Source organism: Streptomyces camponoticapitis, assembly GCF_014646115.1.
GTDB classification, from domain to species: domain Bacteria; phylum Actinomycetota; class Actinomycetes; order Streptomycetales; family Streptomycetaceae; genus Streptomyces; species Streptomyces camponoticapitis.
In genome coordinates this window covers 277,677-335,347 of the sequence record NZ_BMMV01000005.1, presented here as the reverse complement: position 1 = coordinate 335,347, position 57,671 = coordinate 277,677, and the positions used below count along the sequence as shown (strand labels likewise).

Annotated in this window: 40 protein-coding genes and 1 tRNA gene (2 of these 41 cut by a window edge); 25 read left to right on the top strand and 16 right to left on the bottom strand. The window is 71.8% G+C overall.

Annotated features, from left to right (window positions below; genetic code table 11):
* The 3 genes from IEY79_RS10525 to IEY79_RS10515 all read left to right on the top strand — a co-directional run.
* Positions 1–395: the end of a hypothetical protein gene (locus IEY79_RS10525; RefSeq protein WP_189107100.1), read on the top strand. It extends 700 nt beyond the left edge of the window; 395 of the gene's 1,095 nt are visible here — the last part of the coding sequence; its start codon lies off the left edge, out of view; its stop codon occupies positions 393–395.
* 195 nt (positions 396–590) lie between these two features.
* Complete coding sequence (locus tag IEY79_RS10520) at positions 591–3,899, top strand: S8 family serine peptidase (protein WP_189107099.1); 3,309 nt, start codon at positions 591–593, stop codon at positions 3,897–3,899.
* Between the two features lie 229 nt (positions 3,900–4,128).
* Positions 4,129–5,157, top strand: coding sequence for an aspartate-semialdehyde dehydrogenase (locus IEY79_RS10515; protein ID WP_189107098.1), 1,029 nt, complete (start codon positions 4,129–4,131; stop codon positions 5,155–5,157).
* A gap of 46 nt (positions 5,158–5,203) precedes the next feature.
* Here the strand turns inward: IEY79_RS10515 and IEY79_RS10510 are convergent, their stop codons facing one another.
* Positions 5,204–5,707 (bottom strand): DUF1203 domain-containing protein, encoded by a 504-nt coding sequence (locus IEY79_RS10510; protein ID WP_189107097.1) that lies wholly within the window; start codon positions 5,705–5,707, stop codon positions 5,204–5,206.
* Positions 5,708–5,854: 147 nt separating this feature from the next.
* Between IEY79_RS10510 and pepN the strand changes: the two genes are divergently transcribed.
* Complete coding sequence (gene pepN, locus IEY79_RS10505) at positions 5,855–8,425, top strand: aminopeptidase N (protein WP_189107096.1); 2,571 nt, start codon at positions 5,855–5,857, stop codon at positions 8,423–8,425.
* A 170-nt stretch (positions 8,426–8,595) separates the two neighbouring features.
* On the opposite strand, the gene IEY79_RS10500 is transcribed toward pepN, so the two are convergent.
* From IEY79_RS10500 to IEY79_RS10490, 3 genes are read right to left on the bottom strand one after another with little or no spacing between them, the layout of a single operon-like run.
* Entirely contained in the window at positions 8,596–8,832 is a 237-nt protein-coding gene (locus IEY79_RS10500) for a hypothetical protein (protein ID WP_189107095.1), read from the bottom strand.
* 58 nt (positions 8,833–8,890) lie between these two features.
* Positions 8,891–11,086, bottom strand: coding sequence for a 4-alpha-glucanotransferase (gene malQ, locus IEY79_RS10495; protein WP_189107094.1), 2,196 nt, complete (start codon positions 11,084–11,086; stop codon positions 8,891–8,893).
* Positions 11,087–11,341 carry a hypothetical protein gene (locus tag IEY79_RS10490; RefSeq protein ID WP_189107093.1) on the bottom strand — a complete coding sequence of 85 codons (255 nt, stop codon included), beginning with the start codon at positions 11,339–11,341 and terminating at the stop codon, positions 11,087–11,089.
* A gap of 259 nt (positions 11,342–11,600) precedes the next feature.
* Here IEY79_RS10490 and IEY79_RS10485 point away from each other — a divergent pair, with 259 nt between their 5' ends.
* Positions 11,601–14,630, top strand: a complete 3,030-nt coding sequence (locus IEY79_RS10485; protein WP_189107092.1) for a glycoside hydrolase family 84 protein — start codon at positions 11,601–11,603, stop codon at positions 14,628–14,630.
* Positions 14,631–14,737: 107 nt separating this feature from the next.
* Here IEY79_RS10485 and IEY79_RS10480 read toward each other — a convergent pair whose 3' ends face one another.
* Positions 14,738–15,274, bottom strand: a complete 537-nt coding sequence (locus IEY79_RS10480; protein ID WP_189107091.1) for an HNH endonuclease — start codon at positions 15,272–15,274, stop codon at positions 14,738–14,740.
* 289 nt (positions 15,275–15,563) lie between these two features.
* Between IEY79_RS10480 and IEY79_RS10475 the strand changes: the two genes are divergently transcribed.
* From IEY79_RS10475 to IEY79_RS10410, 14 genes are all read left to right on the top strand, one after another.
* A complete protein-coding gene (locus IEY79_RS10475; RefSeq protein WP_189107090.1) occupies positions 15,564–16,640 on the top strand; it encodes a mechanosensitive ion channel family protein in 1,077 nt (358 codons plus the stop codon).
* 353 nt (positions 16,641–16,993) lie between these two features.
* Entirely contained in the window at positions 16,994–18,160 is a 1,167-nt protein-coding gene (locus IEY79_RS10470) for an ROK family transcriptional regulator (RefSeq protein WP_189107173.1), read from the top strand.
* Positions 18,161–18,239: 79 nt separating this feature from the next.
* On the top strand, positions 18,240–19,574 hold the full coding sequence (locus tag IEY79_RS10465) for an ABC transporter substrate-binding protein (RefSeq protein ID WP_189107089.1): 1,335 nt from the start codon (positions 18,240–18,242) through the stop codon (positions 19,572–19,574).
* 18 nt (positions 19,575–19,592) lie between these two features.
* Positions 19,593–20,534 (top strand): carbohydrate ABC transporter permease, encoded by a 942-nt coding sequence (locus IEY79_RS10460; protein WP_189107088.1) that lies wholly within the window; start codon positions 19,593–19,595, stop codon positions 20,532–20,534.
* 2 nt (positions 20,535–20,536) lie between these two features.
* The gene (locus tag IEY79_RS10455) at positions 20,537–21,442 is read left to right on the top strand and encodes a carbohydrate ABC transporter permease (RefSeq protein WP_189107087.1); all 906 of its coding nucleotides are present in this window, start codon (positions 20,537–20,539) and stop codon (positions 21,440–21,442) included.
* A gap of 8 nt (positions 21,443–21,450) precedes the next feature.
* Complete coding sequence (locus IEY79_RS10450) at positions 21,451–22,725, top strand: 6-phospho-beta-glucosidase (RefSeq protein ID WP_189107086.1); 1,275 nt, start codon at positions 21,451–21,453, stop codon at positions 22,723–22,725.
* Complete coding sequence (locus tag IEY79_RS10445; protein ID WP_189107085.1) at positions 22,722–23,729, top strand: N-acetylglucosamine kinase; 1,008 nt, start codon at positions 22,722–22,724, stop codon at positions 23,727–23,729. The genes IEY79_RS10450 and IEY79_RS10445 overlap by 4 nt, the downstream gene beginning before the upstream one ends.
* Before the next feature lie 308 nt (positions 23,730–24,037).
* Positions 24,038–25,438 carry a GlnX family signal transduction membrane protein gene (locus IEY79_RS10440; RefSeq protein ID WP_373292513.1) on the top strand — a complete coding sequence of 467 codons (1,401 nt, stop codon included), beginning with the start codon at positions 24,038–24,040 and terminating at the stop codon, positions 25,436–25,438.
* Positions 25,439–25,449: 11 nt separating this feature from the next.
* Positions 25,450–26,520, top strand: coding sequence for a glutamate ABC transporter substrate-binding protein (locus tag IEY79_RS10435; protein WP_189107084.1), 1,071 nt, complete (start codon positions 25,450–25,452; stop codon positions 26,518–26,520).
* A gap of 92 nt (positions 26,521–26,612) precedes the next feature.
* Positions 26,613–27,941 (top strand): coiled-coil domain-containing protein, encoded by a 1,329-nt coding sequence (locus tag IEY79_RS10430; protein ID WP_189107083.1) that lies wholly within the window; start codon positions 26,613–26,615, stop codon positions 27,939–27,941.
* Positions 27,942–27,987: 46 nt separating this feature from the next.
* Positions 27,988–30,783, top strand: coding sequence for a serine/threonine-protein kinase (locus IEY79_RS10425; protein WP_189107082.1), 2,796 nt, complete (start codon positions 27,988–27,990; stop codon positions 30,781–30,783).
* Positions 30,784–30,786: 3 nt separating this feature from the next.
* On the top strand, positions 30,787–32,247 hold the full coding sequence (locus IEY79_RS10420) for a PP2C family protein-serine/threonine phosphatase (RefSeq protein WP_189107081.1): 1,461 nt from the start codon (positions 30,787–30,789) through the stop codon (positions 32,245–32,247).
* A gap of 157 nt (positions 32,248–32,404) precedes the next feature.
* A complete protein-coding gene (locus IEY79_RS10415; protein WP_189107080.1) occupies positions 32,405–33,760 on the top strand; it encodes a vWA domain-containing protein in 1,356 nt (451 codons plus the stop codon).
* Positions 33,761–33,826: 66 nt separating this feature from the next.
* Positions 33,827–35,002 (top strand): FHA domain-containing protein, encoded by a 1,176-nt coding sequence (locus tag IEY79_RS10410; protein WP_189107079.1) that lies wholly within the window; start codon positions 33,827–33,829, stop codon positions 35,000–35,002.
* 60 nt (positions 35,003–35,062) lie between these two features.
* Here the strand turns inward: IEY79_RS10410 and IEY79_RS10405 are convergent, their stop codons facing one another.
* Positions 35,063–36,088 (bottom strand): methyltransferase domain-containing protein, encoded by a 1,026-nt coding sequence (locus IEY79_RS10405; protein WP_189107078.1) that lies wholly within the window; start codon positions 36,086–36,088, stop codon positions 35,063–35,065.
* Between the two features lie 216 nt (positions 36,089–36,304).
* On the opposite strand from IEY79_RS10405, the gene IEY79_RS10400 reads away from it, so the two are divergent.
* The 4 genes from IEY79_RS10400 (at position 36,305) to IEY79_RS10385 (ending at position 44,369) form a co-directional block, all read left to right on the top strand.
* Positions 36,305–36,703: a globin gene (locus IEY79_RS10400; protein ID WP_023541640.1), complete on the top strand. Its 399-nt coding sequence runs from the start codon at positions 36,305–36,307 to the stop codon at positions 36,701–36,703.
* A gap of 190 nt (positions 36,704–36,893) precedes the next feature.
* Positions 36,894–40,280: an FtsX-like permease family protein gene (locus tag IEY79_RS10395; protein WP_189107077.1), complete on the top strand. Its 3,387-nt coding sequence runs from the start codon at positions 36,894–36,896 to the stop codon at positions 40,278–40,280.
* 1 nt (position 40,281) lies between these two features.
* The gene (locus IEY79_RS10390; RefSeq protein ID WP_229700787.1) at positions 40,282–43,296 is read left to right on the top strand and encodes an ABC transporter permease family protein; all 3,015 of its coding nucleotides are present in this window, start codon (positions 40,282–40,284) and stop codon (positions 43,294–43,296) included.
* On the top strand, positions 43,293–44,369 hold the full coding sequence (locus IEY79_RS10385) for an ATP-binding cassette domain-containing protein (protein WP_189107076.1): 1,077 nt from the start codon (positions 43,293–43,295) through the stop codon (positions 44,367–44,369). Before IEY79_RS10390 ends, IEY79_RS10385 begins: the two co-directional genes overlap by 4 nt.
* A gap of 45 nt (positions 44,370–44,414) precedes the next feature.
* Here the strand turns inward: IEY79_RS10385 and IEY79_RS10380 are convergent, their stop codons facing one another.
* From IEY79_RS10380 to IEY79_RS10350, 7 genes are all read right to left on the bottom strand, one after another.
* On the bottom strand, positions 44,415–45,107 hold the full coding sequence (locus IEY79_RS10380) for a DUF8010 domain-containing protein (protein WP_189107075.1): 693 nt from the start codon (positions 45,105–45,107) through the stop codon (positions 44,415–44,417).
* A complete protein-coding gene (locus tag IEY79_RS10375; RefSeq protein WP_189107074.1) occupies positions 45,104–45,529 on the bottom strand; it encodes an acyl-CoA thioesterase in 426 nt (141 codons plus the stop codon). Before IEY79_RS10375 ends, IEY79_RS10380 begins: the two co-directional genes overlap by 4 nt.
* Before the next feature lies 1 nt (position 45,530).
* Positions 45,531–47,195, bottom strand: coding sequence for an energy-dependent translational throttle protein EttA (ettA, locus tag IEY79_RS10370; RefSeq protein ID WP_189107073.1), 1,665 nt, complete (start codon positions 47,193–47,195; stop codon positions 45,531–45,533).
* 281 nt (positions 47,196–47,476) lie between these two features.
* Positions 47,477–48,901 carry a Cys-Gln thioester bond-forming surface protein gene (locus tag IEY79_RS10365; protein ID WP_373292512.1) on the bottom strand — a complete coding sequence of 475 codons (1,425 nt, stop codon included), beginning with the start codon at positions 48,899–48,901 and terminating at the stop codon, positions 47,477–47,479.
* 214 nt (positions 48,902–49,115) lie between these two features.
* The gene (locus IEY79_RS10360) at positions 49,116–49,667 is read right to left on the bottom strand and encodes a single-stranded DNA-binding protein (RefSeq protein ID WP_189107071.1); all 552 of its coding nucleotides are present in this window, start codon (positions 49,665–49,667) and stop codon (positions 49,116–49,118) included.
* Between the two features lie 177 nt (positions 49,668–49,844).
* Complete coding sequence (locus IEY79_RS10355; protein ID WP_189107070.1) at positions 49,845–51,719, bottom strand: YfjP family GTPase; 1,875 nt, start codon at positions 51,717–51,719, stop codon at positions 49,845–49,847.
* 5 nt (positions 51,720–51,724) lie between these two features.
* Entirely contained in the window at positions 51,725–53,317 is a 1,593-nt protein-coding gene (locus IEY79_RS10350; RefSeq protein ID WP_189107170.1) for a dynamin family protein, read from the bottom strand.
* Positions 53,318–53,643: 326 nt separating this feature from the next.
* Between IEY79_RS10350 and IEY79_RS10345 the strand changes: the two genes are divergently transcribed.
* Positions 53,644–53,719, top strand: a tRNA-Arg gene (locus tag IEY79_RS10345).
* Positions 53,720–54,116: 397 nt separating this feature from the next.
* Here IEY79_RS10345 and IEY79_RS10340 read toward each other — a convergent pair.
* From IEY79_RS10340 to IEY79_RS10330, 3 genes are all read right to left on the bottom strand, one after another.
* Positions 54,117–55,412 (bottom strand): MFS transporter, encoded by a 1,296-nt coding sequence (locus tag IEY79_RS10340; RefSeq protein ID WP_229700786.1) that lies wholly within the window; start codon positions 55,410–55,412, stop codon positions 54,117–54,119.
* Positions 55,413–55,562: 150 nt separating this feature from the next.
* A complete protein-coding gene (locus tag IEY79_RS10335) occupies positions 55,563–56,399 on the bottom strand; it encodes an APH(3'') family aminoglycoside O-phosphotransferase (RefSeq protein WP_229700785.1) in 837 nt (278 codons plus the stop codon).
* A 114-nt stretch (positions 56,400–56,513) separates the two neighbouring features.
* On the bottom strand, positions 56,514–57,164 hold the full coding sequence (locus IEY79_RS10330) for a hypothetical protein (RefSeq protein ID WP_189107068.1): 651 nt from the start codon (positions 57,162–57,164) through the stop codon (positions 56,514–56,516).
* Between the two features lie 490 nt (positions 57,165–57,654).
* On the opposite strand from IEY79_RS10330, the gene IEY79_RS10325 reads away from it, so the two are divergent.
* Positions 57,655–57,671, top strand: the beginning of a protein-coding gene (locus tag IEY79_RS10325) for a monodechloroaminopyrrolnitrin synthase PrnB family protein (RefSeq protein ID WP_189107067.1). 1,300 nt of this gene lie beyond the right edge of the window; only the first 17 of its 1,317 coding nucleotides appear in the window; the start codon lies at positions 57,655–57,657; the stop codon falls past the right edge of the window.

Below are 57,671 nucleotides of genomic sequence, written 5' to 3'. Positions count from 1 at the left end.
ACTCGCTGCTCGCCGCCGGCCGGGCGGTCGCCGAGGGCCGGCTCTACGAGATGGTGCGCACGCACGGGCTCCCCGAGCCGCTCTGGAACGTGGACCTGCGGCTGCCGGGCGGCCCGCACCTCGGCGGCATCGACGCCTACTGGCCCGACCACGCGGTGGCGGTCGAACTGGACCCGCGCGCACCGCGCCACGGCAGGACGCCGGAGGACGAGGTCGAGTGGTCCGAGTGCGCGCGCAAGCGCGAACACCTGGAGCGGCTCGGCATCACCGTCGTCCATCTGACGCCCCGGAAGCTGCGCGATTCGCCGGAGTTGCAGGCGACGGTGGTCCGGACGGCCCTGCTCGCCTCGGCCGACCGCGAGCCCCCGGCGCGCGTGATCGTGCTGCCGAGGTGAGGCCGCCGGACGAGGGCGGGCGCAAGGAGACCCGGATATAGGGTGGTTGGTCCTCGATGGCGGAGCCGGTCCAGTGGCGGATGTACGCCACCGCTGGTTCCCTGTACTGACAGCTCTCCACAAACCCTGGTCATTTACGCAAAGCTGAGCGGTCATCCGGTACCGAATTCCGGACTGTCTCTTTCACAACCAGGGATGCTGATGACCTCCGAATCCGAGAGCTCCATATCCGGTCCGAGACGCGTGGCTCGGGTCGCCGCCGCCACGGGCCTCGCGGCCGCGCTGATAGCCGGCGGCACGCTGCCTGTCTTCGCCGCTCCGGCCGCCGACGACCCGGCCGCCTCCGCACCTGTGAAACCCGCCAAGTCAGCCTCCGAGAAGCTCGGTTCGGCCGACGTCGATCTGCTCGACCAGGCCGTCGCCGAGGGCGAGAAGAACGTCACCGTCATGGTGGCCACGGCACCGGGCCAGACCGAGCAGGTCTCCGGCCAGTTCGACGCCGTGTCCGGCGCGGTGGTCGGCAAGACGTACGACAAGCTCGGTTACGTACGGGCCACCCTGCCCACCGGCAAGGCCGAGGCCGCGCTCAAGGCGGCCGGGAAGCTCTCCTCCGTCCACGGCATCGACCTCAAGCACGAGATCGAGCTGGACGACCCGACGCCCGCCGCCGACACGGTGAAGGGCGCCGCGAAGGCCAAGGGTGCCAAGGCCGCGGCCGCGCCCGGCGCGAACACCCCGGCGAAGAACCCGTACAACCCGTCCTTCGAGACCGGTGCGGTGGACTTCGTCAAGCAGAACCCGAAGGCCGACGGCCGCGGGGTCACCATCGGCATCCTGGACTCCGGCATCGACCTGGGCCACCCGGCGCTGCAGAAGACCAGCACCGGCGAGCGCAAGATCGTCGACTGGGTCACGGCGACGGACCCGGTCTCCGACGGTGACGGCACCTGGCGTCAGATGCAGCTCGACGTCAAGGGCCCGTCGTTCACGGTCAACAACCGGACGTACTCGGCCCCCGCCGGGAGCTACAAGTTCAACCTGTTCGCCGAGTCCGCCACGCGCGGCGGCGACATGGCCGGGGACCTGAACCGCGACGGCGACACGACCGACGTGTGGGCGATGCTGTACGACGCGGGCACCCGCACCGTACGCGTCGACCTCAACAACGACGCCAAGTTCGGCAACGACAAGATCATGAAGCCGTACAAGAACGGCTTCCAGGTCGGCTACTTCGGCGAGGACGACCCGAAGACCGAGATCGTCGAGCGCATCCCGTTCGTCGTCGAGGTCCGCGAGGACGTCGTCTACAACTCCGCGGGCGCCAGGGCCGACTACGTCAACATCGGCGTCATCGAGGGCTCGCACGGCACCCACGTGGCCGGTATCACCGCGGCCAACAGCCTGTTCGGCGGCAAGATGAACGGCGCGGCGCCCGGCGCCCAGCTGGTCTCCTCGCGCGCCTGCACCTGGAGCGGCGGCTGCACCAACATCGCCCTCACCGAGGGCATGGCCGACCTCGTCATCGAGCGCGGCGTGGACATCGTCAACATGTCCATCGGCGGGCTGCCCGGTCTCAACGACGGCAACAACGCGCGGGCAGAGCTCTACACCCGGCTGATCGACACCTACGGCGTCCAGCTCGTGATCTCCGCGGGCAACGACGGTCCGGGCACCAACACCATCAGCGACCCGGCTGTCGCGGACAAGGTCATCTCGGTCGGCGCCTCGATCTCCAAGGAGACGTGGGCGGCGAACTACGGGTCGGTCACCACGGTCGACTACGACATGATGCCGTTCTCCGCCCGCGGTCCGCGTGAGGACGGTGGCTTCGCGCCGATCATCTCGGCCCCCGGCGCCGCCATCAACACCACGCAGACCTGGTTCCCCGGCGGCCCCGTCGCCGAGGCCGGCTACCAGCTGCCGCCCGGCTACTCGATGCTCCAGGGCACCTCGATGGCCTCGCCGCAGGCGACCGGCGCGAGCGCGCTGCTGCTCTCGGCGGCCAAGCAGAAGGGGATCGAGCTGACCCCCGCGAAGCTGCGGACGGCGCTCACCTCCACCGCCACCAAGATCGCCGGCAAGAAGGCGCACGAGCAGGGCGCGGGCCTCATCGACATCGTCGGCGCCTGGGACGCGATCCAGGACGGCGCGCAGGCCAACGAGTACAGCGTCAAGGCCCCGGTCGACACCTCGATCGACTTCGCGCTGAAGACCCCGGGCTTCGGCACGGGTCTCTACGACCGTGAGGGCGGCCTCCAGGCCGGCAAGAGCCGGACCTACGACGTCACCGTCACCCGCACCACCGGTCCCAAGGGCCTGGTGGAGCACCAGCTCAACTGGAAGTACAACGACGGCACCTTCAAGCTGCTGAGCGGCAAGAAGGTCAAGCTGCCGAAGAACAAGCCGGTCACGGTCACCGTGCAGGCCAAGCCCGACCAGGCCGGCACGCACAGCGCCATCCTCGAACTGGACGACCGTTCCAGCACCGGTGTGGACAAGCAGATCCTCACCACCGTGGTCGTCTCCAAGAAGCTGGCGAAGCCCTCGTTCGCGTACTCGTCGCTGGGCTCGGTCGAGCGCAACGGCACCGAGTCGTACTTCGTCACCGTCCCCGAGGGCGCCAAGACCCTTGAGGTCGCGCTCGGCGGACTCGCGGAGGGCAGCCAGACCCGCTTCATCAGCCTCCACCCGCAGGGTGTGCAGATGGAGGACAGCTCGACGATCTTCTGCTACCCGAACTACGAGAACCCGGCCAACACCTGCCGTCCGGACCTGCGTTCGTACGCGGACCCGACGCCGGGCGTCTGGGAGATCGAGGTCGAGTCGCGTCGTACGTCGCCGCTGCTGAACAACCCGTACAAGCTGGACGTCACCGTGCTGGGTGCCGCGTTCGACCCGGCGGTCACCACGCTCCCCGAGGCCAAGATCGGTACGCCGACCCCGGTCGAGTGGACCGTCACCAACGGGTTCGCCGCCATCGACGGCAAGCTCGCGGGCGGCTCGCTCGGCTCGGCGAAGGTCGACCGGCCTTCGATCGGCCAGGGCGAGGAGAAGGAGACGACCGTCACCATCGGTGCGGGCGTCGAGCGGCTGGACGTGGCCATCGGCGGCGTCTCGGACACCTCGGCGGACCTGGACCTCGCGGTCTTCAGGGACGGCGTACTGGTCGGGCAGGCCGCCGACGGTGACTCCGAGGAGGCCGTGAGCCTGGTCGAGCCGGCAGCCGGTGAGTACACCTTCGTGGTGGCCGGCTACTCGGTCCCTGCCGGGACCACCGAGTACGACTACCGCGACGTCTTCTACTCGGCGTCGCTCGGCGAGGTCACGGTCGGCGACGCTCCGGTGAAGCTCGCCAACGGCGCGTCGGCGGAGGTCTCCGCCGAGGTGACGGTGGCGGGCGCCGCTCCGGAGGGCCGGCAGTTCTTCGGCGAGGTCCAGCTGCAGAACGCGCGCGGTACGGCCGCGGGCACCGGCAGTGTCGTGATCGAGAAGGTCCTGCCGTAACGGCCGGTCCGGCCGGCACGTGAGGGCTGATACGTAGGGAGGGGCGGGCGTCCTGGCGGGCGCCCGCCCCTTACGTGTGCCCGTGCCGCCTGTCCGTCCCCGTGCCCCCGTTGGGGTGTGACCGACACCGCACCCGTCCCGACCAGCGGAATGGATTGGACAAGGGGGGCTCGGGGAGACGCATCATGGACGCGGCACCCGGGCCGCGTGTACGTACGGAGGAGTCCCAGTGAAGGTCGGAATCGTCGGAGCCACCGGTCAGGTCGGCACAGTCATGCGCACCATCCTGGCCGAGCGGAACTTCCCCGCCGACGAGCTGCGGCTCTTCGCCTCCGCCCGCTCCGCGGGCTCCACCATCGAGTGGCGGGGCGAGCCGGTCACCGTCGAGGACGCGTCGACCGCCGACTACACCGGCCTGGACATCGTGCTCTTCTCCGCGGGCGGCGCCACGTCCAAGGCGCTCGCCGAGAAGGTGGCGTCACAGGGCCCCGTGGTGATCGACAACTCGTCCGCCTGGCGCCGCGACCCCGATGTCCCGCTGGTGGTCTCCGAGGTCAACCCGCACGCGATCGCCGACCGCCCCAAGGGCATCATCGCCAACCCGAACTGCACCACGATGGCCGCGATGCCCGTGCTGCGCCCCCTGCACGACGAGGCCGGTCTCGTCGCGCTCGTCGTCACCACCTACCAGGCCGTGTCCGGCTCCGGCCTCGCGGGCGTCGCCGAACTGCACGACCAGGCCCGCAAGGTCGTGGAGAACGCGGACCGGCTGACGTTCGACGGCGACGCCGTGGAATTCCCCGAGCCGGGCGTCTACAAGCGCCCGATCGCCTTCAACGTGCTGCCGCTCGCGGGCTCGATCGTCGACGACGGGTCCTTCGAGACGGACGAGGAGCAGAAGCTCCGCAACGAGTCCCGCAAGATCCTGGAGATCCCGGAGCTGAAGGTCTCCGGGACCTGTGTGCGGGTGCCGGTCTTCTCCGGACACTCCCTCCAGGTCAACGCCCGCTTCGAGCGTCCGATCAGCGTGGAGCGCGCGTACGAGCTGCTGAAGGACGCCCCCGGTGTCGAGCTGTCCGAGATCCCGACACCGCTCCAGGCCGCGGGGCGGGACGCCTCCTACGTAGGACGCGTCCGCCAGGACGAGACGGTGGAGAACGGCCTGGCGCTGTTCGTGTCGAACGACAACCTGCGCAAGGGCGCGGCGCTGAACGCGGTACAGATCGCGGAGCTGGTCGCCGCCGAACCGCGCGGCTGACCCCGGGTCCGGGCCCCGGACCCGGGGCCCGCCCGACGGACGTGCCTCAGCGGCGCACCTCGAAGTGGAAGCAGCCGTACTCCACCGCCCGGACATGGACGAGCGCCACCTCTGGGTCCGCGAAGGCCTCGGCGAACGCCTCGTCGAAGGGCTCGTCGAAGCCCTCCGCCTCGGGAATCTCCAGCAGCCTGCCTCCGACGATGTGCCCCTCGGAGTCGTAACGGCGTACGGCGCGCAGCGCCCCGGGCCGGGCGAAGGGGTAGCCGGCCGCGTCCGCCGCCGGTCCCCCGCACTCCTCGGCGTGGATGAAGACGGGTCCCTGCTCGTCGTAGGCACCGGGCTTGGCCCAGGTCTCGGCCGCCCAGCGCCGCAGGGGCGCGTACGAGACGAGCGTGATCCGTTCGCCGGCCGCGCTGGGCCGCAGACAGCAGCGCAGCGGCTCGCCGCCCCCGGTGCCGGTGAACGGGGTGCGGGCGGCTCCCGCGTCGTCGGTGTCGCGGAGTTCCTTCAGGACGGCGGGCTCGATCGCCCGTGCGATGTGCTGTGTCATACGCCGAGCATCACCTCCTCGCACCGCGTTGACCGGCGGTTTTCGGACGTCGCGGTGGGGCCCCTGGGCTCGCGGTAACTGCCGGGCGGCGGACCGGGTCCCCATGGAAGGATGAGGCAAAACGTACCGATCCGAGGAGATGACCGGGTGCCTGGCACAAATCTGACCCGTGAAGAGGCGCAGCAGCGGGCGCGCCTCCTCACCGTTGACTCGTACGAGATCGACCTCGATCTCAGCGGCGCGCAGGAGGGCGGGACCTACCGTTCCGTCACGACCGTGCGCTTCGAGAGCGCGGAGGCCGGGGCGGAGACCTTCATCGACCTGGTGGCGCCCGCCGTCCACCAGGTGGTGCTGAACGGCAAGGAGCTCGATGTCGCCGCGATCTTCCGGGACTCGCGCATCGCGCTGCACCATCTGCGGCAGGGCGCGAACGAGCTGACGGTGACCGCGGACTGCGAGTACACCAACACCGGTGAGGGTCTGCACCGGTTCGTCGACCCGGTCGACCAGCAGGCCTATCTGTACACGCAGTTCGAGGTGCCCGACGCGCGGCGCGTGTTCGCCTCGTTCGAGCAGCCGGACCTCAAGGCGACGTTCCGGTTCACGGTGACGGCCCCCGCGGGCTGGACCGTCGTCTCGAACTCCCCCACGCCGGAACCCGAGTCGAACGTATGGCGCTTCGAGCCGACGCCGCGGATCTCGACGTACATCACGGCGCTGATCGTCGGCCCGTACCACTCGGTGCACAGCACGTACGAGAAGGACGGCAGGTCGGTGCCGCTCGGTGTCTACTGCCGGCCCTCGCTCGCCGAGTATCTGGACTCGGACGCGATCTTCGAGGTCACTCGGCTCGGCTTCGACTGGTTCCAGGAGAAGTTCGACTACGCGTACCCGTTCGCCAAGTACGACCAGCTCTTCGTGCCCGAGTTCAACGCGGGCGCGATGGAGAACGCGGGCGCCGTCACCATCCGCGACCAGTACGTCTTCCGCTCGAAGGTGACGGACGCGGCGTACGAGACGCGTGCGGAGACGATCCTGCACGAGCTGGCGCACATGTGGTTCGGCGACCTGGTCACCATGGAGTGGTGGAACGACCTGTGGCTGAACGAGTCGTTCGCGACGTACACCTCGATCGCGTGCCTGGCGCACGCGCCGGAGTCGCGGTGGCCGCACTCGTGGACGACGTTCGCCAACTCCATGAAGACCTGGGCGTACCGGCAGGACCAGCTGCCGTCGACGCACCCGATCATGGCGGAGATCACCGACCTGGACGACGTGCTCGTCAACTTCGACGGGATCACGTACGCGAAGGGGGCGTCCGTCCTCAAGCAGCTCGTCGCGTATGTCGGTCAGGACGAGTTCTTCCGGGGCGTGCAGGCGTACTTCAAGGCGCACGCGTATCAGAACACCCGCCTGTCGGATCTGCTCGGCGCGCTGGAGGAGACGTCCGGTCGTGATCTGAAGACCTGGTCGAAGGCGTGGCTGGAGACGGCCGGCATCAACATCCTGCGGCCGGAGATCGAGCTGGACGAGGCGGGGCACGTGGTCTCCCTCGCCGTACGGCAGGAGGCGCCCGCGCTGCCCCCGGGCGCGAAGGGCACGGCGGTGCTGCGTCCGCACCGCATCGCGATCGGCTGCTACGACCTCACGGAGGACGGCAAGCTGGTCCGGAGCAGCCGGATCGAGCTGGACGTCGACGGCGAGCTGACCCAGGTGCCGTTCCCCCAGAACACGCCCCGGCCGGCGGTCGTGCTGCTCAACGACGACGACCTGAGTTACGCGAAGGTCCGCCTCGACGAGGAGTCGCTGCGGGTCGTCACCGCGCACCTCGGGGACTTCGCCGAGTCGCTGCCGCGCGCGCTGAGCTGGGCGTCCGCGTGGGACATGACGCGTGACGGCGAGCTCGCCACGCGCGACTACCTGGCGCTGGCGCTGTCGGGCATCGCCAAGGAGACGGACATCGGCGTGGTGCAGTCGCTGCACCGTCAGGTGAAGCTCGCGCTGGACCTGTACGCGGCGCCGGAGTGGCGCGAGGCGGGGCTCACGCAGTGGACGGAGGCGACGCTGGCGCATCTGCGGACGGCGGAGCCGGGCAGCGACCACCAGCTGGCCTGGGCGCGCGCGTTCGCGGCTACGGCCCGTACGCCGCAGCAACTGGACCTGCTTCAGGGGCTGTTGGACGGTTCGGAGTCGGTCGAAGGTCTCGCCGTGGACACCGAGCTGCGCTGGGCGTTCGTGCAGCGGCTGGCGGCGGTCGGGGTGTTCGACGAGGAGGAGATCGCGGCGGAGTACGAGCGCGACCGTACGGCGGCGGGCGAGCGGCACGCGGCGTCGGCCCGCGCGGCGCGGCCGACGGCGGAGGCGAAGGCCGAGGCGTGGGCCTCGGTCGTGGAGTCCGACAAGCTCCCGAACGCGCTCCAGGAAGCGGTCATCGGCGGTTTCGTCCAGACGGACCAGCAGGAGCTGCTCGCGCCGTACACGGAGAAGTACTTCGCGGCGGTCAAGGGCGTGTGGGACTCGCGCAGCCACGAGATGGCGCAGCAGATCGCGCTCGGGCTCTACCCCGCGCTCCAGGTCGCGCGGTCGACCCTGGACGCGACCGACGCCTGGCTGGCCTCGGCGTCCCCGAACGCGGCGCTGCGCCGCCTGATGTCCGAGTCCCGGGCGGGCGTGGACCGCGCGCTGCGCGCCCAGGCGGCGGACGGGGCCGCGGGATAGGCAGGCGCCGACGAGCGGGGGCGGTCTCTTCGGGGGCCGCCCCCGGCTCCGTTCAGTGGACCGTGCGGCGGGTGTGAGGCAGCCCCCGGGCAGACAGAGAGGCGGGGCACGGCACACCTGTGCCGTGCGGCGCCTCCTTGAAGCCTTGAAAGGAAGGGGCGTCCGAGCTGTCAGACCCGGTGCTGCTTCTTGGACTTGTCGAGGACCATCACCAGACCGGTGATCACCGCGAACGCCGCCAGCGGCGTCAGCACGTACAGGCCGAGGGTCTCCACGACGGTCAGGCCGGGGCCCGGGTCGTCGCCGTCGTCGCGGTTGGCGGCGAGCACGGGAGACGACATGAGCAGCATCATCAGCGTCGTTCCGGCCATGACAGCGCCGGCGCGCAGGGCGTTCTTCTTGTCCACGGTGCCAACGTAGCGAACGCGCGGGGCGGCCGCGCGCCCGGGGGTCCCGTACAAGCTGTCAATTCGGCACAGGTGGCCGCAATACGCCCGTCAGGCCGTGCAACCGGGGCGAGGCGGCCAGCTCCTCCAGCGTCATCGGCCGGCCATCCGCGTCGGCGACCGGCAGCCGCCAGTTCGGATACTGGTCCCAGGTCCCAGGCAGATTCTGTGGTCTGCGGTCGCCCACCGCGTCCGGCAGCCAGACACCGATCATGCGGGCCGGTGTGCGCAGCAGGAAGCGGTAGACCGCGCGGATCTGTTCCTCCTCGTCGCCACCGCCGGGCGGGAGCAGCCCGAGCCGGGTGAGTGTGACGAGCCACTCGGCGACCTCGGCGGACTCCTCGCGCTGCTCCTCCTCCAGCGGACGGCCGAGCAGCCCCAGCCGGTGCCGCAGCTCCACGTGCTCGCCGGTGAGGCGCGCGGCGGTGGACGGCAGGTCGTGGGTGGTGGCGGTGGCGACGCAGTCCTCGCGCCAGCTCTCGGGGGCCAGCGGACGGCCGGTGCCCTGCCAGTCGCGCTCGAACCAGAGCACGGAGGTGCCGAGCACCCCACGGCGGTGCAGTGCCTCCCGTACGCCGGGCTCGACCGTGCCGAGGTCCTCCCCTATGACGAGGGCGCCCGCGCGGTGCGCCTCCAGGACGAGGACGGCGAGCATCGCCTCGGCGTCGTAACGCACGTACGTGCCGCGCGTCGGGTCCGCGCCGGCGGGGACCCACCAGAGCCGGAACAGGCCCATCACATGGTCGATACGCAGGGCGCCCGCGTGGGTCAGCAGTCCGCGGAGCAGTCCGCGGTACGGCGCGTACCCGGAGGCGGCGAGTACGTCGGGGCGCCAGGGCGGCAGCCCCCAGTCCTGGCCGTGCGCGTTGAAGGCGTCCGGCGGGGCGCCCACGGACATGCCGTCGGCGAAGGCGTCGCGCTGCGCCCAGGCGTCGGCGCCGTCGGGGTGCACGCCCACCGCGAGGTCGTGGACGATGCCGACGGCCATGCCCGCGTCGCGGGCGGCGCGGCCCGCCGCCGCGAGCTGTTCGTCGGTGAGCCAGGCCAGCCAGCTGTGGAAGTCGACGCGGTCGATCAGCTCGTGCCGGGCCCGGCCGGTCTCGGCGGAGCGGGGGTCGCGCAGCCCCGGCGGCCAGTCGTGCCACTGGGAACCGTGCACCTCGGCGAGCGCGCACCAGGTGGCGTGGTCCTCCAGTGCCTGGCCCTGCTCGGCAAGGAAGTGGTGGTAGGCGGCGCGGCGGCCGGGGCCGAGGGGGACCTCGCGCACGATCTCCAGGGCCTCGCGCTTGAGCCGCCACACGGCGTCGCGGTCGATCAGCGCGTCCTTCTCCAGGACCGCGGCGCGCAGCCCGGTGGCCTGCTCCAGCAGCCCGTCGAGCCGCTCGGTCCCCCGGCCGGTGACGTACGCGTACTCGGGGACGGCCTCGACCCGCAGATGGACGGGGTCGGGGAAGCGGCGCGAGGAGGGGCGGTAGGGCGAGGGGTCGGTCGGTTCGCCGGGGACGGCGGCGTGCAACGGGTTGATCTGGACGAACCCGGCGCCCAGCTCCCGGCCGGACCAGGTGGCGAGCTCCGCGAGGTCGCCGAGGTCGCCCATGCCCCAGGAGCGGCTGGACAGCAGGGAGTAGAGCTGGACGAGGAAGCCGTGCGTACGGGGCGGCGGCTGCGGCACCTCGCGCGGGGCGACGACGAGTACCGCCCCCGCCGTACGGCCGTCGGCGGCGACGGCGGCCAGCCGGTGCACCCCGAGCGGCAGACCGGGCCAGGAACGGCCCGCGGGGGCCGTGCTGGGCATTGCGTCGGCGACCGAGCCGGGGGCCGGCTCCGACGCTTCCGGCGACGGCCACTCGACCGTGTCGCCCTGCTCCGTCTCGACCCGCAGGAGTGTGCCCGGTGGCAGATCCGCCAGCGCCGGCGGGAGCGCGGGAGGCAGTGTCGCCACGGGGGGCCCGGAGAACGCCCCGGGTGTGTCCGCATCGGCGGTGGCGTTCTCCGGAGTGATCCACACGACCACGGTGGGCGGCAGCAGACGGCTCGCGGCGGCGGATTCGGCGCGGGTCAGCTCGGACCGGACGGCCTCGTCCGTGGACGCGTCGACGCCCAGTGCGGCGAGCACCGCGACGACCGTCTCGTCGGGGACCGGGACGGTGACGTCGGGGCTGGGTGAGTGGACGGTGGCGACACCGTGCAGCGCCGCGAGCCTGGCCAGGCCCATTCAGACTCCTGAGAACTCCGAGCCGCCGGCCGTACCCGGCGCGGTCGGCTCGCTGGTGAGGGGTGCGGCGTCGGCGAGCGGGGGCTCGCTGGTGAGGGGCGCGGCGTCGGCGAGGGGCGGTTCGCTGGTGAGCGGGCCCGGCGTGTCGCTGGTCAGCGGTCCGGGCAGCGTGACGGCGAGGGGCTCCTCGCCGGTCGGGTCACCAGGAACCGCGTGTTTGGACAGGGCGGTGGGAATCAACTGTGCGGCGGCCATGGCGGCGCCTCCAATGACGGCTCGTACAACGGGACACACCAGCCCTACCCAGTCGGCACGGCCACAGACGTACCGCTCCGGTTAACGTGCCCCGGCTCACGCTCCGTCACCCGAGCGGCAGTTGACCCACCCTGCCTATCACAACCGGCAAAACGGTCACAACGGCCACGCGCATTGACACCTCCACCCCGGGGTGGTGGGCTCGACGCCGATCGTCCGGGCGGACCGGAATTCGGGGAGCCACGAGGGGAGCAGGGGCGTGCAACTCGGGCGCGGAAGGCGGACGGCGACGGCCGTCGCGGTGGCCGTGATCGGCGGACTCCTGGGCACGGCACCCGGCGCGACGGCGGCCCCAGCCGACCCGGGATCCCCCGCTGCCACCACTCCCGACGGGGAGGCCGAATCGGGCCTGCCCGCCGTCTGGCCCCGCCCCCAGTCCCTCAAGCCGGGCGGGAAAACCGTCACCCTCGGTGACGAGGTCACCGTCGTCGCACCCGAGGAGAGCGACCCGTACGCCGTCGAGGCCCTGAAGGACGCGCTGCGCGAGGCCGGGGTCCGGACCGTCCGTACGACGGCCCCGCCCGTATCCGGCCGCCCCGCGCCCCCGCCGCCGGGCGACGGCCCCGTCGTCCTCGCGGGCGGCGGCGGCGCCCGGACCGCCCTGAGGACCCTGCGGGCACGTGAGCGGACCGATCTGCCCTCCGGCGGCTACCGGATCGCCGTGGGCACCGTCGAAGGCCGCCGGACGATCGCGCTCGACGGGGCCGGCGACGACGGCCTCTTCCACGCCGCGCAGACCCTGCGCCAGCTGATCGTCGGCGGACCGGGCCGCGCCAAGGTCCCCGGCGTCCTCGTGCGCGACTGGCCGGGCACCGCCGTACGCGGAATGACCGAGGGCTTCTACGGTGACCCGTGGGGCCATCAGGAGCGGCTGTCGCAGCTGGACTTCATGGGGCGCACGAAGCAGAACCGCTATCTCTACGCGCCGGGCGACGACACCTTCCGGCAGGTGCGCTGGCGTGAGCCGTACCCCGCCGCGCAGCGGGCCGAGTTCCGCGACCTGGCCGAGCGCGCGCGGCGCAACCATGTGACGCTCGCCTGGGCCGTCGCTCCGGCCCAGGCCATGTGCATGTCCTCCAAGGAGGACGTCAAGGCCCTCACGCGCAAGCTGGACGCGATGTGGGCGCTGGGGGTGCGCGCCTTCCAGCTCCAGTTCCAGGACGTCAGTTACAGCGAATGGCACTGCGACGAGGACCGGGACACCTTCGGCTCGGGTCCCGGCGCCGCCGCGAAGGCGCAGGCGCGCGTCGCGAACGCGGTGGCGGAGCACCTCGCGCGGCGGTATCCGGGCGGTGAGCCGCTGACCGTGATGCCCACGGAGTACTTCCAGGACGGGGCCACCGAGTACCGCACGGCGCTCGCCGACGATCTCGACGGCCGGGTGCAGGTGGCGTGGACGGGCGTCGGTGTGGTGCCGCGCACCATCACCGGAAGTGAACTGGCGGATGCGCGCGAGGCGTTCAAGCATCCGCTGGTGACGATGGACAACTACCCGGTCAACGACTACGAGCAGGGCCGTATCTTCCTCGGCCCCTACACGGGCCGTGAGCCCGCCGTGGCCTCCGGTTCGGCGGCGCTGCTGGCCAACGCGATGGAGCAGCCGTCCGCGTCACGCATTCCGCTGTTCACGGCCGCCGACTACGCCTGGAACCCGCGCGGCTACCGGCCGCAGGAGTCCTGGCAGGCGGCGATGGACGATCTCGCGGGCGACGACGCCAAGGCGCGCGAGGCGATCGGCGCGCTCGCCGGGAACGACTCCTCGTCGATCCTGAGCCGGACGGAGTCGGCGTATCTCCGCCCTCTGTTGAAGGAGTTCTGGCGCACCCGTACGGGGCCCCGGGCCGCGGAGAACCCGAAGGCCAGGGACGCGGCGGCGAGCCGTCTGCGGGCCGCCTTCACCGTGATGCGGGAGACTCCGGAGCGCCTGTCCGGCACGGCCAACGGGCGGCTGGACGACGAAGTGCGGCCGTGGAGCGAGCAGTTGGCGCGGTACGGGCGGGCCGGTGAGCTGTCGGTCGACATGCTCCAGGCGCAGTCGCGGGGCGACGGCGACGCCGCCTGGCAGGCGTCGCTGAGTCTGGAGCCGCTGCGGAAGGCGGCGGCGGAGAGCACGGTCACCGTCGGCAAGGGCGTGCTCGACCCGTTCCTGGACCGCGCGGCTGAGGAGTCGGCGGCCTGGACGGGCGCGGACCGGTCCGCCGGCCCGGAGGCCCGCGCCACCCGGAGCACCGACGCGTACACGGTCGGCGTCGGCCGCGCCCGCCCCGTGGGCGTGATCACGACCATGACCGAGCCGGGCACGGGCGACGGTGCCTCCGTGGAGGTGCACGTCCCGGGCGAGGGCTGGCGCAGGCTGGGGCCCGTGTCGCGGAGCGGCTGGACCCAGACCGACGCGAAGGGGCTGCGCGCCGACGCCGTACGGGTCAGCTGGCCCGACGTGCCGGGCGCGACGACGCCTTCGGTGCGGCGGGTCGTGCCGTGGTTCACCGACGAGCCGCGGGTCCGGCTGGAGCTCGCCCGCAGCGTGGCGGACGCCGAGATCGGCGGCGAGGCCACGATCGTGGAGGCGGAGCTGGAGGCTCAGCGCCCCGGCCCGATCAGCGGCGCGCTGACGGCGAAGGCACCGGACGGCATCAAGGTGACGGTGCCCGAGCGGGTGACGGTGCCGCGCGGCCTCCGTACGACGGTGCCGGTCCGGGTGACCGTCCCCGAGGGCACCCCGGCGGGTACCTACCGGGTGCCGCTGTCGTTCGGCGGTGAGGAGCGCACCCTGACGGTGCGGGCCTCGCCGCGTACGGGCGGGCCCGACCTCGTGAGGACGCCGGGCGCGGTGGCCTCGTCGTCGGGCGACGAGACGCCCGCGTTCCCGGCCGGCGCCGCGGGCGACGGCGACCCGGCCACCCGCTGGTCGTCCCCCGCGGAGGACGGCGCGTGGTGGCAGGTGGAGCTGGCTGAGCCGGTCCGGCTCGGCCAGGTGGTCCTGAACTGGCAGGACGCCTATGCGAGCGCCTACCGGGTCCAGGTCTCGGCCGACGGGCGCTCCTGGCGCGACGCGACGCGCGTGGCGGACGGCCGGGGCGGGCGTGAGTCGGTCCGTATGGACGCGAAGGAGACCCGCTTCGTCCGGATCCAGGGCGAGCGACGGGCGACCCGCTTCGGTTACTCGCTGTGGTCGGTGGAGGCGTACGCGGTCACCGTGACGACGCCGCCCAAGCCTCCGCCTTCGTAAGGAGGACGCGCCGTCGCGTACGGGGGACGCGTCGCCTGGGACCCGCGAGGGGCATGCCGGAGTTCCGCGCGGCGCACACGCGCCCCGGCACGACGAAGGCCCGGATCCTAGGCGGAAATGCCGTCGATCCGGGCCACCGCGTCCTCGGCGCCGAAGGGTTGCAGATACGGCATCCAGCGCGGATCCCGGTGTCCGGTCCCGATGATCCGCCAGGCGAGCCCCGACGGCGGCGCGGGCTGGTGGCGCAGTCTCCACCCCAGCTCCCGCAGGTGCCGGTCGGCCTTGACGTGGTTGCAGCGGCGGCAGGCGGCCACCACGTTGTCCCACACGTGTTTCCCGCCCCGGCTGCGCGGGATGACGTGGTCGACGCTGGTGGCGACGCTCCCGCAGTACATGCAGCGCCCGCCGTCCCTGGCGAACAGCGCACGACGGGTCAGGGGGACGGGCCCCCGGTAGGGGACGCGGACGAACCGTTTCAGCCGTACGACGCTGGGCGCGGGCAGCACCCGGGTCTCGCTGTGCAGGAAGGCGCCGGATTCCTCAAGGCAGATGGCCTTGTTCTCCAGAACGAGGACGAGCGCGCGACGGAGCGGTACGACGCCGAGCGGCTCGTACGACGCGTTGAGGACCAGGACATGTGGCACGGTGCCTCCTTGTACGCCGGCGGCGCGTGGCTCGCGCCGGGACGATCTGTCTAAGTCTCTCCTCATGCCTGGTCGAAACGCCACCACGTCTTGGTAACGGGCTCGGAGTGTTTTCGCCCACACACCCTCCGGTCCCCCTGACCTGGCGTGTCCTCGCCCCCGTACCTTCCTGCGACTTCGCCCGCCACCCTCGCGTGAGGAGTGTCTCTCCCTCCCGCGGGGCAACGGAGTGCACGCGATGCCCCGTTAGTGTGGTTGGTCCCCGCCCGTGTTTGCAGGAGGTCCCGCCGTGTCCCCGTCCGCCCCGCCGACCCCTGGCCCGACGCCCGAGCCCGCCACACTCGACGAGGCGGCGGACCGTGCCAACGAAGCCGCGGGCTGGGTGGAGCAGAACTGGTCCACCTGGCTGAGCATCGGCCTGCGCATCCTGCTGATCGTGGTGATCGCGCTCGTGCTGCGCCATGTGCTGCGGCGCACCATCACCAAGCTGATAGCACGGATGAACCGCAGCGCCACGGCCGTCGAGGGCACGGCCCTCGGTGGCCTTCTGGTGAACGCCGAGCGGCGCCGGCAGCGCTCCGAGGCCATCGGATCGGTGCTCCGCTCCGTGACGTCGTTCGTGGTCCTCGGTACCGCGGCGCTGATGGCGCTCGGGGCGCTGAACATCAATCTGGCCCCGCTGCTGGCGTCGGCGGGCGTCGCCGGTGTGGCCCTGGGCTTCGGCGCGCGCAATCTCGTCACCGACTTCCTCTCCGGTGTCTTCATGATCCTTGAGGACCAGTACGGGGTGGGCGACACCATCGACGCGGGGGTCGCGTCCGGCGAGGTCATAGAGGTCGGGCTGCGGGTGACCAAGCTGCGCGGCGACGACGGCGAGATCTGGTACGTCCGCAACGGCGAGGTGAAGCGGATCGGCAACCTCAGCCAGGGCTGGGCCACGGCCGGTGTCGATGTGACGGTCCGGCCGACCGAGGACCTCGACAGGGTCCGCGACGTCATCACCGCGGTCGCGGAGAAGATGGCGAAGGAGGACCCCTGGGCCGAGCGGCTGTGGGGCCCGGTGGAGATCCTTGGCCTGGACTCCGTCCTGCTCGAATCGATGACCGTGCGGGTGAGCGCGAAGACGATGCCGGGCAAGGCGCTGGGCGTGGAGCGCGAGCTGCGCTGGCGCATCAAGCAGGCGTTCGACGCGGCGGGCATCCAGATCGTCGGCGGACTGCCCCTGGTGGGCACGGAGGCGGCCCCGGCCGATCCGTCGGCCGGTGTGGCCGCGCCGTCGGCCCTGGCGAGTCCCACGTCGCCGCAGTCCCTCGCCGCCGCGCCGATAGCGCCGCAGCAGCCGCCCAACCCCAATCTGACCAAGTAGCGGGCCCCGGGAGGCTCCGGGAGCCCCTGGAGCCCGTCGGTGCCCCTCAGCACCCGCCGAGGGCCCGCCGAGGGCCCGCCGAGGGCCCGCCGGGAAGCCGCCCCGGCACCGATTCGAAAGTCCGTCGCACACGCGCCCCCGCAGGTAACGCTTTGGTTGCCTCGGGGGCGCCGGTCGTGAACGGGTATTGACTGCTCCCTGACGCCCGGCCTACTTTCCTCCCATCAAATAGGAAACTTTCCTAACAGTGTCGCGAAGAACGGCACCGGGAGAGCAGTCGCCGAAGGGCAGGTGCACACGCCGTGAGCGATCCGTCCACGCCGTCCCCGGGCACACCACGCGTCCTGCGCGCGATGAACGACCGCGCGGCGCTGGACCTCCTGCTGGCGCACGGCACCCTCTCCCGTACCCGGATCGGCAAACTGACCGGTCTCTCCAAGCCGACCGCGTCCCAGCTGCTGGCCCGGCTGGAGGCGGCCGGTCTCGTCGTCGCCACCGGCACCACGGAGGGGCGTCCTGGCCCGAACGCGCAGCTGTACGCGGTCAACGCGGCCGCCGCCCACGCCGCCGGGCTCGATGTGAACCCGGAGCGCGTCCTCGCCGCCGTCGCGGACATCACCGGGGCCACCGTCGGCCGGTTCGAACTGCCCACGCCGGGGCGCCGCTCCGCCGACAGCGTGGTGACCCAGGTGACCGACGCGCTGGACGGCGCCGTGAAGGCCGCCGGTCTCGCGCGCGCCGACGTGCACCGTGTCGTCATCGGTACGCCGGGCGCCTTCGACCCGTCCACCGGGCGGCTGCGGTACGCGTCCCACCTGCCCGGCTGGCACTCCCCCACGCTGCTCGACGAACTCGCCGCCGCGCTGCCGATGCCCGTCGAGTACGAGAACGACGTGAATCTCGCGGCGGTCGCGGAGCAGCGGCTCGGAGCGGCCCGCGGCCACGACGACTTCGTCCTCCTGTGGAACCAGGAAGGTCTCGGCGCCTCCCTGGTCATCGGCGGCAGGCTGCACCGCGGCTTCACCGGCGGCGCCGGGGAGGTCGGCTTCCTGCCGGTGCCGGGCACTCCCCTCGTACGCCAGGTGGTCAAGGCCAACAGCGGCGGCTTCCAGGAACTCGCGGGCGCCCAGTGCGTACCGCGTCTCGCCCGCGGTCTCGGCATCGAGACGCCGGAGCAGCCGTACGCGGACGTCGCCGCCGGCCTCCTTACGAAGGCGGCGGCCGGACACGGGGACGACCCGCGGCTGGCCGAGCTCCTGCGGCTGTTCGCGCAGCGGCTCGCCACCGGTCTCGCGTCGGTGACGGCGGTGCTCGACCCCGAACTCATCGTCCTCGCCGGCGGGGTGACCACCGCCGGCGGAGAACCCCTGCGCGCGCTCGTCCAGGCGGAACTCGCCGAACTGGCCGCCTCCAGACCCCGGCTGCTCATCGGTGAGGTGCAGCGGGACCCCGTGTTGCGAGGCGCGCTGGAGAGCGCCCTCGCGACCACTCGCGACGAGGTCTTCGACACCTCCCGCTGACCCGTCCGCCCGCGGCCTCCGAGCCCCTCAACACCCACACCATCCCTTTCAGGACCCGACCGACACCGGGAGTTCCGTCATGCCCAGAAACCGCCGTCTGACCGCTTCCGCCGTCGCGGTCGCCGCGCTGTCCGTCCTCACCGCCGCCTGTACGGGGCAGTCCGGCAACTCCGCGTCGGACGACCCGAACGCCAAGACCACGATCACCTTCTGGCACGGCTGGAGCGCGCCGGCCGAGGTCAAGGCGATCAAGGACAACATCGACCGCTTCGAGGACGCGCACCCCAACATCAAGGTCAACGTCGTCGGCAACATCAACGACGACAAGCTCAACCAGGCGCTGCGCGCGGGTGGTTCGAAGGGCCCGGACGTCGTGTCGTCCTTCACCACCTCCAACGTCGGCAAGTTCTGCTCCTCCGGAGCCTTCGCGGATCTCGCGCCCTTCATAAAGAAGGACAAGATCGATCTGGAGAAGACCTTCCCGAAGGTGCTGCTCCAGTACACCCAGTTCGAGGGCGACCGCTGCGCGCTTCCGCTGCTCAGTGACGCGTACGGGCTGTACTACAACAAGGACGCCTTCAAGGAGGCGGGCATCACGGCCCCGCCGAAGACGATGTCGGAGCTGGCCGACGTCGCCAAGAAGCTCACCAAGCCCAAGGGCGACACCTACGAGCGGGTCGGCATGATGCCGACGTACCACGGCTACGAGACGGTCGTCGACCACTACATGTCGAGCTGGGACCACGCCTACTTCGACAAGGACGGCAAGTCCAACGTCGCCAAGGACCCGGCCTTCGCCAAGATGTTCACCTACCAGAAGAAGCTGGTGGAGGATCTCGGCGGCTTCGGCAAGCTGGAGAAGTTCCGCAGCACCTTCGGTGACGAGTGGGGCGCCAAGCACCCCTTCCACACCGGTCAGGTGGCGATGCAGCTGGACGGCGAGTGGCGGCTCGGCATGGCCGAGGACGCGGGCGCCGACTTCGAGATAGGCGTGGCGCCGATGCCCGTCGCCGACGACGAGGCCGACAGCTACGGGAAGGGATTCCTGTCCGGCACGATCATGGGCATCGCGCCGCAGAGCAAGAAGCAGAACGCCGCCTGGGAACTGGTGAAGTACATGACGACCGACACGAAGGCGGTCGTGGAGTTCGCCAACGGCATCCGCAACGTGCCCTCCACGTTCGCCGCGCTCAAGTCGCCCGACCTGGACTTCGACCCGCGCTTCAAGACGTTCCTCGACATCGCCCAGCACCCGAAGTCCAGCACCCCCGACGGCGCGATCAACGGCGCGACGTACCAGCAGACGCTCCAGGACTTCGGCTTCCAGTACGAGAAGGGCTCCGTGAAGAACCTCCAGGAGGGTCTGGAGAAGACCGCGCAGCAGATCGACCGCGACATCGAGCAGGCCAAGTAGCAGGCCGGGAAATCACTGATGTCCAGCAACACGCTCCGTTCGAAGCGGCGCAGGAGCGCGCTTCGGACGGCGGCGTTCCTGTCGCCCTGGTTGATCGGGTTCTCGGTCTTCTTCGCGTATCCGCTCGTCTCGACCGTGTACTTCTCCTTCATGAAGTACGACGGTTTCAACGCCCCCGTCTGGAACGGGCTGGGGAACTGGTCGTACGTCTTCAGCGACTACCCGATGTTCTGGCCGTCGCTGCGCAACACCCTGTGGCTGGTCCTGGTCATGGTCGCCTGCCGGGTCCTGTTCGGTCTCGGCGTCGGTCTGCTGATCACCAAGATCAAGACGGGGACCGGGGTCTTCCGGACCCTGTTCTACCTGCCGTACCTGGCACCGCCCGTCGCGGCGACGCTGGCCTTCGTGTTCCTCCTCAACCCCGGTACGGGGCCGGTCAACACGATCCTCGGCGATCTCGGACTGCCCACACCGGGCTGGTTCAACGACGCCACCTGGTCCAAGCCGGCGCTCACGGCGCTGGCGGTCTGGGGCATCGGCGACCTGATGGTGATCTTCATGGCCGCGCTGCTCGACGTACCGAAGGAGCAGTACGAGGCCGCGGAGCTGGACGGCACGTCGTCCTGGCAGCGGTTCCGCTTCGTGACGCTGCCGAACATCTCGCCGATCGTGCTGTTCGCCGTGGTCACGGGTGTGATCCAGGCGATGCAGTACTACACACAGCCTCTGGTCGCGGGCAAGGTCGCCTCCGGCGTGATCGGCGGCTCGGGCCAGCAGTTCGAGCCCGGCTATCCCGACAAGTCGACGCTGACCCTGCCGCAGCTCGTCTACAACCTCGGCTTCCAGCGCTTCGACTACGGCGCCGCCTGCGTCGTCGCGCTCGTCCTGTTCGCCCTGGCCATGGTCTTCACCGCGTTCCTGATGCGGCGTCGCGGCGGACTGATCGGAACGGGTGACTGACCATGACCCAGCAACTCCTGGACGCGCCCGGCCGTCCCGTACGGCCGACGGAGGGACGGACACCGGCGGCCCGTACCGCGCGCCGCAAGGCGGCGCTGCACTGGATCGCCGTGCACGCGCTCGGTGTCGCGACGGCGCTCTTCTTCGTACTGCCGTTCGTCTTCCTCTTCCTCACCTCGGTGATGAGCGACCAGCAGGCCCTCACCCGCGACCTCACCCCGAACAGCTGGGAGTGGGGCAACTACGCGAAGGTGTTCGACACGCCGGGCTTTCTGACCTGGTGGAAGAACACCCTGCTGTACGCGGGGCTCGGGACGCTGCTGTCCGTGCTCTCCTCGATCCCGGTGGCGTACGCGCTCGCCAAGTTCCGCTTCCGCGGGCGGCAGTTGTCGCTGATGCTCGTCATCTCGATGATGATGCTGCCGCCCCAGGTGATCATCATTCCGATGTATCTCTTCTGGGCGAAGCAGTTCGACCTGTCGGGCACGCTCTGGCCGCTGATCATCCCGATGGCGTTCGGCGACGCGTTCACCATCTTCCTGCTGAGGCAGTTCCTGCTGACGATCCCCGACGAGTACCTGGACGCGGCGCGCGTGGACGGCTGCGGCGAGTTCCGTACGCTGCTCAGGGTCGTCCTGCCGATGGCGAAACCGGGCATCGCCGCGGTGGCGCTGTTCCAGTTCTTCTACGCGTGGAACGACTACTTCGGCCCACAGATCTACGCATCGGAGAACCCGGCCGCCTGGACGCTCAGTTACGGGCTGGAATCCTTCAAGGGCGCGCACCACACCGACTGGAATCTGACCATGGCCGCGACCGTACTGGTCATGGCCCCCGTGATCCTCGTCTTCTTCTTCGCACAGAAGGCCTTTGTCGAGGGCGTCACACTGACCGGAGTGAAGGGCTAGAAGAACAAATGAAGCTCGCAGTAGTGGGTGGCGGGTCCACCTATACACCTGAGTTGATCGACGGCTTCGCCCGGTTGAGGGACACGCTCCCGATCAGTGAGCTCGTGCTCGTCGACCCGGCGGCCGACCGGCTGGAGCTGGTGGGCGGTCTCGCGCGGAGGATCTTCGCCAAGCAGGGACACCCCGGCAGGATCGTCACGACGTCCGATCTGGACGCGGGCGTGGCCGGAGCCGACGCCGTCCTGCTCCAACTGCGCGTCGGCGGACAGGCCGCGCGCCTCCAGGACGAGACCTGGCCGCTGGAGTGCGGCTGCGTCGGCCAGGAGACGACGGGCGCGGGCGGTCTCGCCAAGGCGCTGCGTACGGTCCCGGTCGTGCTGGACATCGCCGAGCGGGTACGGCGCGCCAACCCGGACGCGTGGATCATCGACTTCACCAACCCGGTAGGGATCGTGACGCGCGCCCTGCTCCAGGCCGGGCACAAGGCGATCGGGCTGTGCAACGTCGCGATCGGCTTCCAGCGGAGGTTCGCGAAACTGCTGGACGTCGCCCCCTCCGCCGTCCATCTGGAGCACGTCGGGCTGAACCATCTGACGTGGGAGCGGAGCGTGCGGATCGGCGGTCCCGACGGCGAGGACATGCTGCCGAAGCTGATCGCCGAGCACGGCGACACGATCGCCGCCGACCTGCGGCTGCCGCGCCGGGTCCTCGACACCCTCGGCGTGGTGCCTTCGTACTACCTGCGCTACTTCTACGCCCACGACGAGGTCGTCAGGGAGCTGGGCACCAAGCCGTCCCGGGCCGCTGAAGTGGCCGAGATGGAGAAGCAGTTGCTCGCCATGTACGGGGACCCGGCGCTGGACGAGAAGCCGGAACTGCTGGCCAAGCGCGGCGGCGCCTTCTACAGCGAGGCCGCGGTCGATCTCGCCGCGTCGCTGCTGGGCGACGCGGGCAGCGGCGGCAGCCCGGTGCAGGTCGTCAACACGTACAACAACGGCACCCTGCCGTTCCTCGCCGACGACGCGGTGATCGAGGTCCAGGCCCGTGTCGACGCCTCGGGGGCGACGCCGCTGGCCGTGCCGGAGCTCGATCCGCTGTACGCGGGGCTGGTCGCGAACGTGACCGCGTACGAGGACCTGGCCCTCCAGGCGGCGCTGCACGGTGGGCGCGACCGCGTCTACAAGGCGCTGCTGTCCCACCCGTTGATCGGTCAGTACGAGTACGCCGAGGGCCTCACCGACCGGCTGATCGCGCACAACCGGGAGCACCTCGCGTGGGCGTGAGCCGTACTGAGCCGGCGGCGGGACGCGGCAGCGTCCTGGCCGTCGACGCCGGGAACAGCAAGACCGATGTGACCGTGATCGGTGCGGACGGATATGTGCTCGGGGCGGCGCGCGGCGGGGGCTTCCAGCCGCCGGTCGTGGGCGTGGAGCCGGCGATCGACCGGCTCGCCGCGATCGTCGCCGACGCGGCGGCCGACGCCGGCCTCCGTACCGAGGGGATCGCCGGGCATGTCTCGGCGTGTCTGGCCAACGCCGATCTCCCCGTGGAGGAGGCGGAGTTGGCGTCGGCGGTACAGCGGCGCGGCTGGGGCCGTACCACCGAGGTGCGCAACGACACCTTCGCGATACTGCGTGCCGGGCTGCCGGGCGGCGCGGAACCGCGCGGGGTCGCCGTCGTGTGCGGCGCGGGCATCAACTGCGTGGGCATGCTGCCGGACGGCCGTACGGCGCGCTTCCCCGCCATCGGCCGGATCTCCGGCGACTGGGGCGGCGGCTCCGGGCTCTCCGAGGAGGCGCTGTGGTTCGCCGCGCGCGCCGAGGACGGGCGGGGCGAGCCGACGGAGCTGATGCGTACGGTGCCGGGGCACTTCGGCCTCGACTCGGTGTACGCGGTGATCGAGGCACTGCACCTGGGTCATGTCCCGTACGGCCGCAGGCACGAGCTGGCGCCGGTCCTCTTCGCGACCAGCGCGGCGGGTGACGCGGTGGCCAGGTCGCTGGTCGACCGGCTCGCCGCCGAGGTCGTCGCGCTCGCGGGGGTGGCGCTGGAGCGGCTGGGGCTGCTGGACGAGGAGGTTCCGGTGCTGCTGGGCGGCAGTGTGCTGGCGGCCAGGCACCCCCAGTTGGACGACGGCATCCGGGAACTGCTCGCGGCCCGCGCGCCGAAGGCCGTGGTGGGGGTGGTGACGGCGCCGCCGGTGCTGGGCGCCGGGCTGCTCGGCCTTGATCACACCGGCGCGGCGCCGGACGCGCACGCCAGGCTGCGGGCGCACTACGACGCCTGAGCACTCCGGCCGATACGGCCGGCGTTCGGTGGGTTCGGCGGGGTTCCGCGGTCGATCGGCGGGCCTCCGTCGAACGGCCGCGGACCCGTGTCCGGACCCTCGCCGGTGGGAACCGATCACGGGTCTCCGACGTATTCAATGGGGGAGCATGGTAGGGGGATCGTGCTCCGCCGGCGCGCTTGGTTCGCACAAGATCGAGTCAAGGCTTGTGTGGATGCCGGTCCCTGCGGCCATACTGCTGGCCGGGAGACGTCCCTCCGTCCGCCGAGGGGCGCGACGCCGTCGTCAGTGACCGAGGGGGAGGTCAAGTGACATACCCGCCGAACGTGCGCACAGCGCCTGTTCCGGCGCCGACGCACGCGCCCGCGCAGTCGGCTCCACCGCCCGCGCCGCCACCCGCGCGGCAGGGTGCCTGGGCCGAGATCAGGGAGCGCCTGCGCGCGGCGGCGACGACGGAGCCCGGCCGCCTCCAGATCATCGGGGCCGTCCTGGCCCTGCTCGTCGTGGTGTTCGGGGCGGTGACGGCCTTCCAGGTCGCGGACCGCGCCTCCGCCGCCCAGGACGTCGTCGGCCGCAGCCAGCCGCTGAGCGCGGACGCGGCGAACATCTACCGCTCGCTGGCCGACGCCGACACGGCCGCCGCGAGCGGCTTCCTCGCGGGCGCTCAGGAGCCTGAGACCGTACAGAAGCGGTACAGGGACGACATCGACACCGCGTCCAGGCTGCTGATCAAGGCCGCGACGAACACCGACAGCGACAGCGACTCCGGTCGCCAGATCGCCACCCTCAACGAACAACTGCCCCGGTACACCGGCCTGATCGAGCGCGCGCGGGCCAACAACCGCCAGGGACTGCCGCTGGGCGGCGCCTATCTGCGGTACGCGAACCAGCAGATGACGAAGGAGATCCTGCCGGCGGCCGAGAAGCTGTACGCGTCGGAGACCGCCCGGCTCGACCAGGACACCGACAGCGCCCGTGTATGGCCGTTCCTCGCCCTCGGCGCGGGCGTCGCCGCCCTCGGTCTCCTGGCCTGGGCGCAGCGCCGCAACTACGAGCGGACGAACAGGGTCTTCAACCACGGTCTGCTGGCGGCGACGGCGGCGTCCACCGTCGTGGTGCTCTGGCTGGCGGTGGGCCACACCGTCGCCCGCGCCGACCTGGACAACGCCACCGCGCACGGCCAGGCGTCGCTGAAGGTCCTCAACGACGCCCGGATCAGCTCGCTGAAGGCCCGGGCGAACGAGAACCTGACGCTGGTCGCACGCGGCGCCGTCCTCACCAAGGACGGCAAGAGCGACCAGTACGAGACGGACTATCTGAGCAACATGAAGGCCCTCGGCACCACGCTGGAGGACGCCCGGAAGCTCGCCGACGACGAGGAGGGGTCCCAGCCGGTCGGCCAGGCCCGCACGGCGGCCACCGAGTGGCAGAAGCGGCACAAGTCGGCGAACGACACCGACAAGGCCGGTGACTACGTGGGCGCCCTGGAGAAGGTCGTCGGCGACAAGGACTCGACAGGAGAGTCCTTCGACCAGGTGGACAAGGCGCTCGCGAAGGCGATCGACCACGAGCAGAAGGAGTTCACCGACTCCGCCGAGGGCGGGCGCGACGCGCTGACCGGCCTGGCGATCGGTGCTGTCGTGCTGGCCCTGCTGGGCGCGGTCGGCGCGATCCTGGGGATCAACCGCAGGCTTTCGGAGTACCGGTGACAGGGGGAGGCATGACAACCGACGCCACGGACACGGGCGGGCCGCGCGAGCCGTACGGGCCGCCGGAGAGCTCACGGCGACCGGCCGGCCGCCGTACGGGAGTCACGATCGCCGCCGCCGTCGCTCTGACGGCGACGCTCGCCCTGCTGCCGCTCTCACGCGACACCCGGGCGCAGGAGGACGGGCGGGAGCCGCAGAAGGTCGCCGCCGAGTCGGCGCCGAAGGCCGCCGAGGCTCCCACGTGCGACGAACCCGAGCGCAGCCTGCGACCGTCCTCCGCCGACGGGGCGAGCATCGAGGACATCAAGGCGCGCGGGGATCTGATCGTCGGCATCGACCAGAACAGCTTCCGCTGGGGCTACCGCGATCCCGCCACCAGCACCATCGAGGGCTTCGACATCGACCTCGCGCGCGCCATCGCGGACGACATCCTCGGCTCCCCCGACGCCATCATCTTCCGTGCCATCCCCACCAACCAGCGGGTCGGCGCCCTGGAGAACGGCACGGTCGACCTGGTCGTACGGACCATGACGATCAACTGCGCGCGGATCGAGCAGGTCGCCTTCTCCACCGCCTACTTCCAGGCGGGCCAGCAGGTGCTCGCCCCCAAGGACTCGGACATCACGGGGTACGACGAGTCCCTGTCCGGCAAGCGGGTCTGCTCGGCGGAGGGCTCGACGGCGTACGACGCGCTGGCGGAGAAGTCGTTCGGCGCGACGTTCAACGACAAGGGCGACGGGACCGACCAGGACGAGGACAAGCTGACGGTGCCGAACCAACTGGACTGCCTGGTGCGGCTCCAGATGGGCGAGGTCGACGCGGTCGTCACGGACAACGCGCTCGCGGCGGGCCAGGCCGCCCAGGACCCGGCGGTCAAGCTGGTGGGCAATCCGTTCACCACGGAGTACTACGGCGTCGCGGCCAAGCTCGGCAACGACGACCTGGTGCGCCGGGTCAACCAGGTTCTGGTGGAGTACCGCGCGGGCGGTGCCAACAGCCCCTGGATGAAGTCGTACAGCAAATGGCTCGAAGCCGGGCTGCCCGGCATAACCGCGCCGCCCGCGGCGAAGTACAAGGACTGAGGACGGGGTAGCGAGAACCGAGGGTTCGGACCGAAGACCGACGACCGCGCACCGGTGACGGAAGCGGTCAGGGCAGAGCGGAGAGGTGATCGATGGGCGACGCGGGCTCCTTCCCCGGACCGACGGGGGGGTCGGCCGGTCCGGCGATGGACCGGGACGAGGCGGACCGCGCCCTCGCGCGCCTCGGCGCCGAGCACGAGGCGATCGAGACGTCCCTGCTCGCCCTCCAGGACCACGCGGGCCGTCGGCTGCTCGAAGGGGCCGCCCTCAGCGGGGTCACCAAGGACCGCTGGGCCTCCACCGAGCAGACGATCACCCTGCTGTGGAACTACTTCGACGCCTACTCCGCCGCCCTGCGCGGTGCCCGAGAGGCCCGGGCCCGGCTGCGGTGGCTCAACCAGCAGGACCTGGTGGACCTGACCGAGAGGCTGCGGGGCCGCAGCGTCACGGTCGCGGGTTCGGCCACCGCCACCACCTCCATCGCGGGGCCGGCGAAGCTCTCCGAGCAGTTCACGCTCGCCGAGCTGGTCGCGCGGATGAACGAGCTGTACGCGCAGTCGCTGGACATGGTCGTGGCATCGGACTCCGTCTGGTCGGCGCTGCCCGCCCGGATAGATCTGCTGGCCGCCGAGCTGAACCGGACCCGTTCTCTGGCGTACTCCGCCGGGGTCCGGCCCGGTGAGCATCCGGCGGGTGACGAGCTGGAGGCGATCACCGACGAGCTGAGCACGCTGCGCGCCCAGGTGATCTCGGATCCGCTGGCCTTCTGGCAGCCGGTGCACGGCAGTTCGGCGCCCGGCGGCGGCAGGCCCGACACCGAGCGCTACGACCGGGCGGCCCGCGCGCTTGAGGACGTACGCCGTGAGATCGACGCGGTCCTGACGGTTCGCCAGGACTCGGAGGCTCGGCTGCTGCGGCTGCGGGACGTGCTGTCGCGCGCCGACCGTACGCTCACCGAGGCCCGTTCCGCGCGGGGCGAGGTGCTGGCGAAGATCGCCGCCTCCGAGGTGCCCGCGGTGAGCGGGCCGTCGACGGCGCTCCAGGAGCGGCTGTCGACGGCGGCCGAATACCGCAGGCACGCGCAGTGGCACCGTCTCTCGCCGCTGCTGGAGTCCCTGGAGCGGGAGGCCGAGGACGAACTGCACCGGGCCCGCGAGTCGTTGACCGCTGTCACGGCGCCGCTCGCGGTCCGGGCCGAGCTGCGCGGCAGGCTCGACGCGTACAAGGCGAAGGTGGCCCGGCACGGACTCGCCGAGGACATGGTGCTGACGGAGCGCTACGACGCGGCCCGCCGGATGCTGTGGAGCGCGCCGTGCGATCTGCGCGTCGCCGAGCAGGCGGTGCTGCGTTACCAGCAGGCGGCGGCCGAAGCACTGGCCCAGCGGCAGTCCGGGCCCACGGACCGCAGGGGGCACGCGTGAGCACCGGAGGAGCAGTGCACAGGAATCCGAGCGAGCGGGGGGAACGATGAGCGGGACGAGGAGTTGCCAGCGCCCCGGTTGTGAGGGGTCGTACGAGGACATGGGCGGCGGTGAGCTGTACTGCGACACCTGCGGTCTGGCGCCCGTCGTCTCGCCGACCGGCATGCTGTCGTCGCCGCCCACCGGGATCACCGGCGGCGGCAGGGAGAGCGGGCCGAGCGGCAAGGGCAGCGGCAAGGGCAGTGGTGGTTCGGCACGGAGCGGTTCGTCCCGGTCCTCCTCGCGTGCCTCCTCACGCTCGTCGACGTCACGGCGTTCGGTCTCCGGGCGGCTGTCGCGATCGCTGTCCGGCCGGCTCTCCAGCCGGTCGGTGTCGGTCCGCAGCTCCGGCGCCGCCACCGGCACCTCGGCGCGCAACCGGCTGGGGGCGGGCCTCGTCTCCGTACCGGACGTGCCGAGGCCCGATCCGCGCTCGGCGGTGATGGCGAGCCCCGAGGTCCCCGAGCGCAAGCGGTACTGCTCGCGTTCCGACTGCGGCGCGCCGGTCGGCCGTTCGCGCGGTGAGCGTCCGGGGCGTACGGAAGGGTTCTGCACCAAGTGCGGCCACCCGTACTCGTTCATGCCGAAGCTGCGCGAGGGCGACATCGTCCACGGGCAGTACCAGGTCGCGGGCTGTCTGGCGCACGGCGGTCTGGGCTGGATCTATCTCGCCGTCGACCGCGCGGTCTCCAACCGCTGGGTGGTCCTCAAGGGCCTGCTCGACACGGGTGACCAGGACGCCATGGAGGCGGCGATATCCGAGCGGCGCTTCCTCGCCGAGATCGAGCACTCCAACATCGTCCGCATCTACAACTTCGTGGAACATCTCGACCAGCGGACCGGCTCCATGGACGGCTACATCGTCATGGAGTACGTGGGTGGCAAGGCGCTCAAGGAGATCGCCAACGAGCGGCGCAGCCCCGACGGCAAGCGTGACCCGCTGCCGGTCGAGCAGGCGTGCGCGTACGGCATAGAGGCGCTGGAGGCCCTCGGGCATCTGCACAGCCGCAATCTCCTCTACTGCGACTTCAAGGTCGACAACGCGATCCAGTCCGAGGACCAGCTCAAGCTCATCGACATGGGCGCCGTCCGCAGGATGGACGACGAGGACTCGGCGATCTACGGCACGGTCGGGTATCAGGCACCGGAGGTCGCCGAGGTCGGCCCCTCGGTGGCCTCCGACCTGTACACGGTGGCGCGGACGCTCGCGGTGCTGACGTTCGACTTCCAGGGCTACACGAACGTGTTCGTGGACTCGCTGCCGGACCCGGACAACATCGACGTGTTCCGGACGTACGAGTCGTTCTACCGGCTGCTGGTGCGCGCGACCGACCCCGATCCGGCGCGGCGGTTCGCCTCGGCGCAGGAGATGGCCGAGCAGCTGACCGGTGTGCTGCGCGAGGTCGTGGCGCTCCAGACGGGACGTCCGCGGCCGGCGCTTTCGACCCAGTTCGGCACGGAACTGCGGGTCACGGACACGCAGTTGTTCGCCGACACCGCGCAGGACGTCTCGCGGCTGGGGCTCCGGCCCGAGCCGGTACGGGCCGGTCTGTTCGGACGGCGCGACAAGTCCGCGAGGAGCGCGAACGGCTCCGTGAACGGCGCGGCGGGCCACTCCGCGCCGCCGCCGGGGTCAGGCCCGTACGCGGGTACGGGCGTGCCCGCACCGCTGCCCGGCCACCCGGCGATCCAGCCGCCCCCGCCCCCCTTCGGGTCACCGCCCCCGCTCCCGCCCGGCGCCCCGCAGGTCGGCGTCCCGGCACCCCGGACCGCTCCAGGACCGGAGGCCCCCGGCCTCCCCGCCGTCCCTCCCGTGGAAACCGTGGAGACCGGCGCCCCGCTCGCGCGCATCGACGCGCCCGCCACGGCTCTGGCACTGCCGGTGCCCCGGGTCGACGCGAACGACCCCAACGCGGGTTTCCTCGCCGGTCTGATGGCGTCCGCGCCCGCCGAGCTGATCTCCGCGCTCGCGGAGGCGCCCGCCGACTCCGTCGAGCGCCGGCTGCGCGAGCTGCGCGCCCGCCTGGAGATGGGTGAACTGGTCACGGCCTCCGAGGCGTTGACGGAGCTGGAGGCGCGCCACGCCGACGACTGGCGGGTCGTCTGGTACCGGGGCATCGCCTCGCTCGTGACCGGTGAGAACGAGATCGCCGCGCTCTCCTTCGACGCGATCTACGACGCCTTCCCGGGCGAGGCCGCGCCGAAGCTGGCCCTCGGAGTCTGCGCCGAGGTGCTCGGCCAACTCGACAACGCGGCCGAGTACTACCGCCTCGTATGGATGACTGATCCGAGTTATGTCAGCGCCGCTTTCGGACTCGCCCGGGTACAGAACGCGGCCGGGGACCGGATCGGAGCCGTACGGACCCTGGAGTCGGTCCCCGAGGCGTCTATCCACTACACGGCGGCCAGGATCGCGGCCGTACGGTCGCGGCTGCGCCGCCGTGACCTGCGCGCACAGTCTCCGCTCGCGCTGCCCGGAGCCATGCCGGACACCCCGCTGATCGACGATCTGAGAGCGGCGGCCGACCAGGTTTCGCGGCTGGGCCAGTTCGGTCTGGACGCGATGCGCCGCGAGCAGTTGTCGGCGGAGGTTCTGGGCACGGCACTGGACTGGGTACTCTCCGGTGGTCCGGGGAATCGACCCGGACAGACCTCGCTGCTCGGCAGTGAACTGGACGAGCGCGGTCTGCGCTTGGGACTGGAACGCTCGTACCGGGTGCTTGCCCGGCTCGCTCAGCGTGGCGAGGAGAGGATCGACCTGGTGGAGCGGGCCAACCGCTTCCGCCCCCGGACGTGGGTGTGAGTGATGTCGCAGATGCACCAGCCGACAGCCCTTTCGCGGTGCCCCAGTTGCGAGGAGCCTCTGGAGTCGGGCGACCTCTTCTGTGGTGCGTGCGGGTACGACCTGTCGGCCGTACCCCCGCCCCCGGACGACCACCCCACGATCGTCATCAACGGCGCCCCGGCGCCGGCCGGGACGGCCTCGGGAGCCGCCCAGGCCGAGGCGCGGCAGGGCCACGCCGGCCACTCCGGTCCCGCGCATGCCGGCGGAGCCGTCGACTGGCCCAGTGCCGCCGGGACGGACGGCACGGCCACGCCCGCGCCGGTGCATCTGCCCGGCGAACTGCCGGGGCTCGACTCCACCGGGGTGCCGCTGTCCGGTCACACGTCGGCCGGGTACGGGTCCGCGCCGTCACCCGCCCACGCGCCCGCCAGTGACTTCGAGCTGCCGGCACCGGCGATGCCCGCCGGGGCACCGCCCCATGTCACCGACCTCCCGTCGGCCGACCCCGCCGACCCTCGTACGGCGCCGCCCGCCGTCCCGGCGGGTACGAAGCTCTGCGTGGCCTGCCGCGCCGGCCATGTCGACACCGACGGCTACTGCGAGAACTGCGGCCACGCCCAGCCGCGTGAGCGCGACCATCTGGAACAGGAGTTGGACGCCGTCGCGGCGGTCAGCGACCGCGGACTGCGCCACCACCGCAACGAGGACGCGTTCGCCGTGTCCTCGGCCGCCCTGCCGGACGGCTCACCGGCCGTCATCGCGATCGTCTGCGACGGCGTGTCCTCGGCGACCCGCCCCGACGAGGCGTCGGCTGCCGCCTCGTCGGCCGCCAACGAGGTGCTGCTCGCGGCGCTGCCGCTCGGCACGCACCCCCAGCAGGCGATGCACGAGGCGATCGTCGCCGCCGCCGAGGCCGTCAACCTCCTTGCCGCCCGGCCGGGTCGGGACGACGGTCACGAAGCGGCCCACCGCGCGCAGAACGCGCCCGCGTGCACGATCGTCGGCGCGGTCGTGGCGAGCGGGCTGCTGGTCATCGGCTGGGTCGGCGACAGCCGTGCCTACTGGGTCCCCGACGACCGCACAGGACCACCCGCGCGGCTGACCGAGGACGACTCCTGGGCCGCCCAGATGGTCGCGGCCGGCCTGATGAACGAGGCGGAGGCGTACGCGGACGAGCGGGCGCACGCCATCACCGGCTGGCTCGGCGCCGACGCGTACGAACTCGAACCGCACACGGCGTCCTTCAAACCGGACCGTTCCGGTGTCGTGGTGGTGTGCACGGACGGCCTGTGGAACTACGCGGAGAGCCCGCAGGAAATGGCACGGGCCCTTCCGCCGGACGCCGCCCAACAGCCCCTGCGCAGCGCCCAGGTGCTGGTCGGCCACGCGCTCGACGGTGGGGGCCACGACAACGTAACAGTGGCCCTGCTGCCGTTCGCCGTACCGCAGCAAGGGGCAGGATCCGCCTACAGCACGGCCTGAGCACCCCACTGCCCGGACCACTGTCCGGACCACCGGCGGGACCGGCGGTCCGGACCGGCGCCCGGTCCGATCCCGGGAGTCCGCCCGCCCGTTGTCCCGCTGTCCCGCTCAAGTCTTCTGATCTTTTTGCCAGTGGAGCGTCAAGGAGCCGATACAGATGGCGAACTTCTCCAAGTCGACCGTGCCGCAGTTCTCCGTCGAGGTGTACCAGAACGAGTACCTGCCGGAGGGCGGGCGAGAGGTCAACGCGATCGTGACGGTCACGTCCACCGGAGGTGGCACGACCGGCGGGGTGCCCCTCACGGGAGCGTCCGCGAGGCCCGCGACGCCGCCGGGACAGGGCCCCGACGCGGCCGTGGTGATCATGGTCGACTGCTCGGGCTCGATGGACTATCCGCCGACGAAGATGCGCAACGCCCGCGATGCCACGTCCGCCGCCATCGACACCCTGCGCGACGGTGTCGCCTTCGCCGTCGTCGCCGGCACGCATGTGGCCAAGGAGGTCTACCCGGGCAACGGCGGGCTCGCGGTCGCGGACTCGGCCACCCGCGCGGAAGCCAGGAACGCCCTGCGGAAACTGAGCGCCGGCGGAGGCACCGCCATCGGCACCTGGCTGCGGCTCGCGGACCGGCTGCTGTCCTCGGCCGACGTGTCGATCAGGCACGGCATCCTGCTCACCGACGGCCGTAACGAGCACGAGAAGCCCGAGGATCTGCGCGCCGCGCTCGACGCCTGCGCGGGCCGGTTCACGTGCGACGCCCGTGGCGTCGGCACGGACTGGGTGGTGAAAGAGGTCACAGGCATCGCGTCGGCGATGCTCGGCACGGCGGACATCGTCGCCGATCCGGCTGGCCTGGCCGCCGACTTCACCGAGATGATGGAGAACGCGATGGGCAAGGAGGTCGCGGACGTCGCCCTGCGGCTCTGGACGCCCGTCGGCGTGGAGATCAAGTTCGTCAAGCAGGTGGCGCCGACGGTCGAGGAGCTGACCGAGCGTCGTACGGACGCCAACCCCCGTGCCGGGGACTACCCGACCGGCTCCTGGGGCGACGAGTCCCGTGACTACCACGTATCCGTCCAGGTCCCGGAGGCGGGCGTCGGACAGGAGATGCTGGCGGCCAGGGTCTCGCTGATCCTCCCGGCGGCCGACGGTACGTCACAGGTGCTGTCCCAAGGGCTGGTACGGGCGGTGTGGACCGACGACATGGCGGCGTCCACGTCCATCAATCCGCAGGTCGCGCACTACACCGGCCAGGCCGAACTGGCACAGGTGATCCAGCAGGGCCTGGAGGCCCGTAAGTCGGGGGACTTCGACGGCGCGACCGCCAAACTGGGCCGTGCCGTACAGCTCGCGTCGGACTCGGGGAACGCCGATACGGCGAAATTGCTTTCGAAGGTGGTGGACGTGGTCGATGCGGCGACGGGTACTGTGCGACTGAAGGCGAAGGTCGCGGACGCGGACGAGATGACACTGGAGACTCGCTCGACCAAGACCGTTCGCGTCAAGAAATAGCGAAGAGCGACAAGCAGCGAACAGCAGCGGCCTGCGGGCCGGACGAGGAGAGGGGGAAGCGCCGACATGCCGACTTGCCCGAACGGACACCAGTCGGGTTCCGACGACTGGTGCGAGGTCTGCGGCCATCGCATGGCGGCCGGAGCCGGTGCTCCCGCCGGTTCGGTGCCGCCGCCTCCACCACCGCCGCCCGCGCCCGGTTACGGCTACCCGCAGGACCCGAACGCGACCGCGCAGGCGGAGCTCTGCCCGCAGTGCCGTACGCCGCGTGAGGGCAACGCCCTGTTCTGCGAGGAGTGCCGGTGGAACTTCCTCACCAACACGGCGACCTCCTACACGCCGCTGGCTCCGCAGCACCAGCAGCCCGGCGGGCCGGGAGGCCCCGGTGGTCCGGGGGGCGCTCCGCCTCCCGGACTGAACCTGCCGCCGGGCTTCCAGGCCCAGCAATCGCCGCCCCGGCCGCCGGACCCGTACGACTACCAGGGCTCGCGCCCCTCCCAGCTGAACCGGGCGGCGGAGCCGCTGTCGCCCGATCAGCAGGGGCAGCCGGGTGGGCTCGGCTCGCAGGGCGGACCTCCCGGTCCCCCTGGACCTCCCGGGCCTCACGGCCAGCAGGGGCCTCCGCCGCCCCCGCCGTACCAGCAGCAGGGTCCGCCGTCGCCGCCCTCGTTCCAGCAGTCGGGGCCGCCGGCCCCGCCGCAGCAGACCGGCGGCGACGACTGGGTGCTGCCGCCGCCCTCGCAGGCACAGGCTTCGGCTCCCCCGCACCAGTTCCAGCAGGGACCGCCGCCGCACCAGCAGCAGCACCAGCAGCCGCCGCACCAGTACCAGCCGCCCGGCAACTGGACGGCGGTCGTCGCCCCGGACCGTGAGTACTTCATGGCGATGATGCAGCGCAGCGGCCCCGAGGCGACGGGCCTCAACCTGCCCGCGTACTCCCCGGAACAGCACCTTCCGATGACCGGGAACCAGATCACCATCGGCCGTCGGCGCCACTCCACCGGCGAGTCCCCGGATGTCGACCTGTCCGTGCCGCCGGAGGACCCGGGTGTCTCGCACCACCACGCGGTGCTGGTCCAGCAGCCCGACGGCAGCTGGGCGGTGGTCGATCAGAACTCCACCAACGGCACGACGCTGAACGGCGCCGAGGACCCGATCCAGCCGTATGTCCCCGTCCCGCTCAAGGACGGCGACCGCGTGCATGTCGGCGCGTGGACGACGATCACGATCCGCCGGGGCTGACGACGGAGGCGGGGCGCGGGCCGGGCGGTGGCCGCCGTCCGTGCGGGGCCGGGCGAAGTGTCACTGTCCGCGTGGGCCGAGTGACCAGACGTACGGCCCCGAGGGGTCGTCCAGCCAGGCCCACTGACGGTCGGGACCGACCGTGATGCCGAACCTCTCCCGCTGTGGGCGCCCCTCGCGCTCCCAGAGGGAGAGGGCCTCGTGCGGGTCCAGGCTGCCGGCCGTGAGCGAGAGCATGAAGCGGAAGAGATCGTTCTCCAGCGCGCGCCGGGGCAGCCCGCCGATCCGCTGGAGGACGGGCAGTCCGGGCTCCTCCGTCCCGCCCCGCAGCGGGACGAAGAAGGCCGACGTGTGCAGGAAGTGCCCTTCCGCGTAACGGCCGTGGGCGGATTCGCCGACGTTCAGCGCGATCAGCCCGGTGGACAGCGGCGAGAGGATCCGCGCCCCGTCCGCGCACTGCTCCAGCCAGCCGGACGGCACGGCGGGCAGCGTGCAGGTCGCGATGATCCGGTCGAAGGGCGCCCGTCGGCGGCAGCCGAGCGCGCCGTCTCCCGTGACGACCGTGGGCCGGTATCCGGCCGCCGCGAGATGCGTCCGGGCGGACTCGGTGATCTCCGGATCCAGATCGACCGTCGTCACGCGGTCGTCGCCCAGCCGGTGGGAGAGCAGGCCCGCGTTGTAGCCGGTGCCCGCGCCGATCTCCAGGACGGTCTGTCCGTCCCGCACGTCGAGAGCCGCGAGCATCCCGGCCATCAGGGAGGGCTGGCTGCTGGAGGAGATCAGCTCGCCGTCCCGTACGCGGGTGGCCAGCGCCCCGTCCGCGTACACGCCGCGCAGCCAGCGCAGCCGACGGACGGGGTCGGGGTCGTCGCACCACAGCCGGTCGTGGCCGCCGAGCCGGCTGACGAAGTAGTACGGGACGAACAGATGGCGCGGCACCTCCTCGAACGCCGCGCGCCAGGCCGGGTCGGACAGGACCCCTTCGGAGGCCATGGCGCGCACCATGGCGGCACGCGCCTCGGTGGCCACGGCCTCGACCTCGTCGCCCGGCCCGTACGCCTCGCGGTGCTCGTGGTGAACGCCCATGCTTCCACTGTCCTGTGTCACGGGCGCGGAAGCGAGCAGTACCGGGTGCCGGACCGGAGGTAACCGGATTCGGGACGCGAAAAGGCGCGTTCCGGACCGCCGTCGGGCGGGTCCTCGGGCTGGTCGCCAGGCGGGTCCTCGGGCGGGTCGCCGTGCGGGGCGTCCGGCGGTCCTAGACCTCAAGTACTCGGCCGGTGCGTCTGAGACCATGGAGGGGTGAACGAGATTCCGCGCGGCACGCTTTCGGAGCAGACCTTCTACGAGCAGGTCGGCGGCGAGGAGACCTTCCGGCGCCTGGTCCACCGCTTCTACCAGGGGGTCGCCGAGGACCCGCTGCTGCGGCCGATGTATCCGGAGGAGGACCTCGGGCCCGCCGAGGAGCGGTTCACGCTGTTCCTGATCCAGTACTGGGGCGGTCCGCGCACGTACAGCGACAACCGGGGCCACCCGAGGCTGCGGATGCGCCACGCTCCGTTCACCGTCGACCGGGCCGCGCACGACGCGTGGCTGCGGCACATGCGGGTGGCCATCGACGAGCTGGGGCTCTCGGAGGAGCACGAGACGCAGCTCTGGAACTACATGACGTACGCGGCCGCGTCGATGGTGAACAGCTGACGCCGGCCGGCCCGGGTGTCCCGGTCGGCCGTGCTCGTATGCCGGTCGGCCGGGTCCCGGAATGCGGAACTCCCGTGCCGGAGAACGGTCACGATCGGATCAAAGTCCGCCCGTAAGCGGTTTCCACGGACGGGTGCCCTCTGAAAGTATCCGATCTCCGGGGGCGGACGACGGATCGGCGGGGGGACGCGTGACAGGGTTCGTGTTCCTGCGCGTCCGGGCGCACCGGCTCCTGCTCGCCGCGGCTCTCCTCGCCGTACTCCTCACCACCTGCGTCCTGTCCGCGCTGACCGCCTTCTCCGGCTCCATCGGGGACGCCGCGCTGCGCCACACCCTTCAGGGCCGCGAGGCCGCCGCCGCCGCGCTCTTGATCACCGCGCAGGTGCCGGCGGGCGACCGGGACGCGGCGAACGAGGCGGCGTCCCGGGTCGCGCGGGAGTCGTTCGACGGGCTGCCGGTCACCGTACGGAAGCTGGAGCGTTCGGGGTCGTACGCGCTCCCCCGCGCCCTCCAGCCGCCCGCCGCCCGCGAGGGCGACCCCGACCTCACGCACTTCGCGACGCTCGACCGTTCGCGTGTACGGCTGGTGACGGGCGCCTGGCCCGGCGCGGGGGCGGGCACCGACCCCGTACAGGTCGCGTTCCCCGAAGAGGCGGCGACCCAGCTCGGGCTGAAGGCCGGAACGCGCCTCACGCTCGCCGACCGGCTGGGCGACGAACCTCTCACGATCCGCGTGACGGGCATCTACCGGCCGGCCGATCTCACCGATTCGTACTGGAAGTTGGACACTCTCGGCGGCCAGGGCGTCCAGACGGTCACCTTCACCACCTACGGCCCGCTGCTCGCCGACCCCGCCCTGTTCGACTCCGGGCGGCTCCCGGCGGGCGACCTGTCCTGGCTGGCCGCCGCCGATTTCCGGTCCGTCACCACCGGCCGTATCGACTCGCTGCGCGCCGCCGCCGAGCGCGGCCCCAAGTCTCTCGCCGCGCAGCCGGTGTTCGACAACGGGGTGACCGCGCGGACCACGCTGCCGAGCGTCCTCGACCGCACCGAACGCGCGCTGCTCGTGTCGCGCTCCACCCTGCTGATCGTCGCCGTCCAGCTCGTCCTGCTCGCCGCCTGCGCCCTGCTGCTGGTCGCGCGGCTGCTGAGCACCGAGCGGACCGGCGAGACCGATCTGCTGCGGGCGCGGGGCGGTTCACGGCGCCGGATCGTCTGGCTCGCCACGGTCGAGGCACTGCTGCTGGCGCTGCCCGCGGCGATCTGCGCGCCGCTGCTCGCCGGGCCGCTGACCCGGCTGCTCGCCGAACACGGCGGGCTCACCGACATCGGGCTCCGGCTCGGGGACACCTCGACCCCCCAGGTGTGGCTCACCGGCGCCGGGGTCGCGCTGGCGTGCGCCGCCGCCGTCGTGGCGCCCGCCCTCGCCTCGGCCGGAGTGACCCGGCTGCGGCGCGGCAGGGCGGGGGCGCTGCCCGGCCCGGTGCGCGCGGGCGCCGACCTGGGGCTGCTGGTGGTCGCGGCTGTGGCGTACTGGCAGCTGGACCGGCAGACGGCCACCTCGGGCAGCGGGGCGCTCAGCGGCGACACCCGGGGCGAGCTGGGCGTCGATCCGCTGCTGGTCGCCGCCCCCGCGCTGGCGCTGCTGGCGGGCACCGTACTGACCCTGCGCCTGCTGCCGCCCGTGGCCCGCCTCGCGGAACGGCGCGCGGCGAGCGGGGCGGGTCTGTCGACCGCGCTGGCCGGCTGGCAGTTCAGCCGCCGGCCGCTGCGCGGCGCGGGTCCGGTACTGCTGCTGGTGCTGGCCGTGGCGATGGGGATGCTGGCGATCGGGCAGAGCGCGTCGTGGGACCGGTCGCAGGAGGAGCAGGCGGACTTCAGGACCGGCGCGTCGCTGCGGGTGCAGGCGAACAGGCCCGGGGATCCCGGCCAGGCGGGCATCTACGCCGCGCTGCCCGGGGTACGCGGGGCGGCCCCCGCCCACCGCGCCACCACCGAGCTGTCGGCGGACCGCACGGCGACGGTCCTGGCGCTGGACACCGGCCAGGCCGACGAGCGGATGCTCCTGCGGGACGACCTGTCCGGCGACGGCGGGGCGGCCCGGCTGCTCGACGCCGTACAGCCCTCGAAAACGGTCAGGCCGGGCGTCCCGCTGCCCGACGGCACCCGGCAGCTGCGGGTGACGCTGCGGCTCACCGACACCTCGGCGCGCGACGGGGTGTCGCCGACCGGCAGGGCGCCGTTCACCACGGTGGTGGTCGAGGACCGTTACGGCATCGGTCACCGCATGCTCGCGGGCGAGGTGCCCGTCGACGGCCGCCCGCACACCATCACGCTCGATCTGACCGGATCGGCGGACTCCGTACGCGGTCCCCGGGCGGCGAGCACACCCCTCACCCCGGCGGAACCGCTCACGCTGACCGGCCTCGACCTGGACACGAACGCCCCGGAGGGCCGCGGCGAGACCCATCGGCTGAGTGTCGACGCGCTCCGGTCCCTGGACGCCGACGGCGCCGCGCGTGCGGTGGACGTCGCTCCGGACTTCGCGTGGCAGGCGAGGCGTGTCGGGTCGCTGGAGGGCAGGGCTGACCCGGTGGTGCCGTTGAAGCCGGCCGTCTCCACGGCGGCCCCGCTGGCGCTCACGTACCGGACGGGGGTCAGCCCGCCGGCCGGGAGCACTTACGACCCGGCGCGGAGCATCAGCGTCCAGGTGGGCGTGGAGCGGCCCGCTCCGCCCGCCGTGCTGCCCGCGATCGCCACCGAGACCTTTCTGCGTGCCGCCGGTGCGAAGACCGGACAGAGCCTCGACGTCCAGGTGTCGGGCAACCGGCTCCGGGTCAAGATCGTGCGCTCGGTCGAACAGCTGCCCACCACCGGTCCCGGCGCCCTGAGCGCGCAGGCGGCGACCGAGACCGCCGACGGCGGCCGTACGGGCGACGGCGGCGGGCTCCTGCTCGATCTGCGCGCCGTCAACCAGACGCTCGCCGAGCGGCGGGAGCCGTCCCTGGTCCCCACCGAGTGGTGGCTGAGCGCGGCGCCGGGCCGCGCCCCGGGGATCGCCGAGACGCTGCGGAAGCGGTCCGACGTGGACCCGGCGCAGGTGATGGTGCGCGACGAGACCGCGGAGGAACTGCTGAGCGATCCGCTGGGCGTCGGCCCGCAGTCCGCGCTGCTGGCCGCCGCGATCGCGGCGGCGGCGCTGGCGGCCGTCGGCTTCGCGGTGAGCGCGGCGGGGTCGGTACGTGAACGGGGCGCCGAATTCGCCCTGTTGCGGGCGCTGGGCACCCCGCGCCGGCAACTCGCCCGTCTGATAGCCGCCGAACAGGGGCTGCTCCTCGCGGTCGCGCTCCTGGTCGGCCTCGCTCTCGGCGCCGTACTGACCAGGGCGGTCGTCCCGTTGGTCGTCCTGACGGGGCAGGCCACCCAGCCGGTGCCGCATGTCCTGGTCGACCTGCCCACCGGCCAGGTCGCCGCGCTCGTGGCGGGGGTGTCCGTGCTCCCCCTGCTGCTGATCGCGTACTTCACCCTGCGCCGCACGGACCCGGCGGTCACGCTGCGCGAACGGGGAGGCAACTGAGATGCCCGCACTCCCGCCCGGCGGTGCGGACGGCGATCGCCGCTCCTTCCCCGGCGCACCGCGTCCGGACGCGCCGAGTCCGCAGGACGCGCCGCGCCCCGGGTCGGTCGTCGCGCCCTGGGTGCGGACACGGTTGCGGACCGCGCCCGGAGCGGCCGCGGCGATGGCCGTGCTCGTCGTGCTCACCGCGTATCTCGCCGCCGCCTTCCCCCGTTCCGTCGACGCCTACGAGACGAACGGCCTGCGCCACGACATCCGTACCGCCCCGGCCGCCGAGAGCGTCCTGGAGGTCAGCACCGCGCCGCCCGGTCTCGGGATGCCGCAGACGGACCGGGAGAAGACGCTGCGCGACGCCTGGGTGACGCAGGCGCAGCGGAACATCACCCGGAGTCTGCCGGCTCCGGTACGGGCCGACGAGGGCAGTTCGGCGTACGGCGTACGGACCTCCGAGCCGGTCGAGGGCACCGACCCCTGGCTGCCCGCGCCGGACAATCTGCCGCCGATGCTCACCCTCGCCGCCCAGGCCGGCCTCGACCGCCACTCCACCCTCCGCGAGGGCCGGCTCCCCCGCGCGGACGGCGCGGTGACGGCGGTCACCGGAGAGGTGGAGGCCGCGGTCACCGCCGAGACCGCGGAGGCGCTGCGGCTCAAGGTCGGTTCGGTGGTGCATGTGCCGGGTGTGGAACGGGGCGAACTCGGCGTACGGATCACCGGAATCGTCGCGCCACGGCAGCCGGACAACAGCTACTGGTCCGTCGAGTCCACACTCGGCTCGCCTGCCCTCGTGACCAAACCGACCAACGACCGTCCGCAGCCCCGCTACTGGCGCGCCTCCCTCCTGCTGGACCCCGACGCCGCGCCCGTGCTGCTCGGCACCACCGGTGAGCCCCGGCTCTACTGGCGGATCGCACCCGACATCACCGCGCTCACCGCCCGCGACGCGCCTCGGCTCGCCACCGTCGTCGCCTCCTTGGAGAACGGCCCCGAGCTCACCGAACTGCGCGCCCCGACCCTCGTCGGCCCCGCGGCCGTGGTGGCTACGGGACTTGACGAGATCGTCGCCGGGCACCGCGCGATGCGTTCGGCCATCGCTCCGGTCGTCGCCGTCGCCGCGCTGGGGATCGGCGCCGTGGCCGGTGTCGTCCTGGTGATGGCGGGCGGTCTGATGGCAGCGCGGCGGCGGTCCGAACTCGCTCTGCTGCGCTCACGCGGCGGATCACTGCCGGGAATCGGCGGCCGGCTTCTCGCCGAGACGGCGGTGATCGTCGTACCGGCGGCCGCCGTCGGTCTGCTGCTGGCCGTCCTGACCGTCCGGGAGGCCCGGCTGGGGCCCGCCGTGGCCGCGGCGGGCGGTGCGGCCCTGCTGGCGTGCGCGGCGCTGCCCGTCCGGGCCGTCGCCGCGCACCGCAGGCCGCAGGCGCGCGGGGGCCGCGAGGATCTCGTACGGGCCAGGCCGTCCCGCCGCCGCACGATCGCCGAACTGACCCTGCTCGCCCTGGCCGTCGGCGCGGTGGTCGCGCTGCGCCGACGCGGCGCGGGCGGACCCGCCGACTCCGCCGGCCTCGACACCGGCGACGCGGGCGGGGTGGGCGATGTGGACTATCTGGTCAGCTCCGCGCCGGTACTGGTCGGGCTGATCGCCGCACTGGTCCTCGTACGTCTCTATCCGCTGCCACTGCGTCTGGCCGGCCGCCCCGCCGGTCGGCTGCGCGGCGCCGTCGGCTTCCTCTCGCTGGCCCGCGCGGGCCGAGCGCCGACGTCGGGGGCACTGCCCCTGCTCGCCCTGCTCATCGCGCTGACGACGGCGGCCTTCGGCGGCTCCGTGCTCGCCGGGATCGACGGTGCCAGGGAGCGGGCCGCCGTGCTGGCGACGGGCGCCGACGCCCGGATCAGCCTCGTCGGCTCGTCACCGGTGCTGCCCGACGGGCTGGCGGAGGCCGTGCGCGGCAGCGCGGGGGTGGGGAACGTGACGGCCGTACGGATCGAGTACGGCGTACCGCTCCCGTCGGACAGCAAGGGGTTCCGGACGTCGCTCGGCGTGACCATGATCGGTGTGGAGCCGAAGGCATACACGAGGCTGGCACGGGAGACGGGGCTCGGGGGGTTCGCCGCCGCCGAGCTGACGTCCGTGGGCGGGGGCGGCGTGCGCGACGGCGGATCCGACCCGGACAGGGTGCTGCCCGCGATCGCCTCGCCCGCCGTCGCCGAGCGGCTCGGCGACGGGCCGCGCGACATCCAGTCGGCGGCCGGGGATTTCAAGGTGCGGGTGGCGGAGGTACGCCGGAACACCCCGGCGTCGCCCATCGACGACTTCCTGCTGGTGAACGCGGCCGATCTGACGCAGCGGGCACCGACCACCCTGCTGGTCACGGGCGCGAAGCTGGACGGCGGGGCGCTGCGGCGGACGGTCGCGGAGTTCGGCGAGGGGGCGGGCGAGGCGGCGGGCGAGGCGGCCGAAGGGAAGTCCGGCGAGACGGCCGGTGAGGAGTCCGCCGAGCCTTCAGCCGAGCCGTTCTCCGTGAAGCTGCGCACCGAGGAACGCGAGACGTTCGTCAACACGCCCATGCAGGAGGGTGCCGAGCGGATCTACGCGGCGGCGATCGCGGCGGGCGCGGGCTACGCCCTGCTGGCCCTGCTGCTCTCGCTGTCGCAGACGGCCCCGGAACGTGTGACGCTGCTGGCGCGCCTGCGCACCATGGGTCTCACGAGGCGCCAGGGCCGCCAACTCCTGGGCCTGGAAGTCCTTCCGCAGGCGCTGCTGGCCGCCGTGGGCGGGGCGTTCGTGGGCTGGGCGACCATCGTGCTGCTGGCGCCGGGGGTGGATCTCGTACGCCTCGCGCTCACCACGACGTCGGACATCCCGCTGGACGGGGCGCCGCTCCGTGCCGACGCGTGGGCGCTGGTGCTGCCGGCCGTGGGGGTGCTGGCGCTCGCCGGCGCGGTGTCGGTGGTGCAGGCGTGGTGGGCGGGGCGGCAGGGATCGATCAACGAACTCAGGGCAGGAGACAGCCGATGACATCGTCCACCGGGTCCGGGGCGGGGGCGGGTCCTTCCGTGGGGACGACGCTGGAGCAGTTGGAGCGGCGGGCGGGCAGCCACCGCGACCGGCCCTCGTACGGGCACGACGCGCTCATCGCCTGCGACCGGCTGGTCCGGATCTTCACCGCCGACGGGGTGGAGGTGCAGGCGCTCCAGGGCCTCGATCTGCTGGTGGCCGAGGGCGAGTTGATGGCTCTGGTGGGCGCGTCGGGCAGCGGCAAGTCGACGCTGATGAACATCCTGGCGGGCCTGGACGTGCCCACGGCCGGCGCCGCGAAGGTGGCGGGCCGCGATCTGCTGGGCATGGACGCGAAGGCGCGGCTGCGCTATCGGCGTGAGGCGGTGGGCTTCGTCTGGCAGGAGACGGGCCGGAATCTGCTGCCGTACATGACGGCTGGTCAGAACGTCGCGCTGCCGATGCAGTTGAGCGGCAAGGGTGGCGCCCGGGGTGGGCGCGGCGGCCGTCGTCGTCGGGCGGAGCGCGCCGCGCGGGCCGAGTCGCTGCTGACGATGCTGGATTTCGCCGACTGCCGGGACCGCCGCCCGCACCAGATGTCCGGCGGCCAGCAGCAACGGGTCGCGATAGCCGTCGCCCTCGCCAACTCCCCTTCCGTGCTGCTGGCCGACGAGCCGACGGGCGAACTGGACTCGGCGACCGGGGAGCAGGTGTTCGCCGCGTTCCGCCGCGCGAACGAGGAGTTGGGCACGACGATCGTGATCGTCACCCACGACCAGGAGGTCGCGGGCGAGGTCCGCCGGACGGTCGCCATCCGCGACGGCCGGACCTCCTCGGAGGTGCTGCGCCGCAGGGAGGTCGACGCGACGACGGGCCAGGAGTCGGTGGTGGCCCGGGAGTACGCGATGCTCGACCGCGCGGGCCGCCTCCAGCTGCCGGCCGACTACACGAAGGCGCTGGCCCTGGAACACCGCGTCCTGCTGGAACTGGAACATGACCACATCCAGATCTGGCCCGACACCCCACGGCCCGACACCCCAGGGCCCGACACCCCAGAGCCCGACTTTCAGGCGCCCGACACCCCACCCGAGTAACCGCGCCTTCTTGGGACCGCGCGATCGCTCACGTCCCCGTCGGGCTCAGGTCGGGGTGACGCTCAGCGCGCCGATCCCGCCGGCTCCCGTCTCCCGTACGGCGATCGAACCGTACGGCGTCCGCAGACGCATCCACGCGGCCGCCCGGAGCAGCGCCACCGGCGCGTTCTCGGGCATCGGGCGCAGGAAGCCCACCGACCGCGCGGCGTGTACGGCGCGCAGCGGCAGGCCCGTGTCTCCGACCGTCCGGGACCAGATCTCGCGGCCGATCCTGTCCCGTTCGGCGCGGTCCCGGTGCGCGGCGGGCAACGCCTCGTCGCGTGTGCGGAATTCGGCGACCGCCGCCGCGACCGCTTCGCGCAGGGCGGCGGGTCCCGGAAGGCCGGGCACCTGCCGCCAGCCGCCGCGCGGGGGCAGCACCCCGGTCCACGGGGGCCCCGTGACAGCGGCGGGCAGTGCGAAGGCGCCCGTCGACTCGTCGATCGATTCGAGGAGTTCCCCGGCGGACACGGTGACATCGAGCCGCACCCCCGCCGTCTCCTCACGCAACCGCGCCGTACGGATCGCGAGGACCTCAAGCGCCGGAGGCCGCCCGAACACCGCCACCGCTCCGGCGCCCACCTGGAGGCGCACCGCGGCCGCCCGGTCGTAGCGGATCAGCCGGCCGAGGAAGGCGGCCAGATCGGCCGCCTCCGCCGTGTCGGCGAGCCGCAGGGCCCGCACGGTCGTCGCCGTCATGCCGCGAGCGCCTCCGCGTCGTCCAGGTACTTCACAAGGAACGACTTCTCCTCGGCCGTGATCCGGCGGGGCCGGGCCGCGTCGAGGTCGTAGGGCACGACGACCGTCGAGGCCCGTACGTACACCTGGTCCTCGTCCTTGATCTCGTACGCGATCGTGAGCGTCGCCGCGCCGATCTTCGTCACCCACAGCTCGACGGTCACCGGCTCGTGCCGGTGGACCAGCGGCAGCTTGTAGTCGATCTCGTGCCGGGCCACGACGGATCCGCCCGCGAACGACGGCGAGCCCTCCCCCGGCGCCAGCCGGAACATGAAGTCGATACGTGCTTCCTCCAGATAGCGGATGAAGACGACGTTGTTGACGTGCCCGAAGGCGTCCATGTCCGACCAGCGCATGGGGCAGCTGTAGTGGTGGCGGGCCATGTCAGCCTCGGGTCAGCTTCTTGTACGTGGCGCGGTGAGGCCGGGCCGCGTCGGCACCGAGCCGCTCCACCTTGTTCTTCTCGTACGACTCGTAGTTGCCCTCGAACCAGAACCACTTGGACTCGCCCTCGTACGCCAGGATGTGCGTGGCGACGCGGTCGAGGAACCAACGGTCGTGGGAGATGATCACGGCCGCCCCGGAGAACTCCAGCAGTGCGTTCTCCAGCGACGACAGCGTCTCGACGTCGAGGTCGTTGGTCGGTTCGTCGAGGAGCAGCAGGTTGCCGCCCTGCTTGAGCGTCAGCGCCAGGTTGAGGCGGTTGCGCTCACCGCCGGACAGAACACCGGCCGGCTTCTGCTGGTCCGGGCCCTTGAAGCCGAACGCGGAGACGTACGCCCGCGAAGGCATCTCGACGTGCCCGACGTTGATGTAGTCCAGCTCGTCGGAGACGACGGCCCACAGCGACTTCTTCGGGTCGATGTTGGCACGGCCCTGGTCGACGTAGCTGATCTGGACGGTCTCGCCGACCTTGATGTCGCCGGAGTCCGGTGTCTCCAGGCCCTGGATCATCTTGAAGAGCGTGGTCTTGCCGGCGCCGTTGGGGCCGATGACGCCGACGATGCCGTTGCGCGGCAGCGAGAAGGAGAGGTCGTCGATCAGGACCTTGTCGCCGAACGCCTTGTTCAGGTGCTCGACCTCGACCACGACACTGCCGAGCCGCGGGCCCGGGGGAATCTGGATCTCCTCGAAGTCCAGCTTCCGCATCTTGTCCGCCTCGGCGGCCATCTCCTCGTAACGGGCAAGCCTCGCCTTCGACTTGGCCTGGCGCCCCTTCGCGTTGGAGCGGACCCATTCGAGCTCTTCCTTGAGCCGCTTGGCGCGCTTGGCGTCCTTCTGGCCCTCGACCTTCAGACGGGTCTGCTTGGTCTCCAGGTACGTCGAGTAGTTGCCCTCGTAACCGATGGCACGGCCGCGGTCGAGCTCCAGGATCCAGCCCGCGACGTTGTCGAGGAAGTACCGGTCGTGGGTGACGGCGACGACGGTGCCGGCGTACTTGGCGAGATGCTGCTCCAGCCACTGCACGGACTCGGCGTCCAGGTGGTTGGTGGGCTCGTCCAGCAGCAGCAGGTCGGGGGCTTCGAGCAGCAGCTTGCAGAGCGCCACGCGGCGGCGCTCACCGCCGGACAGGTTGGTGACGGCCCAGTCGCCGGGCGGGCAGCCCAGCGCGTCCATGGCCTGCTCCAGCTGGGTGTCCAGGTCCCACGCGTTGGCGTGGTCGAGGTCTTCCTGAAGCTTGCCCATCTCGTCCATCAGGGCTTCGGAGTAGTCGGTCGCCATCAGTTCGGCGACCTCGTTGAACCTCTTCAGCTTGCCCATGGTCTCGGCGGCGCCGTCCTGGACGTTCTCCAGCACCGTCTTGCTCTCGTCCAGCGGCGGCTCCTGGAGCAGCATCCCGACCGAGTACCCGGGTGACAGGAACGCGTCGCCGTTGGACGGCTGCTCCAGCCCGGCCATGATCTTCAGCACGGTGGACTTACCGGCGCCGTTGGGGCCGACCACACCGATCTTCGCACCGGGCAGGAAGCTCAGCGTCACGTCATCGAGGATGACCTTGTCGCCGTGCGCCTTGCGCGTCTTGCGCATCGTGTAGATGTACTCAGCCAAGAGAAACCGTCCGGCAATCGAGAAGGGCCAATGTGCGGCTCCGCCGCGTGAGGGCAGATAAAGCCATCTTGCCGCACGTCCCTCCCTGGGGAGAAACCGGTTGTCCAGGCCTCGGACAGTCCGTCCCGACCCGCGGGCCGTGCGGGCGCCCGTGTCGGGGGGCACGCGGCCCCGGCGCGCGACCGGATTCGTCTGCGCGTCGGGGCCGCTGTCAGTGGCGGCCGGTGTCGAGCCCGTCGGTGGGCACCCGGTCGGTGGGGGGTGCGGTGCCCCGGGGCGGGTCAGTCCTCGGTGGAAGGGTCGTTCTTCTTGCGGAAGAAGAAGACCGCCGCGCCGCCCAGCACGACCAGCCCGATCGCGACACCCGCGATCACCGGAGTGGCGTTGGAGGCGCCTGTCTCGGCGAGGTCGAGCCCGTCCGTGCCGACGGTGCCGCCCGCCGTCGCCGGCGCCAGCTGGGTGGTGGTCCCGTCGGCCGGCGAACCGGGGTTCCCGCTGGTCCGGCAGTCGAGAACGCCCTGGAAGTTCCTGGCGAGGCCACCGGGCCCGGTGATCGTGAAGTCGTACGCCTGGTCCTCGGCGACCGGCACGGTGACGGTCCTGGACTTGCCCGCCTCGACCGCGTACTCCTGACCGGCGAGCGTGAAGGTGAACGGCTCGTCGCCCTTGTTGACGGCCGTGACGTCCACACCGCCCTTCGCGCAGTTCTTCTCGGCGGTTATCGCCGGCATCGCGCCCTTCGCGGCCCAGGTGGCGGTGGCCGTCGCCGAGACCGTGGACTCGCTGGAGCCGGCCAGGATCTGCGTCTGGCTCTTGGTGACCCCGGCGAACGCCCTGCCCACGGGCACCGACGTGGCCGTCTGCACACTCAGCGAGGCCGTGCCGTCGGCGGTGTCCTCGGGTATGTCGAAGTACAGCTGCGTGCCGTCGGCCGCTTCGGTGACGGGCTTGCCGCTCTTGTCGGTGATCTTGATACCCATCGCGGCGGCGTCGGCCGGCGGGGACACCGCGACACTGTCGGCGTCGGTACGGACGGTGACCGGACCAAGACGCTCGCCGCTCCGCCCGGAGACCGCGCCGGGCTCCAGGGTGAGCGAGGCCTTGGGCTCGCCGAGGTGGTCGGCGCTCCGCTCCAGCCAGTCGGCCAGCTTCTCGGCCCCCGGGTCCACGGCGTCGACGTCCGCGTTGTCGGAGTGCCGCCAGATGGCGACCTGCGTACCGGCGGCGGCCGTCTTCGCGGTCAGCGGCCCGGTGCCCGCGCTCTCGGCGAGGGCGGCGAGGTCGTCGACCTGGGGGTAGGAGTTCTGGAGGATCCAGCGGATCTTCCCGGCGTTCTTGTTCGCGCCGAGCGAGGTCTGGGCCCAGGGGGTTTCCAGATACCTGGCCTGGTCCTGGGTGGGGTTGTGGATGTCGATGCAGTACGTCTTGAGCTTGCCGCCGCCGTCCACGGTCATCTCGAAGAGCCCGGCGGGCAGTTCGTGCGTCTGGCCGTCCGAGTGGAGCAGGGCCTTGTCGTACGTCATGAGGCCGTCGAGCGTGGCGGCGGCGCCACCGCGGTGCTGGAGGGTGTCGTCGGCCACGGCCGCACCCGCGCCGGCCAGGGAGCCCGCCACGACAAGGCCCGAGGCGACCACCGAGACGGCGAGACGGGCGGCGCCCCGCCTACGAGTGGTTGGAGCGAAGAACTGAGACAGCGCAGACAACACAGATATTTCCCTCCGTGCGAGGTCCTCCGCGTGGGACGCGTGGGGGGACTTCCTCGCCAGCAGACTCAAGTGCCCATGAGTTCTGGGGAATCCTATGGACGGCGGAGAGCGCCGGTGCCCGTTCCTACGTTCCGATAACCGTTCCGAATCGGAATCGTTATCGCGCATACCTTCGAGCCCGCTCCCCTGTCGACAAATCTCCACAACTCCCCGGTCAGAGGGGCCCGGCCGGTGCCGCGACCGCCCCGGCCCGCGCCGGCGACTCGTCCTGTTCGGTCAGCCACGGTTGCGTATGCACCGGTTTGACGACCGCGGGCGTGCCCCCAGCCACACCGGCGCCCGCGGCCGAATTCCCCGCCGAAGCCGCCGCCGAGGCATCCGCCGGACGTTCCGTCAGCGCCGGGTTCGCCCGCGCCACCCGTTTGAACGCCGAGGTCCCCCACGTCAGATCGTGACCGATCGACACCGCGTCGATGTCCACGAACGTCCTCTTCTGCCCGTCCTTCGCCTCGTCCCGCACGCGCAGCTTGCCGTGTACCACCAGCGGATCACCGACGTTGACCGACGCGGTGAGATTCGCGCCGAGATTCCGCCACGCGCACACGGTGTAGAAGCTCGTACTCCCGTCCGTCCACACCGAATTCCGGCGGTCCCACCGCCGCGGTGTCACCGCGAACCTGAACCGCGCCACCCCGCCCGACGCCGTTTCCCGGTATTCCACCCCCGTCGCGGCGTTTCCCACCAGCGTCACCACCGTGTCGTTCATGACAGCCCCCGATCTTCTCCGGTTCCCCTGTTCTCCGGCCCCGTCGACCGACCACCTCATGCTGGACCGGACGGGAAATTCCTGCCGACGCCTGTGGATTACTCACCAGTTGTGAATAACTCCGTCACCCGTACGTGGCCGCGGCCCCCGGCCGCCCCACGCCGGAGCCCCAGGGGGCTACCGCGTCAGGCCGGACACCGTCGAGTACTGCTCCCGCACCTCCCGGTACCGCATCAGCTCGGCCGCGATCGGATCGAGCACCTTGGCCCTCCCGCACCCCGCCGCCGCCTCGCGCAGCCGTCGCTCGGCGTCCTGCCCGTACCGCCTCGCCGGCCCCCGCGCCGCCGCCGCGCACGCCCACTCCACCAGCGGCCCGCCGACGATCCCGGCCAGCATCACCAGCACGGGCGGGACGATGCCGGGCTGGATCACGCCGATGATCTGGCCGACCAGCCAGAGCCCGCCGTAGATCTGAAGCAGTGTCATGGACGCCTGCGCGAGCACCGCCGCCGGCCACCAGGCGGGACGCGCGGGGCGCCCGCTCGGCGGCCCCGCCGACACGGCCAGTTCGTCCAGCGCCTCCGGCAGCCCCACGGCGCCGCGTACCGCGGCCTCGCGCACCGCCTGCGCCCATGGCCTCGGCAGCCCGGCCGCGGCGTCTTCCGCGACCGTACGGACGGCCTGCTCGACCCGCTGCCTGGCTGTGAGTTCGTCCTCCACGATCACCTCGGCGCGCGGCACGCCGCCGCCGGGCGTCCGGGTCCGCTCGTACCAGCGCCACAGCCGCAGCCACGGCGTCCCGCACGCACGTCCCGCGTTCCTGCGCCACTCGCGCTCGGCCGCCTCGCCGGTGGCCACCGCGCCCACCGCCCACGCGAGCCGGTCGGCGAACTCCTCACGGGAGCGTTCCCCGAGGCCCGTGCGTCCGTCGGAGACGTACACCGAGCGCAGCCGGGACGCGGCCGCGTCCACGTCGGCGGACAGCCGCCGGGCGGCGGCTGTCCGCTCCTGGACGAAACGGCCGAGCAATTCGCGCAGTTCGCCCACCCCCTGCCCCGTGAGCGCGGAGATCGGCAGCACGGTGGCCCCCGGCTCGCCGTGCTCGCCGAGCGCCATGCCGTCCTCGTCGAGCAGCCTGCGCAGATCGTCCAGGACCTGGTCGGCGGCCTCCCCGGGCAGCCGGTCAATCTGGTTCAGTACGACGAAGGTGATCTCCGCGTGGCCGGCGAGCGGCCGCAGATACCGCTCGTGGAGCGCGGCGTCCGCGTACTTCTCCGGGTCGACGACCCAGATGATCGCGTCGACCAGGGCCAGTACGCGGTCGACCTGGTCCCGGTGCGCGACGACGGCGGAGTCGTGGTCGGGCAGGTCGACCAGGACGAGACCTTGCAGTTCCTCGTCCCCGTCGCCGCCCGCGAGCGGCCTGCGACGCAGCCTCCCGGGGATGGCGAGCCGGTCGAGCAGCCCGGCGGCACCTTCGGACCAGACACAGGCGATGGGCGCCGACGTGGTCGGCCTGCGCAGCCCCGGCTCCGAGATCGGAACCTCCGCCAGCGCGTTGAACAGTGTCGACTTGCCGCTGCCGGTGGCTCCCGCGATGGCGACGACGGTGTGGCGCGACGAGAGCCGCTGCCGCGTGGAGGCCTCGTCCAGCACCCGGCCGGCCTCGGTGAGCGTGGTCCCCTCGATACGGGTCCGCGAGAGGCCCACAAGCTCGCGCAGGGCGTCGAGCCGTACGCGTAGCGGCCCTTCGTAGGTGCCTCCGATGGGCTGGTGGACCTCGGTGGAGGCCGCCGTACCGTCGTTTTCGTCGATCCCCTCCACGCCGACGGTGGGCGCCGCTCCGGCCGCGCCCTTGCGTCCGAACGCGTGCCGGGCGATCAGCCCGTCGTTCCAGCGCCGGCCTGTCCCGCCCCCCGAGTCGCCTTTCGCACCCGGGCCCTTGCCGCCCGCATCGGCCGCGCCGGCCTCTTTCGCGCGGACATCTGGGCGCCCCGACCCGATCTCGCCGGGCCCGTCCGCCAACGTCGTCGCATCGGTCACGTCCGCCATGTCGGTCACATCTCCTTCTGGAGTACGGAAAGCGCGGCGATGAGTTCCGCCTGCGGCTCGGGCGCCACTTCGAGCGCGTCGAGGGGAGCCAGCCGCCGGTCCCGTTCTCCGTGCAGTACGTCGTCGATGTACGTCGCCACCAGGTCGCCGCCCTTGTCCCGCAGCCGCAGCGCGCCCTGCGCCCCGATGCGCTCCGCGAGCCGCTCCCCCGCGACCCGGGTGCGGTGCCCGCCCAGGAGGACGGCGGCCAGCAGCGCGGCGACGGTCTCGGGGTCGGGCGCGGCGCTGCGTTCGAGGAGCCGAATCTCCTCCTCGGCCAGCTCCTCCACGACCCTGCGCCACCGCCGTACGGCCATCCCGATCCGCTCGGACACCTCCCTGTCCGGCCCGGAGGTCAGGACCGCCGCCGAGGCTGGCTCGCGCCGCCAGGCGTCCGTGACCTGCTCGTCGGCGGCGGCCACGGCGCACTGGAGGAGTGCGGCCAGGCTCTCGACCAGCGAGTCGAGCAGCTCACGCGCCGAGCTGTCCCTCGGGTATCCGCGCCAGCGCGTCCGCGCGTCCCCCGCGAGCACGGCACCGGCCTTGAGCCGCTTGCGCACCCGCTCGCGCTCCGTCGCGTACGCCTCCTCGACAGCGCCCGTGAGGCGTACGGCGGCGGCGTACTGCGCCGCGACAGCGCCCGCGAGTTCCGGCATCCGTACGTTGAGCGAGCCGATGACACCGGCCGCCGTACGGACGACGGCCTGCTGACGCGCCGCCGGATCGCGTACCCGGTGCGTCAGCCAGGCGAGCAGCGGCGCGACGGCGGTGGTGGGCAGCAGCCCGCTGCCGCCGCCGGCCGACTCGGGCAGTTCGGGGATGGTGAAGCGGGGTACGTCGCCCAGGCCCGCCTTGGTGAGCAGCGCCGCGTACTGACGTGACACCTCGTCAATCACCTGATGAGGAACGCGGTCCAGGACGGTCACGAGCGAGGCGTCGTACTCCTTCGCCGTACGGAGCAGATGCCAGGGGACCGCGTCGGCGTACCGGGACGCGGTGGTCACCATCACCCACACGTCGGCGGCGCAGATCAACTCGGCGGCGAGAACGCGGTTCCGTACGACGAGCGAGTCGATGTCCGGCGCGTCCAGCAGTGCGAGGCCGCGGGGCAGCGCCACGGAGGTGTCGATGCGCAGCGCGTTCTCCTCGTCCCCGCTCCAGGCCCCGGCCGCGCCGTCCTCCTCCTGCTGGGTCATCCAGACACGTGTCAGATGGGGAAGGACCCGTACGCCGTCGAACCAGTGGCAGTCGTCGGGGTGGCACACCAGTACGGGTGTACGGGTCGTCGGTCGCAGCACGCCGGATTCACTGACCCGCCGTCCCACAAGGGAGTTGACGAGGGTCGACTTCCCGGCCCCGGTCGAACCTCCCACCACGGCCAGCAGCGGCGCCTCCGGGTCCCGGAGCCTTGGCACCAGATAGTCGTCGAGCTGCGCGAGGAGTTCCTCCCGGGTCTGCCGGGCGCGCGGAGTCCCGTCGAGAGGGAGTGGAAGACGCACGGCGGCGACACGGTCGCGCAGCGCGGAAAGTGCGTCGATCAGCTGAGGCCGTACGTCCAAGGTCACCACATGCGAAGAATGCCCAACTTTGGCGCCTTTTTGAAGCGTATAGCCATCTCCTGCGCGCCGGTCAAGCGCGGGGGACAGACGGGACGAGTGGGGCACAGGCATAACGAGTGCACAACACCCGTAGCTTCAGGCGCGAAAAGCACTGCACGAATCGCACCTGCCTGCGATTATCGGTTCGCTTCACTGAACCTCCACATCGTGCCACGCAGGTGAAGCAACCGGGCCAGGGTGAGCGGAGCCCTATCCTTGTCCCGGCACAGGTCACGGACCGCGCGGACTGCCCCACCGGCACTCCGGGCCTCCGAGGCCACGTTTCGGCCCCCGTAGCTCAGTGGATAGAGCAGGCGCCTTCTAAGCGCTTGGCCGCAGGTTCGAGTCCTGCCGGGGGCGCCACCGACACCCTGTCAGACGACCCATGTCCTCGCAGGTCAGCGCGGTTGCATCCGCCTCTCGCCGGGGAATCGGACTCCTTCCCTCCGCCAGCACGGAAGCCTGGCCGGGATCGGCCCGAATCTGGCCGGAACCAGTGCTTCCGGAGGTCGCACGACAGGCTCCCTCCCGCGCCTCCGTGGCCGCGGGCGAGGCTCGGACCGGCGCGAATGAGACGCCCTTCTCCGGAGACGGCCTGGAGCGACCGCCCGTGCTCGCGCGACGCTCACACGCCGGCCCGATCCCGAACGTCGCCGAGTCTCCCCGCCTGCGGCCGGACGCCGGTCCGGCAAGATTTAAGATCACATTCCATTTGTGAAGGGACGCGCCAGGTCAGGCAGAGGGACAGCGGTCAGGCGTCTCACACGCCACACGGGCCACCGGAATCGCCAGGCGCCGGAAGCTCCTTCCCCAGCCGGGCGAGGGGCGAGACGGCCATGAACACCGGAGAGAGTACGAGACCGACGGCCGCCAGCAGCAGGCTGGTTCGCGGATCCCACATCGCGGCCAGAAGACCGCCCATGAGTGAGCCGAGCGGTGTCAGACCCATCCCGACGAAATTGATCGTCGCGACGGTCCGTCCCTGGATCGCGGGCGGCGTGATCGACTGACGAACGGCCATGACCGTGACGTCGACCAACTGACTGAAGACACCGAAGAGGAAGTTGATCGCCATGAGGCAGGCGATCGTGCGGGCGGCCGAGCCGTGCAGCGCCGGCAGAAGAAGCATCACACCGTCGGCGAGCGCGGCCGAGGACACGAGCACCACGCCGTACCCGAATCTCTTCGGCAGCCCGGCGGAGAGCAGCGAGCCGACGATCGCTCCCGGCCCCATGGCCGCGAGCACCAGCCCCACCTCGGCACCCGACAGGTGCAGCGTGCGCGGCAGGAAGAGCAGATAGACCGTCATCAGGGCGGCGAAGAAGAACTGGAAGATCGCCGAGGCGAGGCCCACGGCCCGCAATGCCGGATCGCGGGCGACGAAACGGAGACCTTCGAGCATCTGCCGCCGCATTCGGGGGGCGGCTCGTCCTCCGTACTGCGGTATCGCCTCGCGGTCACGTATCCGGCGGATCGACAGGAACGACACGGTGAAGAAGAAGGCGCCGACGACGACGGCGACCGGCGCCGACAGGAGCGACACCAGCGCGCCACCGAGGGCGGGGCCGCCGACCTGCGCCGCGGATCTGCTGCCCTCCAGCGCGCTGTTCCCCTGCGCCAACTGGTCACGTCTCACCAGCCGTACGAGAGCGGCCTGATAGGCCACGTCGAAGAACACCGTCAGTACGCCGACGAGGAAGGCGACGCCGAGCAGCACCGGCATTGCGAGTACGCCGAAGAGAAAGGCGACCGGAATGGCGGCCAGCGCCACCGCCCGGCCGAAATCCGCCCGCACCATCACATCGCGGGACCGGCGGCGGTCCACCCACACGCCGACGAAGAGGGAGAGCAGCAGGATCGGTATCTGCTGGACCGCGCGCAGGGCGCCGAGTTGGGTGGCGTCGACGTTCAGCGCCACCACAGCGAGGAACGGCAGGGTGACCTGGCCCGCCTGCGCCCCGAACTGCGAGGCTGTCTGGCCCACCCAGAGGCTGCGGAAGTCACGGTCGCGCCACAGGCTCGGCGGGCGCGACGGGTCGGAGGGTACGGACGGCACAGGGGCCCCTTGAGTCGCCGGGAACGGAACCCGCCGAAACAGGGCGGGGGAAGGTTCGCTGCGCCGCAGCTCGAAGGGCGGCACGCGATGACAGGTCGGTCGCGACCTACGACGTCAACGCGCGCTCGGGTGACCGGGCATCTCAACTCCTCAGGAGGGTTCGGTCGAGGAAGACGGCCGGCCCCAGGTGAGGGGGTCGAGATGGAGGTAGAACCTCTCCCGGTCGCGGTCGAGTCCGATGCCGTACCGCTCCGCGAACGCCTCGTCCGCGGTGGCCGCCTCTCGCTCGTCGGCCCAGGTCTCACGGGAGTTGGCGAGAAGCAGGGCGATGTCGGCGTACGGGTCGGCCCGGCCGAGGCGGCCGAGATCGATGAAGCCCGCCACGTTCAGGGTCTCCGGATCGAGGACGATATTGGGCAGGCACAGGTCCCCGTGGCAGACGACGGCCTCGGCGTCCTCCTGAGAGAGGCGCTGTTCCAGCTGTGGGACGAGACGCGCGAGCAACTCCGTGGGCGGCGTTCGCCGCTGGTCCTCCGGCAGGAAGTCCGGATTGACCGCGCCGCGCGCGACGACATCGCGTGCGGTCGCGAACATCCGTGTGAGGTCGCGGCCGAACGGGCACGCCCGCACGGGTACGTCGTGCAGGCGGCGCACGGCTTCCGCGATCGGCTGCCACGCCGCCCGGAGTTCCGGAGCCGTGACCCGATCGGCCGGGACTCCCACGACCGTGCTCGTCACCAGGCAGGCGGCATCGGTGGTGACGCGCCAGTCGAGTACGCGCGGAGCCGGGACGCCTTGTCCGCCGAGCCAGTCGACGCGGTCGCGCTCTGCCTCCAGCGCAGCCGTGGAAGGGGCGGGCACACACTTGGCGTAGCGCGAGCCGTCGTCGGAGCGGAAGACACTCGCCTCGGACTCGCCGTCCGTGACGGGCTCCCAGTGGCCGTCGTGGGCGGCGGCCAGCAGCGTCCGGAACGTCGCATCGATCACGACAGCCACACTAACCAGCGCGGCCCTCACGGCACCTCGCATTAAACGCGGGGCGAAGTGGTACGTGGCCGGGGCCCTCCCCCCGTGGAAGAACCCCGACCACAGTCTGAAGGGTCACGCCGTACGCAGCGCGTCCGTCGCCATCCCGCGTACGCGTTCGTCGCCGACCGCGATCATGTACGCGCCGAGCCGCCGCACTTCCGGCGCCCCGGAGCGGTGCAGCACCGTGACCCCGTGCACCAGCGCCCGCCGGGTGGGCTCGATCTCCAGAACGGTCGTGGCGAGCCGCGCGGCAAGGACCCCGTCGGCCAGCGCGACCGCGCACGCGAGATCGACAAGCTGCGTGGCCAGGTCGAACCTCGGCCGCACGCCGCCGGTCCCGGTCAGCGAGCCGACGCCTCTGTCCACCGTCTCGGCGATGTCCGTGAGCAGCAGCCGCACCGTCGATTCGTCCATGAGATCGCCGAGTTGGTCCTCGAAATACTCGGTGTCGGCAATTCTCACGAGTGCCTGGAAAGCCGAATCCCGCTGCGCGACCGTTCTTTTCTCCTCCGCCATTTCCCTGCTGTCTCCCAGGGCCACGGCGAGTTGGGCGAAAGTGCTGTCCACCGAGAATTTCCGGTCGACGAGGACGTCGTACCAGGGGGCCCGCCTGCCGGATACGGCGGCCTCGACCACCGCCTGATATCCGGCCGGTTCTCCCCAGGTCGTCAGGGCTACGCAGGCCAGGAAGCGCTCCTTGCCGGGTGCCGTCCGGTCACTCATGACCGCGATGAGCCCCGGAACCCTCTCCCGGTGTTCAGGGTGGTCGAGTCCTCCGTAAATTATCGCGTCTGTGTCGGACGTCGGACGATGGTAGAAATCAGTACCGAGCAACTGGTCCAACCGGGCCATCGCCGACCTCCCTTCGTAAAAGACTCCGCTTCCTCGTCATCCCCGTCATCCCCGATCTCCCGAACGTTTCTTGTGCGTCAGCGAATCGGCCAAAGTCACAACACGTACACGTGGAGCACCACGCACCTTAGGCCGAGCCCCGGGCCCAGAGACAGGGCTCAAGGGCCCATAGGGGGCCCAGGGCCGCCGGTGGGACTCGCCGGGGCCCCGGCCGGGCCGATTGGACCCGTATACGAGGTGGCGATTGGTCCTGGTGACCGGGCCGCCGTGACGGTCGGATGGGGCGAGCACAGCCCCTTCTTGGAGACCCGACTCGGGACTCCCGACACCTTGACTCCCCGATCCCCAAAGGACCCACGCCGTGAACAGTGCTGCCGA

Excerpts from the sequence above, each read along its gene's own strand:
- IEY79_RS10520 (WP_189107099.1), top strand. The coding sequence starts at position 591 with ATGCTGATGACCTCCGAATCCGAGAGCTCCATATCCGGTCCGAGACGC.
- IEY79_RS10510 (WP_189107097.1), bottom strand. The coding sequence starts at position 5,707 with ATGACACAGCACATCGCACGGGCGATCGAGCCCGCCGTCCTGAAGGAA.
- malQ (WP_189107094.1), bottom strand. The coding sequence starts at position 11,086 with ATGGGCCTGGCCAGGCTCGCGGCGCTGCACGGTGTCGCCACCGTCCAC.
- IEY79_RS10490 (WP_189107093.1), bottom strand. The coding sequence starts at position 11,341 with ATGGCCGCCGCACAGTTGATTCCCACCGCCCTGTCCAAACACGCGGTT.
- IEY79_RS10470 (WP_189107173.1), top strand. The coding sequence starts at position 16,994 with ATGAACGACCGCGCGGCGCTGGACCTCCTGCTGGCGCACGGCACCCTC.
- IEY79_RS10465 (WP_189107089.1), top strand. The coding sequence starts at position 18,240 with ATGCCCAGAAACCGCCGTCTGACCGCTTCCGCCGTCGCGGTCGCCGCG.
- IEY79_RS10460 (WP_189107088.1), top strand. The coding sequence starts at position 19,593 with ATGTCCAGCAACACGCTCCGTTCGAAGCGGCGCAGGAGCGCGCTTCGG.
- IEY79_RS10455 (WP_189107087.1), top strand. The coding sequence starts at position 20,537 with ATGACCCAGCAACTCCTGGACGCGCCCGGCCGTCCCGTACGGCCGACG.
- IEY79_RS10450 (WP_189107086.1), top strand. The coding sequence starts at position 21,451 with ATGAAGCTCGCAGTAGTGGGTGGCGGGTCCACCTATACACCTGAGTTG.
- IEY79_RS10435 (WP_189107084.1), top strand. The coding sequence starts at position 25,450 with ATGACAACCGACGCCACGGACACGGGCGGGCCGCGCGAGCCGTACGGG.
- IEY79_RS10430 (WP_189107083.1), top strand. The coding sequence starts at position 26,613 with ATGGGCGACGCGGGCTCCTTCCCCGGACCGACGGGGGGGTCGGCCGGT.
- IEY79_RS10425 (WP_189107082.1), top strand. The coding sequence starts at position 27,988 with ATGAGCGGGACGAGGAGTTGCCAGCGCCCCGGTTGTGAGGGGTCGTAC.
- IEY79_RS10420 (WP_189107081.1), top strand. The coding sequence starts at position 30,787 with ATGTCGCAGATGCACCAGCCGACAGCCCTTTCGCGGTGCCCCAGTTGC.
- IEY79_RS10415 (WP_189107080.1), top strand. The coding sequence starts at position 32,405 with ATGGCGAACTTCTCCAAGTCGACCGTGCCGCAGTTCTCCGTCGAGGTG.
- IEY79_RS10410 (WP_189107079.1), top strand. The coding sequence starts at position 33,827 with ATGCCGACTTGCCCGAACGGACACCAGTCGGGTTCCGACGACTGGTGC.
- IEY79_RS10405 (WP_189107078.1), bottom strand. The coding sequence starts at position 36,088 with ATGGGCGTTCACCACGAGCACCGCGAGGCGTACGGGCCGGGCGACGAG.
- IEY79_RS10390 (WP_229700787.1), top strand. The coding sequence starts at position 40,282 with ATGCCCGCACTCCCGCCCGGCGGTGCGGACGGCGATCGCCGCTCCTTC.
- IEY79_RS10385 (WP_189107076.1), top strand. The coding sequence starts at position 43,293 with ATGACATCGTCCACCGGGTCCGGGGCGGGGGCGGGTCCTTCCGTGGGG.
- IEY79_RS10380 (WP_189107075.1), bottom strand. The coding sequence starts at position 45,107 with ATGACGGCGACGACCGTGCGGGCCCTGCGGCTCGCCGACACGGCGGAG.
- IEY79_RS10375 (WP_189107074.1), bottom strand. The coding sequence starts at position 45,529 with ATGGCCCGCCACCACTACAGCTGCCCCATGCGCTGGTCGGACATGGAC.
- IEY79_RS10360 (WP_189107071.1), bottom strand. The coding sequence starts at position 49,667 with ATGAACGACACGGTGGTGACGCTGGTGGGAAACGCCGCGACGGGGGTG.
- IEY79_RS10355 (WP_189107070.1), bottom strand. The coding sequence starts at position 51,719 with ATGGCGGACGTGACCGATGCGACGACGTTGGCGGACGGGCCCGGCGAG.
- IEY79_RS10330 (WP_189107068.1), bottom strand. The coding sequence starts at position 57,164 with ATGAGTGACCGGACGGCACCCGGCAAGGAGCGCTTCCTGGCCTGCGTA.